The 44,326-nt window shown below is 62.7% G+C and carries 39 protein-coding genes and 1 riboswitch (1 of these 40 cut by a window edge); of the genes, 29 read left to right on the plus strand and 10 right to left on the minus strand.

Translation table 11 applies throughout. The features are described 5' to 3' along the window. From HWY05_RS34020 to HWY05_RS34040, 5 genes are all read right to left on the minus strand, one after another. Positions 1-179, minus strand: the 5' portion of a protein-coding gene (locus HWY05_RS34020) for an FUSC family protein (protein WP_035561325.1). Its footprint begins 1,924 nt before the window's first position; 179 of the gene's 2,103 nt are visible here — the first part of the coding sequence; it begins with the start codon at positions 177-179; its stop codon lies off the left edge, out of view. A 6-nt stretch (positions 180-185) separates the two neighbouring features. Continuing rightward, positions 186-704: a MarR family transcriptional regulator gene (locus tag HWY05_RS34025; RefSeq protein ID WP_051981130.1), complete on the minus strand. Its 519-nt coding sequence runs from the start codon at positions 702-704 to the stop codon at positions 186-188. A 126-nt stretch (positions 705-830) separates the two neighbouring features. Then, positions 831-2,489 (minus strand): response regulator, encoded by a 1,659-nt coding sequence (locus tag HWY05_RS34030; RefSeq protein WP_176061106.1) that lies wholly within the window; start codon positions 2,487-2,489, stop codon positions 831-833. Positions 2,490-2,496: 7 nt separating this feature from the next. After that, entirely contained in the window at positions 2,497-4,011 is a 1,515-nt protein-coding gene (locus tag HWY05_RS34035) for an ATPase domain-containing protein (protein WP_176061107.1), read from the minus strand. A 113-nt stretch (positions 4,012-4,124) separates the two neighbouring features. Beyond that, a complete protein-coding gene (locus tag HWY05_RS34040) occupies positions 4,125-5,033 on the minus strand; it encodes a LysR family transcriptional regulator (protein WP_176061108.1) in 909 nt (302 codons plus the stop codon). Positions 5,034-5,233: 200 nt separating this feature from the next. On the opposite strand from HWY05_RS34040, the gene HWY05_RS34045 reads away from it, so the two are divergent. The 5 genes from HWY05_RS34045 (at position 5,234) to HWY05_RS34065 (ending at position 10,389) form a co-directional block, all read left to right on the plus strand. Then, positions 5,234-6,289: a porin gene (locus HWY05_RS34045; RefSeq protein ID WP_176061109.1), complete on the plus strand. Its 1,056-nt coding sequence runs from the start codon at positions 5,234-5,236 to the stop codon at positions 6,287-6,289. An 82-nt stretch (positions 6,290-6,371) separates the two neighbouring features. Next, positions 6,372-7,448, plus strand: a complete 1,077-nt coding sequence (locus HWY05_RS34050) for an alpha/beta hydrolase (RefSeq protein ID WP_176061110.1) — start codon at positions 6,372-6,374, stop codon at positions 7,446-7,448. Next, positions 7,445-8,803 (plus strand): MFS transporter, encoded by a 1,359-nt coding sequence (locus HWY05_RS34055; RefSeq protein WP_035561339.1) that lies wholly within the window; start codon positions 7,445-7,447, stop codon positions 8,801-8,803. The genes HWY05_RS34050 and HWY05_RS34055 overlap by 4 nt, the downstream gene beginning before the upstream one ends. 20 nt (positions 8,804-8,823) lie before the next feature. After that, positions 8,824-9,840, plus strand: coding sequence for an alpha/beta hydrolase (locus tag HWY05_RS34060; protein ID WP_176061111.1), 1,017 nt, complete (start codon positions 8,824-8,826; stop codon positions 9,838-9,840). Between the two features lie 93 nt (positions 9,841-9,933). Then, positions 9,934-10,389, plus strand: coding sequence for a hypothetical protein (locus tag HWY05_RS34065; protein WP_176061112.1), 456 nt, complete (start codon positions 9,934-9,936; stop codon positions 10,387-10,389). A 47-nt stretch (positions 10,390-10,436) separates the two neighbouring features. On the opposite strand, the gene HWY05_RS34070 is transcribed toward HWY05_RS34065, so the two are convergent. Next, a complete protein-coding gene (locus tag HWY05_RS34070; RefSeq protein ID WP_176061132.1) occupies positions 10,437-11,039 on the minus strand; it encodes a histidine phosphatase family protein in 603 nt (200 codons plus the stop codon). A 122-nt stretch (positions 11,040-11,161) separates the two neighbouring features. Then, positions 11,162-11,226, plus strand: a riboswitch (cobalamin riboswitch). Between the two features lie 64 nt (positions 11,227-11,290). Here HWY05_RS34070 and HWY05_RS34075 point away from each other — a divergent pair. From HWY05_RS34075 to HWY05_RS38515, 11 genes are all read left to right on the plus strand, one after another. After that, the gene (locus HWY05_RS34075; RefSeq protein ID WP_035561350.1) at positions 11,291-11,512 is read left to right on the plus strand and encodes a CbtB domain-containing protein; all 222 of its coding nucleotides are present in this window, start codon (positions 11,291-11,293) and stop codon (positions 11,510-11,512) included. Between the two features lie 13 nt (positions 11,513-11,525). Then, entirely contained in the window at positions 11,526-12,257 is a 732-nt protein-coding gene (locus HWY05_RS34080; protein WP_035561353.1) for a CbtA family protein, read from the plus strand. 67 nt (positions 12,258-12,324) lie between these two features. Further along, positions 12,325-12,486 (plus strand): hypothetical protein, encoded by a 162-nt coding sequence (locus HWY05_RS34085; RefSeq protein ID WP_176061113.1) that lies wholly within the window; start codon positions 12,325-12,327, stop codon positions 12,484-12,486. A gap of 128 nt (positions 12,487-12,614) precedes the next feature. Further along, positions 12,615-14,468, plus strand: a complete 1,854-nt coding sequence (locus tag HWY05_RS34090; RefSeq protein WP_244146770.1) for a DUF6531 domain-containing protein — start codon at positions 12,615-12,617, stop codon at positions 14,466-14,468. Further along, entirely contained in the window at positions 14,420-15,046 is a 627-nt protein-coding gene (locus HWY05_RS38510; protein ID WP_244146771.1) for a hypothetical protein, read from the plus strand. Before HWY05_RS34090 ends, HWY05_RS38510 begins: the two co-directional genes overlap by 49 nt. Positions 15,047-15,066: 20 nt before the next feature. Then, positions 15,067-15,492, plus strand: coding sequence for a hypothetical protein (locus HWY05_RS34095; protein WP_156126785.1), 426 nt, complete (start codon positions 15,067-15,069; stop codon positions 15,490-15,492). A 105-nt stretch (positions 15,493-15,597) separates the two neighbouring features. Next, positions 15,598-16,038 (plus strand): hypothetical protein, encoded by a 441-nt coding sequence (locus HWY05_RS34100; RefSeq protein ID WP_156126786.1) that lies wholly within the window; start codon positions 15,598-15,600, stop codon positions 16,036-16,038. Positions 16,039-16,218: 180 nt separating this feature from the next. After that, positions 16,219-16,641 carry a hypothetical protein gene (locus HWY05_RS34105; RefSeq protein WP_176061114.1) on the plus strand — a complete coding sequence of 141 codons (423 nt, stop codon included), beginning with the start codon at positions 16,219-16,221 and terminating at the stop codon, positions 16,639-16,641. 151 nt (positions 16,642-16,792) lie between these two features. Further along, positions 16,793-17,092 carry a hypothetical protein gene (locus HWY05_RS34110; RefSeq protein WP_176061115.1) on the plus strand — a complete coding sequence of 100 codons (300 nt, stop codon included), beginning with the start codon at positions 16,793-16,795 and terminating at the stop codon, positions 17,090-17,092. Positions 17,093-17,167: 75 nt separating this feature from the next. Continuing rightward, positions 17,168-17,458 (plus strand): hypothetical protein, encoded by a 291-nt coding sequence (locus HWY05_RS34115; RefSeq protein WP_176061116.1) that lies wholly within the window; start codon positions 17,168-17,170, stop codon positions 17,456-17,458. A 109-nt stretch (positions 17,459-17,567) separates the two neighbouring features. Continuing rightward, complete coding sequence (locus tag HWY05_RS38515; RefSeq protein ID WP_244146772.1) at positions 17,568-17,717, plus strand: hypothetical protein; 150 nt, start codon at positions 17,568-17,570, stop codon at positions 17,715-17,717. A gap of 190 nt (positions 17,718-17,907) precedes the next feature. Here the strand turns inward: HWY05_RS38515 and HWY05_RS34125 are convergent, their stop codons facing one another. Together HWY05_RS34125 and HWY05_RS34130 are read right to left on the minus strand one after the other, a co-directional pair. Next, positions 17,908-19,881, minus strand: coding sequence for an FUSC family protein (locus tag HWY05_RS34125; protein WP_176061117.1), 1,974 nt, complete (start codon positions 19,879-19,881; stop codon positions 17,908-17,910). 279 nt (positions 19,882-20,160) lie between these two features. Continuing rightward, on the minus strand, positions 20,161-20,892 hold the full coding sequence (locus HWY05_RS34130) for a 2OG-Fe(II) oxygenase (RefSeq protein ID WP_176061118.1): 732 nt from the start codon (positions 20,890-20,892) through the stop codon (positions 20,161-20,163). Between the two features lie 172 nt (positions 20,893-21,064). Between HWY05_RS34130 and HWY05_RS34135 the strand changes: the two genes are divergently transcribed. From HWY05_RS34135 to HWY05_RS34190, 12 genes are all read left to right on the plus strand, one after another. Then, a complete protein-coding gene (locus tag HWY05_RS34135; RefSeq protein ID WP_176061119.1) occupies positions 21,065-21,913 on the plus strand; it encodes a MaoC family dehydratase N-terminal domain-containing protein in 849 nt (282 codons plus the stop codon). A gap of 252 nt (positions 21,914-22,165) precedes the next feature. Next, positions 22,166-23,665, plus strand: a complete 1,500-nt coding sequence (locus HWY05_RS34140) for an aldehyde dehydrogenase family protein (protein WP_035561388.1) — start codon at positions 22,166-22,168, stop codon at positions 23,663-23,665. A gap of 150 nt (positions 23,666-23,815) precedes the next feature. Further along, positions 23,816-24,988 (plus strand): FAD-binding oxidoreductase, encoded by a 1,173-nt coding sequence (locus HWY05_RS34145; protein WP_176061120.1) that lies wholly within the window; start codon positions 23,816-23,818, stop codon positions 24,986-24,988. A gap of 174 nt (positions 24,989-25,162) precedes the next feature. Next, positions 25,163-26,359, plus strand: coding sequence for a PLP-dependent aminotransferase family protein (locus HWY05_RS34150; RefSeq protein ID WP_176061121.1), 1,197 nt, complete (start codon positions 25,163-25,165; stop codon positions 26,357-26,359). A gap of 363 nt (positions 26,360-26,722) precedes the next feature. Further along, positions 26,723-28,513: a DUF2138 domain-containing protein gene (locus tag HWY05_RS34155; RefSeq protein WP_176061122.1), complete on the plus strand. Its 1,791-nt coding sequence runs from the start codon at positions 26,723-26,725 to the stop codon at positions 28,511-28,513. Beyond that, positions 28,514-29,221, plus strand: coding sequence for a DUF1175 family protein (locus HWY05_RS34160; RefSeq protein ID WP_176061123.1), 708 nt, complete (start codon positions 28,514-28,516; stop codon positions 29,219-29,221). Beyond that, on the plus strand, positions 29,218-34,029 hold the full coding sequence (locus tag HWY05_RS34165) for an alpha-2-macroglobulin (RefSeq protein ID WP_176061124.1): 4,812 nt from the start codon (positions 29,218-29,220) through the stop codon (positions 34,027-34,029). Before HWY05_RS34160 ends, HWY05_RS34165 begins: the two co-directional genes overlap by 4 nt. 13 nt (positions 34,030-34,042) lie before the next feature. Further along, a complete protein-coding gene (locus tag HWY05_RS34170) occupies positions 34,043-35,824 on the plus strand; it encodes a DUF2300 domain-containing protein (RefSeq protein ID WP_176061125.1) in 1,782 nt (593 codons plus the stop codon). A gap of 62 nt (positions 35,825-35,886) precedes the next feature. Then, positions 35,887-36,738 carry a DUF2135 domain-containing protein gene (locus tag HWY05_RS34175; RefSeq protein WP_244146773.1) on the plus strand — a complete coding sequence of 284 codons (852 nt, stop codon included), beginning with the start codon at positions 35,887-35,889 and terminating at the stop codon, positions 36,736-36,738. A gap of 22 nt (positions 36,739-36,760) precedes the next feature. Further along, positions 36,761-37,558 carry a DUF2135 domain-containing protein gene (locus HWY05_RS34180; RefSeq protein WP_176061126.1) on the plus strand — a complete coding sequence of 266 codons (798 nt, stop codon included), beginning with the start codon at positions 36,761-36,763 and terminating at the stop codon, positions 37,556-37,558. Between the two features lie 75 nt (positions 37,559-37,633). Next, positions 37,634-38,740, plus strand: coding sequence for a YjgN family protein (locus HWY05_RS34185; protein WP_176061127.1), 1,107 nt, complete (start codon positions 37,634-37,636; stop codon positions 38,738-38,740). Positions 38,741-38,750: 10 nt separating this feature from the next. After that, the gene (locus tag HWY05_RS34190) at positions 38,751-39,809 is read left to right on the plus strand and encodes a M48 family metallopeptidase (protein ID WP_176061128.1); all 1,059 of its coding nucleotides are present in this window, start codon (positions 38,751-38,753) and stop codon (positions 39,807-39,809) included. Positions 39,810-40,095: 286 nt separating this feature from the next. Here HWY05_RS34190 and HWY05_RS34195 read toward each other — a convergent pair whose 3' ends face one another. After that, positions 40,096-40,587, minus strand: a complete 492-nt coding sequence (locus HWY05_RS34195; protein ID WP_176061129.1) for a PRC-barrel domain-containing protein — start codon at positions 40,585-40,587, stop codon at positions 40,096-40,098. Between the two features lie 410 nt (positions 40,588-40,997). On the opposite strand from HWY05_RS34195, the gene HWY05_RS34200 reads away from it, so the two are divergent. Continuing rightward, positions 40,998-41,378 carry a hypothetical protein gene (locus HWY05_RS34200; protein ID WP_035561405.1) on the plus strand — a complete coding sequence of 127 codons (381 nt, stop codon included), beginning with the start codon at positions 40,998-41,000 and terminating at the stop codon, positions 41,376-41,378. Between the two features lie 115 nt (positions 41,379-41,493). Here the strand turns inward: HWY05_RS34200 and rpoD are convergent, their stop codons facing one another. Further along, positions 41,494-43,488: an RNA polymerase sigma factor RpoD gene (gene rpoD, locus HWY05_RS34205; RefSeq protein WP_035561408.1), complete on the minus strand. Its 1,995-nt coding sequence runs from the start codon at positions 43,486-43,488 to the stop codon at positions 41,494-41,496. Between the last annotated feature and the right edge of the window lie 838 nt (positions 43,489-44,326).

Consider the following 44,326-nt stretch of genomic DNA (forward strand, 5'->3'; position numbering starts at 1 on the left):
GCACGATAGAGCGCCTTGGAACGGGTCGCGCCGACAAACGGATTCGACACGATGTAGACGGTTGCCATCGCCCAGTAAGGTCGCGGCAGTTCGAGTGCAAGGCCGATGTAAAGCGCGATCATCGCCGCGGCGAAGGTCTTGACCGAGAACAGCCAGTCGCGAAGAGAGGGATAGACCATAAACCGTTATGCCGGATCGCCGGCGTCGTGCGCCGCTACGGAGGATGCTTTGCGTTTGGGGGATTTGCCGGCAGTCGTTTGATCCGCCCGTTCGGCCGCGTCTGATGTAAACGCTGCAAGCACCCGCAAGGTCGCCTCCAGATCGCTGCGCGACACGCCTTTCAATGCTTGCGCGCGCAACGTGACGAGTTCCTCTTCCATTTTCGCGGTGACCGCGCGGCCTTCTTCGGTCAGCACCACGGTTTTCGCACGGCGGTCTTCGGGATCCTCGTCACGGCGCATCAGGCCTGCCGCGCACAATTGATCGAGCAACCGCACGAGCGACGGACCTTCTATACCGATGTGATCGGCCAGCGTGACCTGACGCACCGCCGCGCCGAGCCGGCTGGCGGTGAGCAGCGGCGTGGCGCACGCCTCGGACACGTTGAAGGCCGCGAGTACGCCATGACTCGTGCGCCGCCATTTTCTGGCGGCCACGACCAGGGTGCTGCTAACGGTGCGGCGCAATTTATCGAGATTCGACATGGCCGGTATTGTATTTCTAAAAAATTCGTTAGCAAACTATTGAATTGCGATTTTTTTGTGACGCGACGGTGGAGGCGGCGCGGGATTTAACTGCGTGCGGTGCGTGGCGTAACCGCGTCTGGCAAGTTACGCCGCCAGCCCGAGCCGTACCGTGCGCGCCAGATCGTCCAGTTGAAAGGGCTTGCGCAGAATCGTGCAACGTTTCACCGCCAGCCCGGAAATATCCACATCCGCGTAACCGGTGGCGAGAATCACCGGCAAGTCTTCGCGCATCTTGCGCGCCTCCGCGATCACGTCGATGCCGTTCATACCCGGCATCGCGAAGTCGACCATCAGCAGGTCCGGTTTATCCTCCTTCAGACGATTCAATCCGGCGCGACCGTCCGCGGCTTCGGTGACGGTGTAGCCGAGCATGCGCAGCGACTCGACCAGCATGGCGCGCACTTCGCTGTCGTCTTCCACCACCAACACCCGTTTTTCGCCGACGGCATTTTCTTCGACGTCGGAAGCCGCTTCGTTTTGCGGCGCCACGCGCTCGCGCAACGGCAGCCAGATTTCCACGGTGGTGCCGGCGCCTTCCTCGCTGAACAGGCGTGCCGTGCCGCCCGCCTGCCTCGCGATACCGTAGACCTGGCTCAAGCCGAGGCCGGTGCCCTTGCCGATCGGCTTGGTGGTGAAGAACGGATCGAACACGCGCGAGACCACGTCGGCGGGTACGCCCGAACCGGTGTCGATCACTTCCAGCACCACGTAACGGCCGTCTGCGAGCGTTTCATCGGGCGCGGTGCGCTGTCTGACGTGAATGCTGAGTTGACCGCCGCCCGGCATCGCGTCGCGCGCGTTGATCGCGAGATTGAGAATAGCGAGTTCGAGTTGATTGGCGTCGGCCTCGGTCCACATCTCTTCGCCTTCAATCTCGTTGGCGTAGCGGATGCTGGAGCCGAGCGAGACCGTGATGATGTCGCGCATGCCTTGCAGCAACGCGACCACGTCCACGGCTTTGAGATCGAGGTTGCTGTTGCGCGAGAAAGTCAGCAACTGCCCGGTCAGTTTCGCGCCGCGTTCGGTCGCGCGTTTGACCGTGGCCGCCATGCCGCGAATGCGTTCGTCGGCACTGACCCGCGCGATCAGTTCCGCGTTGACCATGATCACGTTCAGCAGATTGTTGAAGTCGTGCGCAATGCCGCCGGTGAGTTGCCCGAGCGCTTCCATCTTCTGCGATTGCACCAGCACCGCCTGCACCTTGGCGCGCTCGTGAATCTCCGTCATCAGCCGGTTGTTGGCGGAGGCGAGTTCGTGCGTGCGTTCGGCAATCCGGCTTTCCAGCGAATCGTTCAACTGCACCAGCGCGTTCTGCGCCTCGATCCGTTCGGCCAGATGGCGGCGCGATTCGTACTGCCGGGCCCGCGCCCGCAGCGACGACGCCACCGCGCGCCGCAGTGTCTCCGAATTCAGCGGACGTTCGAGCACCACCACATTGCCGAGTTGTTCCAGCACTTCAAGTCCGCGCGCGGACCGGTGTCCGACCCGCGACGCGGCGAGCAGGATAAACGGGAAATCGGACCAGGCGGGCTGCTGCTTGAGCCAGTCGAATAAACGCGATGCATGGTGATCCGCCAGCGCTTCTTCGGCGATCAGCGCGCTGCCCGCGCCGGCCTCCAGCGCTTCGGTCAGCGCGTCCGCGTTGCGAAAAGCGATGCACTGGCGTTGGTCTTTGTGCAGCACTTCGGCAATCACATCGGCGTCGCGGCCGAACGGCGCCAGGATAAGGACGCGTTGCTCCATGACCTGACTACCTCGACGAGTCGATGACGTTGGGCGTGGCGCCGAGTAGCGCCGTACCGCCGCGATACGACGGCAGGCCGGACAGCACGCCTTCGAAGTCGCGCAGCGCCTCGCCCACTTCCACGCCGCGACTGCTGAGCCGGAATTGACGGATCGAGCGTTCGTGCGCGTTGGCGCGGCTCTTCACGGCGGTCACCGCGGTCAGCACTTCGCCGTGGTGTTCGAAATAGCGGAACAGCACGACCACGTCGCTGAGATAGCTAATGTCGATATCGCTCTGCACTTCGCCGATGATGCCGTGCTGCCCCAGCACCAGCATCGTGACGACGCCCTGCTGATTCAGATAGCCGAGCAGCTCGTGCATTTGCAGCAGCAGATAGCGCTCGCCGGGCATGGCCTGCAAATAGGCGTTCAAACTGTCGATCGCGACGTATTTGACGCCCTTGTTTTCCACCGAGTTGCGCACGTCGCTCGCGAACTCGCCCGGCGAGATTTCCGCCGGATCGATCTGGCGCAGCGTCAGCAGGCCGCTTTCCACGTGCGGCGCGAGGTACATGCCGAGCGACGTGCAACGAACGATCAGCGTAGTCAGCGTTTCGTCGAACACGTAGTAGACGCAACGTTGACCCCGCTCCAACGCGGCGATCAGGCACGACACCACCGTTGTGGTTTTGCCCACGCCCGAGGGGCCGATCATCAGCGCGTTGGTGCCCGGAATCAGGCCGCCGCCGAGCAACGCGTCGAGACCGGAGGTGCCGGTGCTGAGCACGTCGGTGAGGAAATCCGCGTGATGTTCGGCGGCAACCAGCCGCGGATACACCTGAATGCCACCCGTGTCGAGCGTGAAGTCGTGATAGCCCTCGCGGAACTTGATGCCGCGCATCTTGGCGATGCGCATGCGCCGGCGGTTGCTGCCGTAGTCGTGCACGAGGTTGTCGAGCGTGATGACGCCGTGGGCGATGCTGTGCAGTTGCACGTCGCCGGGATCGGTCGCATTGTCGTCGAGCAGCAGCACCGTGCACTCGCGGGTCGCGAAATAGCGCTTGAGCGCCAGAATCTGCCGCCGGTAGCGCAATGAGTTCTGCGACAACAGTCGCAATTCCGACAGACTGTCCAGCACGATGCGCGCGGGTTTGAGTTCGTCGACCTGCTGGATGACGCTGCGCACGGTCTCGCCCAGTTCGACTTCGGCCGGGTGCAGCACGGTCTGTTCGTACTGCGGGTCGAGGCCTTCGTCGGAGAGCAGTTCGAGAATCGTAAATTGGCTGAGGTCCCAGCCGTGGCTCTGGGCGACCGAGATCAACTCGTCGCGGGTTTCGGACAGCGTGATGTAGAGCCCGACTTGCCCTTGTTTCACACCCTCAAGTAAGAATTGCAACGCCAGGGTAGTTTTACCTGTACCCGGCGCGCCCTCCACGAGGTACATACGATGAGGCGTAAGACCGCCTCCGAGGATGTCGTCGATGCCTTCGATACCTGAGGAAAGGCGGTCCTTCTGATTGGCGGCGAGTTTGTTTGACATAGCGTGTGTTCGCGTCATTGAATGACCGGCAATTGCCCGGCCGGTACGGCGAGGGTGCAATTAATGTGCCTATGCGCCTCGCCGAAGCCGCTCCGGGCGCGAGTCGCCATGACCTACTTTTGTGCGCGCGCCATGACTAACTCAATGAAGCGCGTCGCCGCGCTGTTCTGCAGCGCCGCCGGGTAGGCCAGATGCAGGGGCGCACTCAGTCTTGATGGATTGGCGAGCGTGCAATACACGGCGCCCACCTGGTCGTAGCGCTGCATCGACGCGGGCACCAGCGTCACGCCCAAACCCGCCGCGACGAGGTTGATGCCGGACACCATGCGCGGCACTTCGCGCGCGATTCGCGGCACGAAACCGGCTTGCCGGCATGCGGCGAGGATGTCGGCATACATGCCGGGTGCGCCCGGTCGGCGGACCAGGATGAAGTCTTCCTGAGCCAGCGCTTTCAACGACACCTGTGGACGCTTCTTGCCCGCGCCTTTCAGCAGCGGATGCCCGGCCGGCAATACCACGACCATCGGCTCATCGAGCAGGAGTTGGAACGCCACGCCTTCGCGCGCGTCGACCGGCTTGCGGAGAAACGCGGCCTGAATCTGACCTGCGGCCAGACGTTCGATGATTTCCGCCGCGTTGAGCTCAGCCAGTTCCACGGCCACCTCCGGGCAGACCGCCCGGAACGCGCGGATCGCCTCGGTCGTGAACGGATGAAACGCGGCCGAGCTGGTCAGCCCGATCGAAATCGTGCCGAGTTCGCCGCGCGCAATCCGGTTCGCTTTCTCCACCGACTGCTGAAGGTCGTGCAACAGGCGTTGCGCGTCGTCCGCAAAGGCCTGACCCGCCGGTGTCAGCGTGACGCCGCGCGGCATACGCACGAACAGCTCGAAGCCGATCTCTTCTTCCAGTGCGCGAATCTGCTGCGATAGCGGCGGCTGCTGCATGGCCAGCCGTTCGGCAGCGCGCGTGAATTGGCCTTCTTCGGCGACTGCCAGAAAGTAGCGCAGATGACGCAGTTCCATGATGTTCCGTCTCCCGGCCGTGCGATTCATGCCGCCCGCTGCCATATTCAATATATATGGATGATGCGTAAAACAGGTATTTTACATTTACCACGGCCAATCCTACGATCTCGTTCATCGCATCGACCGATGCCCGCGCTGCCCCAGACGAGCCGCGCCGGTCACGTTGCGACATAAAACAAAATCGACCGGAGACGTCAGTGAAAAAACAATATGCAGTGGCCGCGTTGGCCATGGCGGGTTGCGCGGGTGCGCATGCTCAGGCCTCGGTTACGTTGTACGGCCTGATCGACACCAACGTCGAATTTCTCAATCATGCGGGCGCGAGCGGCGGCTCGCTGGTGCGTGAGAATTCCGGCGGCCTGAGCAATTCGCGCTTCGGCTTTCGCGGCACGGAAGACCTCGGCGGCGGCAACAAGGCGTTCTTTATTCTCGAAGCCGGATTCAACGGTAACGACGGCACCAACGCGACCGCCGGTGTGCTGTTCAATCGCACCGCGGCGGTGGGGGTCGCGAACGACGCTTATGGCGCGTTGTCGGCGGGCTTGCAGTACACCGCGATGTACGACACGCTGATCAAGTACGACCCGATGGTGTTCGGCCAGCAGTACACGTGGATGCCCACCACCGGTTCCGCGGACAGCTTTTCGTTCAAGGCCCGCGTGAACAATTCGGTCAAGTACGTGGGCCACTTCGGCGGTTTGACGGCGACGGGGGTGTATAGCTTCGGCGGCACGGCGGATTCGTTTCAGAGCAGCGCGGCCTACGGCGGCGCGCTCGACTACGATAGCGGCAGCTTTGCCGCGGCGCTCGCCTACGACTACCGCAATGGCGCGATCAATTCCACCGGCATGTGGACCAAATCTCGCAACTGGAGCGCGTCGGCGCGTGAACAGATCGGCGACCTTACCGTGTTGGGCGGCTATGAGCACTATCTGTACAACCCGACCAAGGGCCCGACGGTGTCGTCGGCATTGTGGTTCGGCGGGGTGCGCTATCTGATCGGGCCGCAATTCCGCGTGACGGTCGCCGAGTATTACCAGAGCAACAAGGCGGCCAACGTGTCGAACTCGTTGATGAGCGTGCTGGGTGCGGACTATATTCTGTCGAAGCGAACCGATGTGTACGCAACCGTCGCCTACGCCGCGTCCACACGCTACGCCAACGATAAATACACGCAGGTCGGTTTGACGAGCGACACCGCATTCGGTCCGAATCAGACCGGCGTGACGCTCGGTATTCGCCACCGGTTCTGAGCATTTGGCTTTTCAACGACGGATTCGACGATGCGCCGCGTTCAAGACTCAAGACAGCGCACGGTAATCAGGAGCTAGCGGCATGACCTTTTCTCTCTCTCGACGCAACGCGACGATATGCGCCGCAGCAGGCGTGGCCATTTTGGCGGCGCTCGCGCAACCGGCGTTGGCGGCCCACGCGTACAAGGCGCATCTGAGGCCGGTCGCGGTGATCTCCGACACGCGGTTCACGATCGACACGCCGCAAGGGCATGCCGAATTTCCGCTGTATCTGTCGAAGGACTGGAGCGTCGCGCAGCCCCAGGTGACGCGTGCGGTGATCGTGATACACGGCAAACTGCGCAACGCGGACGTGTACTACCGCACCGCGCAAAATGCCCGAGACGCCGCGCACGCCGATCCCGACACCACGCTGCTGATCGCGCCGCAATTCCTCGCCAACCTCGACCTGCGCGTGCACGACGAACCCGCCGACATGCTGCGCTGGACCGGCGATGCATGGATGGGTGGCGAAGCGGCACGCGCACCGCTGCCGATCGGTTCCTACGAAGTGCTGGACGCGATCGTCGCGCGTCTCGCCGATCGCAAGCTGTTTCCGAATCTGCGGCATGTGGTGTTCGCCGGCCATTCGGGCGGCGGCCAGGTGGTGCAGCGCTACGCGGTCGCGGGACGCAACATTGCCACGCTGACCGGCGAGGGCATCGACGTGCGATACGTGGTGGCGAGTCCGTCCACCTATGCTTATTTCGACGCGTCAAGGCCCAACGCCCAAGGTGTCGCCGCGCCGTTCGACGCCGCGCAATGCCCCGACTTCAATCAATGGAAGTACGGCATGGATAACCGGCCGCCGTATCTCGACGACCGTTCGCCCGCGCAACTCGAAGCGGGTTATGCGGCGCGCCGGATCGACTATCTCGTCGGCGGCGCGGACGACGATCCCCAGCAAAGCGCACTCGACAAATCCTGCGCGGCGGAAGCGCAAGGGCCGCAGCGCGTGGCGCGCGCGACCGCGTATTACGCGTATATGCAGTCGCGTCATCCGCAGGGCTTGAATCAGAGTTTTCATATCGTGCCGGGCGTCGGTCACGACGGCGCGCGAATGCTGACGTCGGTGTGCGCGTTGTCGGCCATGTTCGGTACGCAGGGGTGCGAGCCATGAGCGAGGCAGCCTTCAATCGGCCTGACGACGCAATGGCCGGCGCCGACCCTTCGAGCGCGCTGAGCCCGGCCATGGTGCGGCGCGCGATCTTCGCGTCCGTGCTCGGCAACGGCCTCGAATGGTTCGACTTTCTGATCTACGGCTACTTCGCGAAGATCATCGCGCAAGTGTTCTTTCCAGGCGGCAGCGGGTTCGTGTCGATCATGCTGACGCTCGCCACGTTCGCCGTGGGCTTCATCGTGCGGCCGATCGGCGGCATTCTGCTCGGCATTTACGCGGACCGGGCGGGGCGTCGCAAGGCGCTCTCGCTGCTGATCATCTCGATGGCGGCCAGCACACTGCTGATGGGACTCACGCCGAGCTATGCGCGGATCGGCATCGCCGCGCCGCTGCTGGTGGTGCTTGCGCGTTTGCTGCAAGGGCTCTCGGTGGGCGGGCAGTTCGCAACTGCGTCGGCGATGCTGGTGGAGTACGCGCCGCCGCACAAGAAGATGTTCTATGGCAGCTTCAACATGTCGGCGCAGGCGTTTGCGTTGCTGCTGTCGTCCGGTGTCGGCTATCTGCTGACCACGCAGTTGACGCACGAACAACTGGTGGCGTGGGGTTGGCGTCTGCCGTTTCTGTTCGGCGCATTGGCTGGTCCGTTCGGCTTTTATATCCGGCATCGCGTGGCCGAGTCGCCTGAGTTCGAGCAGTTGCTCGAGCATCAGGAGAGGCCGCCGCGCGTCACGATCCGGCAGTTCTTCCGCGATAACGGCGATGCGGCGATCTGCGCGATGGGCGTGATCATCGTCGGGGCGGCGACGAATTACGTGTGGCACTCGTATCTGTCGGTGTATGTCGAGCGGCAATTGCATTTGCCGCTGTCTACCGCGTTGCTCGGGGCGTTCGTGTCGGGCGCGTTGAATCTGTTTCTGTTTCCGCTGTCGGGCAAGCTTGCCGATCGTTACGGTGCGTACCGCTTGTTCTATCCGATCGTGATTGCGTGGATGGTGTGCGTGTATCCGCTCTATCACTTCGTCGTGACCAATCCGACGCCGGGGCATCTGTTCATCGCGCAGATGGTCGCCACGGTGTTTCTCGCGGCGATGTCCGGCGCGCATCCGGGCATGCTCGCGACGCTTTTCCCGGTGCGTAGCCGTTCGGCTGGCGTGGCGCTGTCGTACAACATTGCAGTGACGCTGTTCGGCGGCATGGCGCCGTTGACGATCACCGGTTTGACGCGCGTCACGGGCAGCAGTCTCACACCGGCGTTCTACCTGATTTTTGCCGGTTTCGTGTCGCTGGCGATGGTGTATTTCACGCGCGCCGGGCGAGCGCACGGCAGCTTGGCGGCGAGGGCCGCCACTCATTAGATTAACCACGAGCTCATTGCATGCCCCAGCCTTTAAACACGGACGACGAACGCGCGCCGAATGAACGCCCGGTCGCGGTGGTGGCGAGCCGCCATCTGAACGTCACGACGCCGGCCGGCAGCGGCACGGTGCCGGTCTTCACGAACGGCGACTGGCTTGCGCCGACGCGCGATGTGCGGCGCGCGGTGATTCTGATTCACGGACGTTTGCGCAACGGCGATACGTACTTCGATCTGGCGCAGCGCGCCTGCGAACTGGCCGGCGGCAGCGCGGACGACACGCTGCTGATCGTGCCGCAGTTTCTCGCCAGCGCCGACGTGGAGGCGCATGCCGTGCCGCCTTCCACGTTGCACTGGGACTGGATCGGCTGGATGGGCGGCGACAACGCAGTGGGGCCGGCACCGCTCAGTTCGTTCGATGTGCTCGACGCCATTCTGCACACGCTCGCCGCGCGCGAGCAGTTTGCGTCGCTGACCGAGGTGGTGATCGCGGGGCATTCGGGCGGCGGCCAGGTCGTGCAACGTTACGCGGTGGTCGCGCGCGGCGATGCGCCGCTCACGGCGCGTGGCATTGCGCTGCGCTATGTGGTGGCGAATCCTTCGTCGTATGTGTATTTCGATGCGATGCGGCCGGGGGCGTCGGGAGAGTTCGCGACGTTCGATGCGACGGCGTGCCCGTCGTTTAATCGCTGGAAGTATGGGCTTGAGGATTTGCCCGCGTATGCGAATGGAGAGGGTGGTGAAGGTGACGCAGCGGCGTTTCTCGAAGCGCGGTATGCGCAGCGTGATGTGACGGTGCTGCTGGGCGGCGCGGATTGCGATCCGCAGCATCCGGCGCTCGATCGGTCCTGTGCGGCGTTGACGCAGGGGGAGCACCGGTTGGGGCGTGGACTCGCTTACTCGCGGTATATGGCGTTGCGGCATCCGCAAGGGTTGGCGACGCATCGCACGTTGGTGATCGACGGTGTCGGGCATGACGCCAAGGGAATTTTTGCGTCGCCGCAAGGGCGCGCGGCGTTGTTCGGTGACGGAGCGTGAAGAGGTTGTGGGAGTTTGATCGAGCCTGGATAGGCATGCGCCGTGCTACTCCTGATCGCGTTAGTGCTCCCACTTCTCGAAGGACCACGCGACATGAACAGGACCCGACACTTCCCAGCCGCGCTCGCCGCTGCCTCGTTATCTGCATGGCTGGGCATCGTTTTGCCGTGCGGTAACGCCTATGCCGACGATGCCCCCAGCCCCTGCGCGGCGCTCAAACGCATCGTGGCCGCCGCGCCGGGCGGCTTGTCCTCGCTGACGCCCGACGACGGCAAAGGCGTCGCCCAACCCTACGGCGACGACGCCCAATGTTCAGCCGGTCACGGCAGCTATCAATGCATGTGGACGCCGCACCACGACGCGGGCTCGAACGCGGATGCGCTGCAGGCCGTCGCGGCCGATGTCGCCTCCTGTTTGCCCGAGGCAACGCACGATCAGAATTCGCCTGCACGTCAGCACTTCTATGTCGGTGCGCCGGGCAAGCGGACCGAGATCACACTCGCGCCGACGGGCTCGAACAAGTTGCGGCTGGTTGTGTCGGGCAAATGATCGGCTTGGGTAGACGGCGCGTTTCCGCTTGAGCGGACGCGCGGTGGCTAGCGCGACGCCGGCCACCAGGTCCAGCCACGTCGCGAGCAGCGTAATTCGATCACCGAAAGCGGCGCGATCTCGATCTGTGGAAACACCGCGGGTGCAGCGCCGAGCACGGATATGATCGATGCCCGCAGCACCGGCGCATGCGTGACGGCGACCACGTTGCGTGTCTCGTTCGCCTGCGACGCGTGGCTCGTCCGTTCATTCAACGCTTCCAGCCATCCCCCGGTTCGCTTCACGAGTTGGCTGAACGACTCGCCCCCGTGCGGCGCGGCGTCCGGGTCGCGGGTCCAGGCGGCGAGTGCTTGCGGCGCTTCGGTCATGAGATCGGCGAGGCGCCGACTGTGCCAATTGCCATAGTTCATGTCCGCCAGATGCGCGTCAACCGTCGCCGTCAGGCCCAAGGCCAAAGCCGTTTCGCGCGCACAGGAGGCGGGGCTGACGAAGGCAGCGGCATCGTCGGGGATCGGCAGAGACGCTCGCGCGGCCTGGATTTCGGCGAGACCGCGTGGGTCGAGAGGAGCAAGTGAGTCGGCGGCGGGAAAGCGGCCTGCACGCATCGCGGCGGTCGAGGCGTGGCTAATCAGTAATAGCCGAATGTCCATACCGTGGGTTTCCTTGCGTTTACTTGCGCCTGGCGCCCGCACCGAAGCCATGCACTCGCGCGTTAGTTTTGCGTTGCCGAAGGCCGGAGTTTAACGCGTAGAATAGCGGCATTGCGAAGCTCGGAAGCCGGTGAAAGCCCGGCGCGGTCGCGCCACTGTAATTGGCATCTCCTGCCAAAAGCCAGACCTGAGCTTTGCGCACTTCCTCTGTAATCGACTATCGGGGCGCGTTACCCCAGGAGATGTCCGTCATGACTGAAGCTGTTCTCAATTCCGGCAATCCGGCTGTTGCTCAGCCCACGCCGATTCCCTTGCGCGAGTTGCTGCCGTGGATCGTATTCGGCGGTTTGCTGTTGCTGCTCGCTATTTACTTCGTTGGTGCGGAAGAGGGTGCCACCTCGCTGGTGCCCGGCATGTACGTGCATGAGTTCGTGCACGACGGCCGCCATCTGCTCGGCTTTCCTTGCCACTAACGGAGCATTGAACATGGTCGGTAAATTGTTGGTGCGCGGGATGCTTGCAGGCATCGCCGCGGGATTACTCACGTTCAGCTTCGCCAAAGTGGTGGGCGAGCCGCAGGTCGATCAGGCGATTTCCTTCGAAGAAAAAGCCGATGCCGCGAAGGGCGAAGCCCCTGAGCCGGAAATCGTCAGCCGTGAGACGCAGGCGGGCCTGGGTTTGCTGACGGGCGTGGTGACGTATGGCGCGGCGATTGGCGGGTTGTTTTCGCTGGTGTTTGCGTTCGCCTATGGACGTGTCGGCGTGGTGAGCGCGCGGGCGTTGTCCGCGTGGCTCGCACTCGGCGCGTTCATTACGATTGTGATCGTGCCGAATATCAAGTACCCGGCGAATCCGCCGTCGGTCGGCGATCCTGAAACGATCGGCGCGCGGACCGGGTTGTTCTTTTTGATGATCGCGATTTCGCTGGCGGCGATGGTGTTTTCGTTGAAGGTGCGGCGTCGGTTGGCCGTGCAACTCGGCGCGTGGAATGGCTCGATCGTGGCGGCCGTGGTGTTCGTCGTGATTATTGCCGCTGTGCAGCTTTCCATGCCGGTGATCAATGAAGTGCCGGCGGCTTTCCCGGCGGTGCTGCTGTGGAAGTTCCGCGTTGCCGCGATCGGGATGCAGGTGATTATGTGGACCACGATTGGGCTGCTGTTCGGCGCGTTGGTCGAGCGGAGCGCGTTTGTGCGGCCGATTGGGCGGGCGGCGGTTTAGTCGTTCCGGTTGGTGGTGTGCCATGCGCAACGCTTGAGAAGGCAGTCGGATCAAGGAGTTGCGGCGGTTGCAGGAAGGTTATCCACAGGCTTCTGAACAAAATCTGGGGATAAGTTTTAAAGGCGAGGCGCTGGGCACAGTCAGGATGACGGTGCGCGGCGGCCTCGCTTTTTTGCGTTTGGGGCTTTCGGACGACTTGTTTTTTCTTGATTTCCTACGCTCCGTGTAGGCGCTGATAGAAGCGCGCTGTAGTTGGCGAAAATAGAAATACACGGTTGAGAATTTTCAGATCCTCTCGTCGCTGAGTTCCTTTTAGCGTGCTTGTGCTTCATACAAGTACAACCAATAAGGATGACGATGAAAGACTACCGCGTGGTCGCGGGGCCGGTCGGGATGACGGTTCGCCTGCTAGCCGCATTCATGTTGCTCATGGTGGCGTTCGGTGCAAACGCGACCGACTGTCTCGCGCTCTACTCGCAGTCCGGTGCAACGCCGGGTTCAAAGACGTGTCGCCTCGATGTCGTGGGCAATACGCCGGGTGGGATGGGCAACTACGCGTGTATCAACGACCTCGCGCTAATTGATCAATGGTGCGCGGCGCCGGCGGGCAATGAGCCCGAGGCCAGTTGTCCCGTCGCTGATCCGGTGTACCCGGGCAATGGCGCCGTCACGTTGACGGCGACCGATTTCGTCAGCGGCGACGATCTGCCGATGCGGTTCACGCGGACGTATCGGTCGAAGTCGTTGAGTGCTTCGTCTGCTGCGATGGGACCGGTGTGGTTTCACAGTTGGCAGCGCAATCTTGGGTTGGCCAATGCGAACAGCGGTAGTGCGTCGAAGGTTCTTGCGTATCGCGAGAACGGCGAGCCCGTCACTTTCAACTGGTTTTCCGGGAGTTGGCGTACGGCGGGATTTACGGGGCTCGCACTCGTTCAATCCGGTTCGGGATGGACGCTTACCGATCTGAAGACGGATACCACCGAGTCGTACTCCGCGCAGGGCTTGCTGCTGTCCGAAAGTACGAAGACGGGTTTTGTCCGGACGTTGACCTACGACAGCTCGGGTCTGCTGACGACGATCACGCAGCATGCGGCAGGCACCGACGCGAAACAGGACATCACGCTTCGCCTCGACTATGACGACAGGCGCCGTCTGTCGCGTCTGAATGATCCGTTAGGCAGGCTGACGCAATACGCGTACGACGCGAGTGGCAACCTTGTTTCGGTGACCTGGCCCGACGGCAACGTGCACCGCTATGTCTATGACGATACCCGCTTTCGTAACGCGCTCACTGGCGAAATCGACGAAACCGGCAGTCGCATTGCGACGTGGAGCTACGACGCGCAGGGCCGTGCGACGACGGTTAGTCACGCGGATTCGTCGCTCAACGCGCAGTTCGCCTACGGCGCGGGGACGACTGCCGTCACCGACAGCAAACGTACGACGACGCTGAGTTTTTCCTCCGTTGGCGGCGTGCTGCGACCCACTTCCTCCCGCTCGGCTGATGGCGCTAAAAGCTTCGCGTGGGACGCATCAGGCAGTTTGCTGAAGGACAGCGACGAAGGCGGCAATGCCGAATACAGCTACGACGTCGCCGGCCGGCCAGCACGGATCACAAGCAAAGATGCTTCCGGGACGTCCATCACGACGATCCGTTACGCGGACGGTGCAAGTCTGCGTCCTGCGGCGATTGCGTCGCCTGGCGTCATCCAGTCGTTCGTGTACGACGGGCAGGGCAATGCGACCGGGCTGAGCGAGACACCCACGACTGACAGCACGGGAGCGAGCGGCTTCGACGCGGCGAAATCGAACGACGCGACGCGTGCTTACGGCATGGTGTACGACGCGTTCAACCGGATCACCTTCGCGCAGTTCTACGAGGCGGGGACGTTGGTTGGGCAGTGGAAAGTCACGCGCGACGCGACCGGCAACGTGTTCGGCGTCATCGTCCAGCAGGCGCTTCCGGACGGTACGGAAATGATCATGCGCGATGCCGCCCATCGCGTTCTCAACGGCTACAACCCGACGGCGATTTCTACCTGCGCTATGACCTGCGAGGGCGGATCAGCCGGTTCAAGTTCAATGAGTATGCGAGTCCGGCCAATGGCGGTCTCAGACGCGTATTCAAGGTCAGTTTCGACTATGCGCCTGACGGTCGCGTTGTGTCGCGCAGCGGGACTGTCGCGAGGAATGGCAGTGTTCTCGATCTGAATGACGGGACAGATGTTCCGATCAGTAGCGATGAAGTCGATCAGTGGATCGACAACTACAACTTTGGGGAATCGCCGGTAGGGCCGCCGGCGAATCTCCAGGGCTCGCGTCAGAGGCTGAAGGCGGCGGTGCCTGGGACATCGACGGTTTGCGGCGGGTGTCATTTTTCGGCTGGCTTGCCCGACAACCTGGCGCGCGGCGCGCTGTTTATCTGGCGGTTGGTGCATAACCCGGCGGTCAGGTATGGCATCGGGCAGGGGGCGAGAAAAGCGGCTGAAACGGTTGAGCGCATCAAGGAGATGTGCAAGCCGACGGTGAAGGATACGTCGGAGATAAACTGGGGACAAAATCCTAATCAGCTTTATCACACGTTTCGGCATCTGGATGAGGCCGGTATCCCGCATCAGCCGGTCATGGACGCCATTATCAAAGACGTGGCGGAGAATAGCGGCTTGCAGTTAGCTGTAGGTGACGGAGACACGTTTGTCGTCACTGTCAATGGTATGGCGATCGAATATTCAGCCCACCGACAGTCTGTGGACATGGTTCGCGTCGGCTCAATTCGTCTACCACGATGATCGAAACGTTCGAGGTATTCATGCAACGAATTCTAAGTTTTCAGGAGCGTCAACTCATCGAGTACATGATCTCTGTCAATGCGGCCCTATACGAAGCTGACGTACCCCGTTGGATGGCCCAACTTCGAGACTGTACGGTTCATGAGGTCAACGTTCCGTATTGCCTTTCGATCAGCCACGCGGAGCAGCGCTATAGCGGACCGGAGAGCTCCCACACGCTTGCGCGAGAATTGATCGCCGTGGACGAGGGTGTCGCGGTGCTGATCTATGCAATTGTTCACGAAACCGCAGTCGGCCCGGTTCTGGATTCTTTTAACATTGATCGGCTGGATGGCAACCCACTCGTCGTCTATCCGGAGCCCGGGGCTGGCTTGATGATCGTGGAGCGAAACAAATGGATTGGCGGTGCCGACCTGCGGCACGTCTATGGCAGACGGAGATTATGATTTTTATGTGTTCTGGAACGATGGATATCAGGTTCGGTGGTTACTGTTTGCCCGTCTGCGCGTGATTCTATCGGGATCTATATCGCGTTCTGGAGTCGGTGAACTATGCAACGACCTTTAGCAAATCACGAGCTTAAGCTACTTGAATTTCTTCTCTCCGTGAACGAATCTTTCTATGAAGACTACGTACCCCGCTGGAGAGCTCAAGTAGAAACATGTACGGTTCATGAGGTCAATGTGCCTTACTGTCTGGCGATCTGCCATGAAGATCGATTGGCCTGCGGTGGCTACACACAGTTGGCTCGCATTCTGGTTGGAATCGATGAGGGCGTGTCCGTGCTCATCTATGCTTGCGTCGTGGAAACGCGTGCCGGTTATGTCTTGCACTCCCTCGACATCGATCGTCTCGACGGAGAGGCGCTTGTTAAGTACCCGGAACCGGGTGACGGTCTCATGATCATGGAAGGAGGAAAACGTATTGGTGGAGCGGATTTGAGACACGTCTTCGGGGAGTCGGACCTTCCTCCCCACCGTAAGCTTCCCTAGACTTCGTCCCCTACCCGGATGTCGCTCTGTGGATCCTGAACAACATCACTCGCGTCGACTTCATCCACCTGAGGCAGTCGTTGCAGCGTTTAAGGTACCCATGCGACGAACTCAAAACTCTCAAGATGGCCAACCTATTGAGTTCCTGACTTCGATTCGTTTGAAAGCGTGGAGTAACGATTGTCAAGACCACTTTTCTTGCAGGAAATCGCGTTGCTTACGTTTCTGATTGAAACATGCGAGCCAATTTACGGCGATCGAATCAATCAATGGAAGGCGCAAATTCGCCAGTGTCTGGTGCGCGAGATTGGTTCTCCGTTTTACCTTGCCGTATGTCACGACGGCAGCACTGAGAAAGCCGGGTGCGACGCGCTTACTCTCACCCGAGAGCTGGTGGGTGTCGATCACGGCGTGCCTGTACTCATCTATGCGGTGGCGATGAAGACGCCAACGGATCTTGTCATTGATATGTTCAATGTAGATAGATTGGATGGTGAACCGCTTGTTGACTATCCCGAGCCCGGCGCCGGATTGAAGATTATCGAGGAAGGTAGGTGGGTCGGTGGCGCTGATTTACGTCATCTAGTTCGCCTTCCGGGATAGACGAACTGTGCGACGGCCTTTAGCAGCCCACGAACGCGAGCTACTTCATTTTCTTCTTACGGTGAATGAATCGCTTTACAGCGCATACGTTTCGCAGTGGCGGGCACAGTTAGAAACGTGCACGGTTCGTGAAGTCGATGTGCCCTACTGCTTGGCCTTCAATCACTCCGAGGAGAGATTGCCCGGCGGAGCATTTGTCCTGCTCGCGCGTGACCTGATCGGGATCGACGAGGGTGTTTCCTTGCTTATCTATGCGTATGTCGTGGAGACACGCACTGGGTACATCCTGGACACGTTCGACATTGATCGTCTCGATGGTGAACCACTTGTTGTCTATCCGCAGCCGAGCGACGGTCTGATGATCATGGAAGCGGGAAAACGCATCGGCGGGGCAGACTTGAGACACGTCTTCAAGGAATCGGATCTTCCGCCTCGCCGTAAGCTTCCCTAAGCGCAGTCGTTCATTCGGCGTCGTCTTGTGCAAAACAGATGCCTTAAAAATTTATGCATCGTACGGAGGATTTTGATGAGCCAGATGCCGCTGTGTTCGGTCGTCGTAAGTTACGAAGAAGATATTCAACAGCTGATTTTGCAAGTGGTTGAACCGGCCAAATTGGCCTCGGGCCTGGCTAAAACTTTGAGGGTGCCGATCCTGCTGGACGAATTCGATTTCAACCTTGACGACGAATTCGTCCGTCGATTTGGCTGTGGCGTGCTCACCTTGCTTGCATTGGGACAACCAGCGTTGAATGAATTCTTGACCGCTACGCGACACCCACTCGAAAGGCCGAATAGTTCGGGGGATATCGATGGTTAACCAACCACCTTATTCCCTGGTTCTTACGTACACCGACGATCCGCAAAAGTTGATCATGTAAGTTGGGGATTCAGCCCGGCTGGCCGCGCTTGTGGCCAAGGACATGGCAGTGTCCTTCTTCCTGGACGGAGACGAATTCAAGTTTGACGACGAGCTCGCGCGACAACTCGGAGTCGCCGTACTCAACGTGATCGCAAAGGGTCGACCTGCCATCAAGGCCTGCCTGAGCGTCACGCAGCACCCAATCGGCAGGCTCTAACGCCTCAACCCACCAGCGCCTGCGTAGGCGCTGGTCAACTGGATGGAAACCCCAGGCCCACCACCGCACCTCCGCCACAAAACCCAACCCCATCAACGACTTGCCCCTGTTGCCGGAACGTTATCCACAGCCTTGCAAACATTTTCTGTGGACAACTTTCTTGCAGGACTCCGACGCTAGCCAGCGGCCCTCAAACGCTCCGACTTCTAAATGCCCAATTGAACATCCGCCGAGTTTGCTGAACCGGCTGGGTCAACCGATCAAACAACTGCGCGACCGCGCCATCGAGTTGAGCCAGCGCTGGCGCCGCATCCGGAGCGACATCGAGCGCGGCAACCGACGCCTCAGGCTTTTCCAACCCACCCAACGCAGAACCCGCACCGCTATACCGCGCAATCAACGAATCCAGCCGCGCCACGATCGATGCCATATGCGCCGCTCCAACCTCCGCCGCATTAAGCGCCGCACCTTCCGAAACCGCGTCGCCGCGCCGCGACGAATCACTTAACACCCGCGCCCAATGCAGACAGCAAAGCAGCGAACCGGTAGCCAGCTCAACATCGGGATTCCACACCACAACGCGTTGCGTTTGCAGCGGTTTAAACGCAATCCGCAGATCATGCCAACTACGATCGAGCTTGCGCATCGCCGAAGTCGCATCCAAAGTCGCATCCGACGTCGCTTCCGCAGCCCCATCCGCAGCACCGTGACCATGAGCCCGCGAATAACCCGCCACCCGCACGACCTCCCGCAAAGCCGCAAGCACCGCCCCGAGTCTCGCTTCCACATGCCGCGTCGCCGCAAGCGGCATCATCAACATCGCGACCGCGAACGACACGAGACACCCCACCAGTACCTCTTCGATCCGCAGCTCGGCCAACGGCCCCATCGCGAAGCCCAGCTCGCCATAAACCAGCCCAACGAGCACGGTGATAAAAAACACGCCCGGCGCGTACGCATTCAGAATGAAGTAAGCCCAGCCGAAAACGCACACCACCATCGCCGCCACCAGCAACCCAGGCGAGCCATGCAACGGCGCAACCAGCAGCACGCTGACCAACGCACCGGCCAGCGTTCCCACGAGCCGCTGTGCGCCGCGATATACCGTGTCGGCGCGCGACCGTGTGCCGAGGAACACGACGAACGTCGTGATCACCGCCCAGAACCATCGCTCGGGCGACAGCGAGTGGCCGATCAGCATCGCGAGAAACGCGGCGGTCGTCGCGCGCGTGGCGGGCAGCCAGCAGAGCTTGGCGCGCAAATCGGCGAAACGCTGCGCTGCGGACGCAGCAAAGCGAACATCAACATCAACGCGTGAAGGCAACCCCGCCGCCCTTCCCGCACGACCTCGCTGCGCCATCTCCCTAAGCCGCCCAATCGCGTGCCGCAACACCTCCGCGCTCGCCTGCATGCCACCCGAAGCCGGCCCCGCAGCAAACGCATGCTGCCCAGCCGCGACTTCCACTTCGACGATCCTCTCGCGAACCGTCTCGGCATCCGGCGGATTCAGCAACGCCAGTTGCTCCTCAAGCGACAGCGCCGCTTCATTCAACGACGAAAGATTCGCCGCCCCCGGCGCATGCAGCAGACGCGCCGCACGCAACGTAACCGTATGCACGGCCAACCGGAAATTCGCCGTGACCCGCGTCGGCACCAGCACGCGGCCGACCAACGTCACCATCACCGGTCCCAACGCGGACAGCAACAGCGACATCACAAGATGCTGCATCGAAGGATGCAGATACAAGCCCAGGTAAAAACACACCACGCCCAGCATCGCGCAGCCCAACGCGCGCGGACCGCACGCCTGGCAAAGCATGCCGACGAACATCACGACGAGAAAACCCGCATCGCCGGCGAGCGGAAAGCGGCTCAGCACGCTCGCCGCGGCGAAACACGCGCACGAGCACAGATAAAGGTAGAAAAGGGTGCCGCACCACGCGGACCGTCGCGCGTCGCGCACGAACAGCGGCGCGACCATCGCGAAGAGGATGCCGGGCGCAGCGAGGGTGATGGGCTGATGGTAAGACACGGTCCACGCGATGCCCGCCACGCCGGTCAGCAGGCAGGCAAGCGCAACGCGCAACGCGTTATGGAGGCGGACGAGTCCCGGGTCCGCGGCTAGCAGACGGTCGGCGACGCGCGAAAACGCGGCAGCAATCATGATCGATGATATCCAGGCTAAATGGCCGCCTCCGGCTTTTGGCCGATTGCGACAGGGCGGGCACGCGGCCCGCCACCTACGTATCGCCGAACTGGGCTGTCATGCCGGGATCACCGGCCAATAGCCCCGTCCGACGACGGGCGATAACACCCGAACAGGCACACCAAAACACGCTGCAAAGGGTGGTGCAGCGCATCCGGTGGGTTCGGGTTTTCCCGGATGATACCTGGACAAAATGACGCTTGTCGAATTTTTGCGGCAGCGCAGCACCGCGCCACGTCAGGTGGCGTCGTGGAAAATCACCCCAAGCGTATGCCGCTGGCCCGAGCGCAGGCGGCTCACGCCATGCCGCAGATTCACCCGGTACGGGCCGCGCGTGCCTTGCACCGGCCGGTGATGCACCGCGAACACAACCGCGTCGCCCTTGCGCAGCGGCACGACTTCCGCGCGCGACTGCATCCGCGGACGCTGCTCCGTCATCACGAATTCGCCGCCGGTGAAGTCCACGCCCGGCTCGGACAGCAGAATCGCCGCCTGGAGCGGGAACACGTGCTCGCCGTAGAGATCCTGATGCAGGCAGTTGTAATCGTCCGGCGCGTATTGAAGCATCAACGGGGTCGGACGCGTCTGGCCGGCGGCGTGGCAGCGCTCGATAAACGCCGCGTGCGCGGCCGGATAGCGGACGTCGATTCCCATCGCCTCGTTCCAGCGATTCGCCACCGGCGCGAGACGCGGATAAAGCTCGCCGCGCAGACCGGCGATCAGCGACGGCAGCGGATACGCAAAGTACTTGTATTCACCACGGCCGAAACCATGCCGCGCCATCACGACACGGCTGCGGTACAACCTGTCGTGCGGATAAAGCGCGGTCAGCGCATCGCATTCTTCCGCGCTGAGCAGATTGCGCAACATCGCGCAGCCGTATCCATTCAGTTCTTCTTCCACGTCGAACCAGTCGACCGCATCGACGCGCTGCGCCAGCGCGTCCGCCTCTCTCACAATCGTATTCATCAGCCATCTCCGTCCAGCATTTTTCGAGCGATGACCGAGTGTAAGCACGCGTCATCGGCCGCACACTCCGGCTCTTGCTCTTTCATTCCCATCCCGGCTTGGCTCGCCCTGGCGCATCGGTCATAGTAGGACCCTCGTTCAGCGCCAATGCGGCTACCCGGAGATTCATCGCATGTCCGACTCCCCACAGAAACTCGACGACTGGCTGTTCAAGGAAGTCGTCGTCAAAGACGACATCACCGCCTTTCCGCTCACGGCGATGGCCGCTACGCTCGACCGCGAGGAGCGCGGCATCACCGTGCCGCCGCTGTGGCATTGGCTGTACTTTCTGGAAGCGTCGCCGCTCTCCAGCGTCGGGCCGGACGGTCATCCCGAGCGCGGCGGTTTTCTGCCGCCGGTGCCGTTGCAGCGTCGCATGTGGGCCGGTGGGCGTCTGACGTTTCATGCGCCGCTCAACGTGGGGGAGCGCGCCACGCGCACATCGACCATTGCCAATATCGAAGACAAGACCGGCCGTTCCGGCCGGCTCGTGTTCGTCACGGTGCAGCACACGATCGAAGCCGGCGGCGAACTGAAGCTGGAGGAGGAACACGACATCGTCTATCGCGACGCGCCCGAGGCGGGCGGGCATCCGCCCAAAGCGGCGCTCGCGCCGGAGGGCGAAACGTGGCGCCGCACGATCGACACCGACGCGGCCCTGCTGTTCCGCTACTCGGCGCTGACCTTCAACGGCCATCGCATTCACTACGATTATCCGTATGTGACGGAGGTGGAAGGCTACCCCGGCCTGATCGTGCATGGCCCGCTGATCGCGACGCTGCTGGTGGATCTGGTGCGTCGCGAAGTGCCGGACGCGGATACGGCGTTGCAAAGCTTTGCCTTCAAGGCGCTGCGCCCGGCTTTCGCCGCCCAGCCCTTGACGGTATGCGGCAAGCTCGCCGCCGACGGCAAGACGATCGAACTGTGGGCCAAAGACCACGAAGGCTATCTGATCATGCGCGCGATGGCCGCGCTCGCCTGAAATCCGGGCATATTTCCAATAAGAAACGAATGTGACGGCGACGGTGCCTCTCCTTAACGCAGGCGCCTAGGCTCGCGCGCTCACCGCACGCCCAGCAAGCGGTGCGCAAATGATGCGCGCCATTCATGCCTGGCAAGCCTGACCGGGTTTTTCCACGATCCGCCCCGGGCAAATACGCTTGCCGCCATAAAATCCCCCGTGTATAGTTTCCGAACTTACTCTTGTTTCGCATCGGAAATTAAAGGGATTCTCATGGACGCTTCGACCATCCTCGCTGACCTCGGCATTGCCCAGGCGGCGCAAGCCGGCGACATCGCGGTTCATTCGCCGATTACCGGCGAACTCATCGGCCGCGTGGCCAGTAACACGGTGGCGGAAGTCGACACGGCCCTCGCCCGCGCGCAAGAGGCTTACACCGCCTGGCGCAACGTGCCGGCGCCGCGTCGCGGCGAACTGGTGCGTCTGCTCGGCAACCGTCTGCGCGAAAAGAAGCACGCGCTCGGCAGCATCATCACGCTCGAAACCGGCAAGATCCTCCAGGAAGGCATGGGCGAAGTGCAGGAAATGATCGACATCTGCGATTTCGCGGTCGGTCTGTCGCGCCAGTTGTACGGCCTGACGATTGCGTCGGAGCGTCCGGGCCATCGCATGGCGGAAACGTGGCATCCCATGGGTACCTGCGTGGTGATCTCGGCGTTCAATTTCCCGGCCGCCGTGTGGTCGTGGAATGCGGCGCTCGCGCTGGTCTGCGGCAATGCGGTGATCTGGAAGCCGTCGGAAAAGACGCCGCTCACCGCGCTCGCCGTCAATCAGATTCTGATCGAAGCGTTGCAGGAATTCGGCGACGCGCCGGCCGGCCTGACCGCGTTGATCAACGGTGGCCGCGACGTCGGGGCGAAGCTGGTGGCGGACCCGCGCGCGTCGATCGTCAGCGCGACGGGCAGCACGGAAATGGGTCGCACGGTCGGCGTGGAAGTGGCCAAGCGCTTCGGCCGCTCGCTGCTCGAACTTGGCGGCAATAACGCGGGCATCGTCACGCAAACGGCAGATCACGAACTCGCCATGCGCGGCATTCTGTTCTCGGCGGTGGGCACGGCGGGGCAGCGTTGCACGTCGCTGCGCCGTCTGTTCGTGCACGAAAGCGTGTACGACAAGACTATCGAACGTCTGCAGCAGTTGTACAGCAAGGTGCCGCTCGGCAATCCGCTCGAAAAGGGCACGCTGATGGGTCCGCTGATCGACAAGCAGTCGTACGCGCGCATGCAGGAAGCGTTGCAGCAGGCCACGGCTGAAGGCGGCAAGGTGTTCGGCGGCGAGCGCGTCGAGGTGAAGGGTTACGAAGGCGGCTACTACGTGCGTCCGGCAATTGTCGAAATGCCGTCGCAAACGTCGGTGGTGCTGAAGGAAACCTTCGCGCCGATTCTGTACGTGCTGCGCTACTCCGATTTCGCGGAGGCGGTCGAAGCGAATAACGCGGCCGTGCATGGTTTGTCGTCGTGCGTGTTCACGACCGATCTGCGCGAAGCGGAACGTTTCCTGTCGGACGCGGGCAGCGACTGCGGTATCGCCAACGTCAATATCGGACCGAGCGGCGCGGAAATCGGCGGCGCGTTCGGCGGCGAGAAGGAAACCGGCGGCGGCCGCGAATCGGGTTCGGATTCGTGGAAGGCCTACATGCGCCGCGCGACCAACACGGTCAACTACTCGTCGGCATTGCCGCTCGCGCAGGGCATCGATTTCAATATCGACTGATTCGGCTTGATTCAGTATTACCGAGCGCAGTCAGTGAAAGCAGCGGCGCATTCGCGCGCCGCTGCCGCTTTATCTTTGTACGACCTCATTCAGCAATCCGTTTGCGCCGCCCGGCGTTGCAGAGCGGCCACGTTATTCGTGGAGTAAGACGTGAGTTCCAAAGTCGTTATCGTCGGCGGTGGGGTAATCGGCAGCTCGATTGCGTATTTCTTGCGGCTGTCCGATCCGACAGTCAGCGTGACGGTGATCGAACGCGATCCGACTTACGCGCGCTCTTCGTCGGCGCTCTCCGCGGCGTCGATCCGTCAGCAATTCTCCACACCGCTTTCTATTCAGATGTCGCTGTTCGGCATTGAGTTTCTGCGCGCTATCGGCGAGCGACTCGAGATCGACGGCGCGAAACCGTCTATCGATCTGCACGAAGGCGGCTATCTGTTTCTTGCGACGTCGGCTGGTGACGCGACGCTGCGTGAAAACCACGCGCTGCAAAAAAGTCTCGGCGCCGATATCAGTCTGCTCGACCGGATCGAGTTACAAGCGCGCTTTCCGTGGCTCAATACGGAAGACCTCGTGGCCGGCGCGTATGGCGAAAGCGGCGAGGGCTGGTTCGACGGCTACGGTCTCGTGCAGGCGCTGCGTAAAAAAGCCCAATCGCTCGGCGCGCGCTACGTGGCGGCCGACGTCACCGCGATTCATCGCGACGGCAAACGCGTCACGCAAGTGCAAACCGCGAACGGCGAAACCTATCCGTGCGACGTGGTTGTGAACGCCGCCGGCGCCTGGTCGCGGCGCGTGGCGGAAATGGTCGGCATCGACATTCCGGTGTATGCGCGCCGGCGCAGTATTTTCAACGTCACGTCGCCGGGGCAACTGGAACGGTGTCCGTTGCTGATCGATCCGAGTGGCGTGTATTTCCGCCCCGAAGGCAAATCGTTTATCTGCGGCACGTCGCCTTCGCCGGAAAACGATCCGGACGATCTGCCGCTCGACGAAGTCGATCACGCGCTATTCGACGACGTAATCTGGCCGACGCTCGCGCACCGCGTGCCGCAATTCGAAGCCCTGCGTGTGCAGAATTGCTGGTCCGGTTACTACGAATACAACGTGCTCGATCAGAACGCGATTATTGGCTATCACCCCGACGTCGATAACTGTATTTTCGCCAATGGCTTTAGCGGTCATGGTTTGCAACAAGGTCCGGCAACCGGGCGCGGCATTAGCGAACTGATTTTGCATGGCCGTTATACGTCGCTGGATCTGGGTTCGCTGAGTTTCACGCGGGTGCTTGAAAATCGCCCGATTGTGGAAAAGAACGTGGTGTAACGCCATGCATGGATGACGCAGCCGGATAATACGGCGACGAGTTGATGCGAAAAGCGCAATACATGGTGCGTAGAACTCGTTTGCCGCTCACGCGGACGACGGCCACAATCGACGCCGTTCTTTCCCCGGCAACTGAGTCGGCAAACCAGCCGCCAAACCCAACGGCCCGTCACCATGTTCGCATTCACTCCCGCCTTCGAAGCGCCCACCGGTTCGCCGATCCGCGAGCTGTTCAAGTATCTGGCGCAGCCCGGCATGATCTCGTTTGCCGGCGGCTATCCGGCCGGCGATCTGTTCGATCGTGAAGGGCTCGACGCCGCGGCGGCGCGCGCGTCGCAACAGACCACGCTGTGCCTGCAATACGGCCCGACCGACGGGCTGCCGGTCCTCAAGGAACAACTCGCCAGCCTGATGACGCGCCGCGGCACGCCGTGCGCGCCGCAGGACCTGCTCGTGACGACCGGTTCGCAGCAAGGCTTCGATCTGTTGCTGCGCGTGATGGTCGCGCCCGGCGATGTGGTGCTGGTCGAACAGCCCGCTTATCCGGCGACCTTGCAGGCGTTGAAACTGCAAGAGGCCGACGTGGTGACGGTGCCCGTCGATCACGACGGCCTCGACGTCGCCGCGCTCGCCGCACTGCTCGAAGCCGGCACGCTGCGCCGCGCGCCGAAGCTGCTGTACACGGTGCCGACCTTCGCCAATCCGACCGGCGCGACCTTATCGCTCGAGCGCCGCACGGCATTGTTGAAACTGGCGGCGCGCTACCGCTTCCTGATCGTCGAGGACGACCCCTATGGCGACCTGCGTTTCAGCGGCGCCGCATTGCCATCGCTGCTCGCCTTGAGCGCTCAGGTGCCGGGTTCGCGCGACTGGGTGGTCCATTTTTCCAGCCTGTCGAAAATCGTCGCGCCGGGTTTGCGCGTGGGCTGGATGATCGCGCACGCGGAGATCTTGCGACGCTGCGTGGTGGCCAAACAGACCGTCGATCTCTGCAGCTCGCCGTGGACCCAGGCCATCGCCGCGGAGTATCTCGCGCAGGGTGCGCTGGAACGTCATTTGCCGCGAATCGTCGACGCTTATGCCGTGAAATGCCGCACGTTGTGCGATGCGCTGGACACGCATCTGTTGGAGCATATCGCCTTGCATCGTCCTGCAGGCGGCATGTTCGTGTGGGCGCGATTAAAGGCCGGCCAGAATGCGACGGATTATCTGCATGCCTGTATCGAACGGAACGTGATGTTCGTGCCGGGCGTCGCGTTCTATAAAGACAATATCGATCAGGCCGCACTGCGTCTGTCATTCGCCGCGCCGGGCGTCGCCGATATCGAAACCGGCGTGCAGAGAATGAAGCAGGCGCTGGATCTCGTTTGACGGCGACCCACGCGGTATTCACAGAAAAGCAGTCAGGTCAATACTTGAAATAACCCGGCGCGCAGCGTATGCGAAGCCGGGTTTTTTTATGTGGGACCTAAATCTCAGCGAATTAGCATGGAAACCGATTCTCCGCCACGCCTGTATGCGCGTTCGAATATCTTAATGAATTGCACGCGCCTTTTCGTCAAACTCCTGAAACATGGCGAACTCATGGCGAACTGTTAAATAGAAAGATACAAAGCACCACTGGTTTTCTGCAAAAAATATCGGTTATGATCGCTGCCTTCGGCGATTGATCCGGTTGGCTTAATTCGCCGGGCATCCAAGTTAATACCGTCGCATCGAACCAGAAGAAATCAGATGAAGATGTCGCGCAAAAAGATTGCAATCCTGGTAGTCGGTCTTCTGATCGTGGCCGGCGTGATCATTCAGGCGATGTGGCGTCCATTCGGGCATCGCAAAGCCACCGGGGCCGAAAATAGCGAAGTCGTTCTCGACATTCAGCATCCCGATGCGGTGATCGATAGCGAAGCATTGTCCCGCTTGCCGCGCGACATTTTGCGCGTGCCGTTATTGCATGACGTGCTGACCCAAGACTTCGTCGACTACTACGAATCGAATAACACGCGGCTGTCCGCCGAGGGCGCGCTGCGGCGTCTCGCGTTCGAGCATCAACTGGATTGGCGCGACGAACTGATCCGCCGCGTGTTCGACGAGCCCGCGCATGTGCTGCTGTGGCGCTCGCCCGACGGCCGCCTCGGCTACTGGGTGATGTCGATGCATCGCAACGGGCTCGCCAAGCTGCTGCAAGGCTACGCGAACGTCGCCGCGAGCGACGCGCAACTGAGCCAGGTCGCCAAGCTCTCCGGCGACGTGCCGGTCTACGCGTTGAAACTGGCGGTGGGCCGCACGCTGCTGTTCGCGACCAAAGGCGATCGCCTCGTGGTGATCTCCGCGCCCGGCGTGCTGCTCGACCAGAAGGGCGGCGTGCTCGGTGAGCGCGGCGACGCGGTGTCCGAGATGCTGTCGTCGGGTCGCGACGACGCGGCGAGCGCGTACCGGCTCGACGCCCCGGGCGACGCGCCGAAGGGCCACCGGCTGGTGGTGTCGGCGAATTATCTGTCGTTCGGTTATCAGGCGTTTTTCTCGGGCATCGACGCGCTGCGTTTCGATTTCTCGCCGAACGGCAATGCGGCCGCGAGCTGGCAAACCTCGGCGCTGATCGAGCCGGGCAAGTTGCCGCAACAGTGGAACAGCACCGACTTGTGGCGCGCGCTGCCGGCCAATGCCGCGGCGTGTACGAGTTTGCCGGCGGACTGGAAGGAAGCATCGGGTCTGTTGGGCAAGGTTGCCGACGGCGGCGAGGACAACGCGGCCGCGATCGGCGATCAGCTTGCCGGCCCGGCGGCGGTGTGCTGGTACGCGAAGTCGACGCTGGTGGCGCCGGTGTTCGTCGCGCGGGTGAAGACGCAGGACGCGGCCAGCATCGCCGCTCTGAAGACCGCGCTCGGCAAGACCTTCGGCAATGTGATCGGCGCTTATGAAGCGAAGGCGGCCAAAGCGGACGGCAGCGACACCGGCTATCGGCGCCTGCCGGTCACCACGCACGATCAGGGCGCCGACGTCAGCGTGTGGCAACGTCCGGTGAGCGCGAACGCGGGGACGGCGTTGACGAGCAAGGCGTCGTTCGCGTCGCAACTGTCGGCGGAACGCTATTTCCCGGTGACGCTCGCGCTTGCGCACGGCTATGTGATCTTCTCGCCGGACGGCCGTCTCGTCGACGATACGCTCGCGGTGCTCGACAAGCGCTACCCGGCACTTGCCGACACGCTCGCACCGCAACGTCTGCCGCGCACGATTCTGACGCTGACGCCTTCGTCCGCCGCCGCGCTGATCGAGCGCGAAGCCGGCGCCGCGTTGCCGGCCGATCAGGAAGCGGTGTTCCGCAATGCGTCGCGCACGCATCTCGTGCCGAAGCTGCATGCGCTCGCGCATTACCCGCCGGTTTCGTTGAGCCTGCCGCAGAATCTGCCGGGTTCGACAGGCTGGGTGCCGGTCGAATGGTGGTTCGATCGTGCGAAGGGCGGCGCAGGGGCGGACACGAGCGCAAAGGATGCGCCGGCGGATCAGCCCGGCACCGAGGGCGATTAAGTGCGCTCACTTCGCGTCCCCAGCGCGTCGCGTCGCGCGTGGTTCGCGCACGCGGCCTCGGCGTTCGTGCTGAGCGGCCTCGCGCCCTATGCGCACGCCCTCAGCAGCACCACCGCCTCGCCCGATCCCGACGCGCTTTCGCCGCAACAATCCGCCGCCTTCCGCGCGTGGTTCGTGCGGATCGTCGACCAGCAGATGCGGCGCGGCCCTACGCCGCGCTGGACGCAACGCGACTGCGCGGGCCTCGTGCGCTTCGCGGTCGGCGAGACGCTTAAATCGCACGACACCCGCTGGCTGCGGGCCAACGGCATGACCAGTCTCGCGGACACCGGCAGCCTGCCGCCGGAGCTGCAACTGTCGGCGTCGCAGCGCACGCTCGCCAATCGCTGGACGCAACTCGACGGCTCGACCGGCGCGTACGCGTCGGCGATCGCACTGATTCAACGCAACAGCCGTTTTGTCTCGAAGGACGTCAACCAGGCGCTGCCCGGCGACCTGCTGTTCTTCGACCAGGGCGACGACCAGCATCTGATGATCTGGCTGGATCGCTACATCGCTTATCACACAGGCACCGTCACGCCGACCGATACCGGTCTGCGCGCCGTCGCCGTTTCCGACCTGATGCAATGGAAAGATTCCCGCTGGCAGCCGCTCGACGGCAATCCGAATTTCGTTGGCGTGTTTCGTTTGGACTTTTTGACACCATGAACCGAATGAACTCCGTCATGCCATCGAATGGTTGGTTGGCTCGCGTGCGCAGTGGCGCGCGCAGCCGCGCGGCCGTTACGCTGGCCGCACTGCTTGCCGCCATGACCCTGGCGCTCGCACCGTCCGCTTATGCCGACGACAACGCGTCGGCAACCAGCGCCGCCGATACCAGCATCGCCGCGAATCCGACCCTGCAGGCCGCGCCGAGCAGCAACTTCAGTTCGCAGAAGGTCGACGGCCAGCCGTTCTTCCTGCTCTCGGACGCGAGCTTCGGCAGCGATCAACTGGCGCAGGTGCGATTGGAAGCGCCCGGCCGCGAGTACAAGGACGCGCTGCAGGCGTATGGCGGCGCGGACATCGTGGTGTATCGCGTGGCCAGGCCGCTCGACTTTCTGAAGGCGCAAAAGAATCTGCATCGACTGAACGTCGCGCCGAATTACCAGGGCGAAGGGCTCGCGAATACGCTCGCGTATCTGTGGGACCGCTGGTTCACCGAAGCGCGCCGCGCGTGGCAGCGGGTGTTGTCGTTCGCGACGCGCAGCAAGGCGACCGAAGCGGCGCCGCAATTCAAGCTCGGCGAGCAGACCGGTCGCGCGACGCAGTTCGAGCCGAACGCGCAATTCGCGCCGCTGAAGGGCTATGACATCGTCGCGCGCTTCCGCTATCCGATCTGGGACGCGAAAGTGATCGAACCGCCCAAGGGCGTGAATCTGGAAGGCAGTAGCAGCAACTTTATCGAAGCCAGTTCGGGCAACGTGATGATTCCGGTCGGCAAGCTGCCGCCGGGGCTGTATATCGTCGAGGCCGTGATCGGCAACTATCGCGCGCATACGCTGCTGTTCGTGTCGGACACCGTGGCGGTCGTCAAAGCGGCGTCGAGCGGCATGCTGGTGTGGACCACGCGGCGCGATAACGGCAAGCCGGTGGCGAATACGGACGTGAGCTGGACCGACGGCGTCGGCGTTTTGCAAAGCGGCACGACCGGCAACGACGGCGCGCTGATGCTGCAACACGTGAGCCCCGAGCGCAGTTATGTGCTCGGCGCCGATCCGCAGGGCGGCGTGTTCGTCTCCGAGAATTTCTATTACGACAGCGAGATCTACAACACGAAGATCTACGCCGTGACCGATCGGCCGATGTACCGGCCCGGCGATCCGGTGCATGTGAAGTTTATCGGCCGTACGTTCCAGAACGCGACGCAATCCACCGCGCCCGCCGAAGCCGACATCAAGCTCGACGTGCTCGATCCGAACGGCGCGCCGGTCGCGACCAGCAAGGTGCATTTCGCGTCGGATACCGGTGCGGATACCGCGTTCACGCTGCCCGCCGACGCCACCGCCGGCGGCTACACGTTGCGTTTCGATTACAACGGCGACGTGTACGGCAGCGCGTTCCGCGTCGCCGAATACGTGAAGCCGCATTTCGACGTGAACCTGTCGATGGACAAGGCCGACTACGCGACCGGCGAGCCGCTTAAGGGCAAGATCCAGTTGCGTTACCCGGACGGCAAGCCGGTGCGCGACAGCAAGATCTCGGTCACGTTGCGCGCGCAGAAGGTCACGATCGTCGACGGTGAATTGCGTTATGCGGGGCTCTTTCCGGTCAAGCTCGAACAGCAGGAGTTGAAGACCGATAGCGACGGCAATGCGAGTCTCACGCTGCCGGCCGCGAAGGAACCGAGCCGCTACGCGTTGACGCTGTTCGCGCAGGACGGTGCGGCCTACAAGGTGCGCGTGACGCGCGAAGTGCTGATCGCGCGTGGCGCCACGCCGTATCGGCTGACGTCCGCGAAGTCGTTCTCGCAGCCGAAAGAAGCGGTCAACTTCGACCTGCAGGCGCTCGGTACGCTCGACCCCGCGTCGCATGCGCCGTCCAAGTGGGAATGGACCCGCCTCGAATCGCAGACGCATGGCGAAGGCGCGCTCAAGGGCACCGCCAAGAACGGCACGCTGTCGTTCCCGGTGCAGTTCGACGAACCCGGTTCGTACATGCTGTCGGTCAAGGACGACCAGGGCAATCTGCTCGCCGCCGCGAGCCATTGGGTGGCAGGCGACGGGTTGAAAGCGATTCCGGGCAGCGTCGAAATCGTGTTCGATCGCGACCGGTACAAGATCGGCGATACCGCCGAGGCGCTGATCACGTTCCCGATGCCGGTCGACGACGCGTTGCTGACGCTCGAACGCGACAACGTCGAACATCGCGCGCTGCTGTCGGCGGGCGGCGACTGGTTGCAACTGCAACGTGTCGCGCCGTCGCAATGGAAGGCGCGCATCAAGGTCGGCGCAGAGTTCGCGCCGAACATGACGTTCTCGGTGCTGTACGTGCATGCCGGCGAATTCGTGTTCCAGAACGCGGGCATTGTCGTCGCGCAGCCGCAGATCGAATTGAACGTGAAGAGCGACAAGCCGGTGTACGGCCCGGGCGACACGGTCACGCTGAACTTCGACAGCACGTTGAACGGCAAGCCGGAAGCGGCGAACCTGACGGTCAGCGTGGTCGATGAAATGGTCTACGTGTTGCAGCCGGAAATCGCGCCGAATATCGTCGACTTTTTCTATCACCCGCGCCGCAATAACGTGCGGACCTCGTCGAGCCTGTCGTTCATTACGTACGACCTCGCGCGTGCGCCGCTGAAGGGCGCGCCGGGCGGCCCGCAACGTGCGAACTACAACGAGCGCGGCGTGAAGGTGCTCGAACGGCCGCGTCGCGACGATCAGGACACAGCCGCGTGGGAAGGCAACCTGAAAACCGACGCGAACGGTCACGCCACGATGACCTTCAAGATGCCGGACTCGCTCGCGCGCTGGCGCATTACGGTGCGCGCGGCGGCGCCGGACGGCATGGTCGGTCAGCGCACCGCATACGTGCGTTCGGACAAGGCGCTGTATCTGAAGTGGAGCGGGCCGTCGCATTTCCGCCTGAACGATCAGCCGACCGTCGACATGATCGCCTTCAACCAGACGGATGCGGACATGGACGCGCAGTGGCTGGTGGACGGCGGCGGTCTGTCGCTGAATCAGAGGGTCACGCTCAAGCGCGGCGCGAACTATCTGCGCTTGCCGAGCGGCGCGCTGAAGGCCGGCGTGATCAACTCGACCTTGCGGCGCGACGGTAAAGACGTGGACCGTTTGCAGACCACGATCCATCTCGACGCAAGCGGCTGGCTCGACCTGCATCAAAACACGGTCGCGTTGGACGGCTCGAACAGGCCGCTCGATCTGCCGCAAGACGCGCAAGACATTAACGTGCGCTTTATCGGCAGCGCGGCGAGCCAGTTCATGCGCGTCGCCGACGATCTGATCAACTATCCGTACGGATGCGCCGAACAGACCTCGAGCCGCTTGATTCCGCTGGCGCTCGCGCATGATGCGATCGGTCACGGCGATAACGCGAGTTCGACGCAAGGGCTCGAAGCACTGCTGCGCAATCAGCGGCAGCGTCTGGCGATGCTGGCGGGTGTCGGCGGCACGTTCGGCTGGTGGGGAGACACCACTGGCGGCAGCGCGCTGATCACCGCCTACGCGTATTACGCGGACTGGCTCGCGAGCCGCAGCCTCGGCATCAGCCTGCCCGCCGACAACTGGCAGCACGCGATGGACGTGTATCGCGATGCAGGCGCGAAGGAACCGCTGCTGCATCGTGCGCTGGCGTTGTGGTTCATGCAGCAGATGGGCTTGCCGGTCGCTACGCCGGTCTCGGGCGTCGCGTCGGATCTGTTGAGCGATGCAGCGGCGACCGCCAATGCGCCGGCCACCGCAAACAAAGGCCCGACGTATGGCGCATCGGACAGCATCGTATTCGCGCAAGCCGATTCGCCGCGCGGCAAGCAGATGGCGATGCTGCTGATCGCTTCGATGGCGCGCGGCACAAACGCGCAACTGCCGGATGGTTTCGACGCCGCCGCGAACGCCGCACGTACCGCGTTGACGAACGATCAGACGCCGCTGGTGCAAAGCCTGCTCGTGATGACCGGTGGCGATAGCGGCGCGGCGGCGGATACGTCGGCGTTGCTGGCGAAAAGCAGCGCCGATTACCCGACGCTCGACCGCGCGCTGACGTTGTTGTGGCTGCGCAAGGGGCTCGGCGGCGATGCGCCGGTGGGCACGTTGCCGTCGCTGCAAGGCGCGGGCTGGACGCGCGCCACGACGCCGACCGGCACGCCGCTGTGGAAGTGGAGCGGCGCGAGTGCGCCGACCACGCTCGACGCCGGCGCGGCGCGGACCGACGTCAACGCGCTGGTCTCGTTCCGCAGTCACACGAGCGAGGACAGCCGTCTGAACATCACGATCGAGCGTCATTTCTACAAGCTCGAACCGCTGGAAGTGAAGGCCGATCCGAAGAAGGGCGAAAGCGCCGAGAGCCAGTTGGGCCGCGCGACGTTCACCGCGAAGCGCGTGAAGTCGGGCGACGCGATCGACAGCAACGCGCTGTACGTCGACGAAGTCACGCTCACGCCGCGCTCGGGCAATGCCTACCACTATGGTTTGCTGGACGTGCCGCTGCCGCCGGGTGGCGATGTCGAAGCAACGAGCTGGGGCGTGTCGATCGACGGTCTGCCTGGCGAGAAGGAAGGCGTGAGCGGTCCGCAGCCATTCGCGCGCGCCGCGTCGTACGAGATGGGTGAGCTGGCGTATCACCAGCCGGTGCCCCTGCTCGACCGTCCGGTCACGTTGCGGCAACTGGTGCGCTTCGCGTTGCCGGGCACGTTCGCGTTGCCGCCCGCGCGCTACTTCCGCATGTATCAGCCGGACGCGAAGGCGTTCGAAGGCGGCAAGAGCGATCGCGTGAATACGCTGCGCATCGAGTAAGCGAGTGAGCGCCATGGTCCGCACGCTTCGGCATACCTGTCATCGTCTGGCGACTGCGCTGCGGGTCGCGCTCGTCGTCGGCGTGGGGTGCGGGAGCGGCGGCGCGGTCGCGGTTGCGGCTGTGCCGGCGTCGGCCGCGGCGATGTCGGCCACGTCCCAGGCGCCGTTGCTGCGCTTTGCCTGGTTGCGCGACGGGCAGAGCCAGCTCTGGCAGGTCAGCACCGACGGCCCGGCAACCGGCATCGCGCCGCAAGCCGCGCAAGCGCTGCCGGCCACGCTGGAAACGCCGCTCGGCAGCGTGTGGAAGCTGTTCGTCTACGCGTATCTGGTCGACCGCAACATCGCCGCGCCGGATTACACCTGCAGCGGCGGCGATCGCGAGGAAGTGTATTGCTGCATGACGGGCGGTCACATCGACCGTGAACATGCGCTGGTGCAATCGTGCGGACTGTTCTTCGAGCCCGCGCGCCTGCAACTCGATCCCGCCGACTGGCGCAAATATTGGAGCGCCGCTCACGCGCCCGCCTGGCTGCGCGATCTTCACGCGATGACGCCGGCGCGCCGCGTGCCGGTGAGCGATCTGCTCGCCGCGTTGCAGGCAGTGCCCGCACGGCCGCGCGAGGCGGCGTCGAGCACGCTGGTGTCGGTGCTAACGAGCGGACGCGGCGAAGGCACGGTGGCGCTCTACGGCAGCGTGCTGCGCGCCAAAACCTGGACGATGCCGGATCCGGCGCGGCCGGGTGCGTCGATCGGCGGCGCGGCGGGCTGGCTCGCCGACGGCACGCCGGTGTGGCTCGGCGGCCAGGGTGGCAGTCCGCGCGTGCTCGCGGCTGCCGCGCCGCGCATCGCGCCGCTGCTGACGCAAGTCACTATTCCCGACGACGGCGCGTGCGTGCTGGTCGATTTTTTCAGCCGCTATCCGATTCGTGAGGTGCTCGGCGACAGCGGGCCGGCTGCTGCGCCGGATGGGGTGTTGCGTGGCGATTTCCGCGTTGGGTTCGTCAACGGCAATTGGGCGCGGGTGACGAGTCGCGGCGAGCTGCGACTCGATCGCGACGCAAGCGGCGCGCTGCAAGTGGTCGGCCGTTTCGGCATGAACGACTACGTGGCGCGGGTGGTCGAGCGGGAAGGCGACACGAGCCAGCCGGAAGCGGCCAAGGCGCTGGCGGTGGCCGCGCGTACTTACGCCGTGCAGCACGGCAATCACGATCACGGCTGTTACCGGATCGACGACAGCAGCAACACGCAGCGTGTTCTGCCGCGTGCGCCGACCGCCGCCGCGCGCCGCGCCGCGGATCTGACCGACGCGCTCGTGCTGACCGGCGTGCCGGTGCAGTATCACCACGACAAAGCCGCGCCGGGGCAAATGAGCTGGCTGGCCGCGAAGGCGTCCGCGCAAAGCGGCCAGACCTTCGACGCGATCCTCGCCCGCACCTGGCCGCAAGCGACGCTGACGTCGTTCCTGAGCCCGCTGTCTGGCGACTGCATCGCGGTGGCCGGCGCGCAGGACTGGCTGCGACGCAACGCGCAATTGTGGGCACGGCGTCTGGACGGCGCGGCCGGTTACGAGACGCCCGATCTGCCGGCCGTGTGCGAGGTGCGCGAAGGGCGGCCGTATGAGGATGCGCAGCGCAATCGCATCTACATCTATCGGCTGCAGACCGAAGAGGACCGCATCGCGCTGACGCATGAATATATTCACCTCGCGTTTCAGCATCATCCGCGTGGCGTCGATGAAGAGTTCGTCGAACGTACCGCGCGCACGCTGATTCGTACCGACAATCCGATCCAATGAACTTCGTTTCACGTTCGCTTTCCTGTCTGCCCGGGCGGCCGTTTCTGGCGCGTCGCTTTCGGATGCGCGCTGCCCCGGCGGTGGCGGTATCGTTTGCGGTTTCGTTCGCGTTTGTGTTGAGCTCGGCCGGGTTGCTGGCCGGCACGACGACTGAGGCGCAGGCCGCCGACGCCGACGGCGCCATCGCGGATCTGACCGGCGCCTTCGGCGGCTGGCGGCATAGTGGGCTGACGAACGAAGGCGAGCATTTCGTTGCGGCGTATCCGCGGCCGCCGGTCGATCGTGGCGCGCAGCGCTACCGCACGCTGATCGAAGGGCGCCTGAAGCACATCGACAAGCACGCGCGCAGACCGCCTACGTTAGTCGTCAACGGCAACCCGACGCCGCTCTATACCGACGACGAAGGTGCGTTCGCGCGGCCGTGGGCGTTCGGCGCGGGGTCGAACAGCATCGAGCTGATTTCCGCCGACGGCAAGCAGCATCAGCGCATGCAGTTTTACGAAGCCGACCACAGCAAGCCGCAGGCGAAACTGCGCGCGATCGTCACGTGGGACGATCCGCATGCCCAGGTCGATCTGCACGTGATCACGCCCGACGGCCTGCATGCGTTCTTCGCTAATCCGACACTCGACGACGGCAGCGGCTTCGACGTCGATTCGGTGGACGGCGCGGGGCCGGGGATTTTTTCGTCGGCGGCGCCGGAGCATGGCACGTGGCTGTTCTTTCTGAATTACTGGGGCAACTTCGATTCGACCGGCTATAACTTCGACGCCACCGCGCACGATCGCGATGTGATCACGGCGACGCTGACGCTGGTCTTCAACGAAAATACGCCGAACGAACGGCGTGAAACGATGATCGTGCCGCTGCGCAAAATCGGCGACCTGATGCTCGTGAAAAGCGAGCGACTTTGACAGCGGGATGGGAGCGGTGAAGATGACGTCCAGAACGACACGGTGGATGAAGGCGGCTTGCGGTGTGCTCGTCGTGGCTTGCTTGCAGGCGGCGAGCGTGGCGCGCGCGAGCGATATCGACTTCGCCGCGCCGTTGAACGGCTGGCGCAACACCAGCGGCGACACCGAGCGCTATACACAGGATGTGCATTACCCAGCGGTCGCAGTGCAGACGCCGGAAGGCCAGTCGAAGTTCGCGCTGATCGAAGGGCAGATTCGCAACACGCCCAAGAAGAAGGGCACCTCGGTCGGCACGCTGGTGGTGAACGGCACGCCGCTGCCGCAGCGCGTGGAAGAGGACGGCAAGTTCTCGCGCCCTTACGCGTTTCCTTCGGGCAGCAACGGCATCGAACTGCGTGCGCCGGACGGCACCCGCAAGCGCGTGCAGTTCTATGACGCGTACAGCGGCAAGACCCAGCCGAAGCTGCGCGTGCTGCTCGCGTGGGACACCGACGGCACCGACCTGGACCTGCACATCGTATCGCCCGATGGCGTGCATACCTGGTACGGCGACCGCGTGGCGCCGAACGGCGGCTCGCTCGACGTGGATGTGACGACCGGCTATGGGCCGGAGATTTATTCGTCGGCCGCGCCGTTGAAGGGCACTTATCTCGTCTATGTGAATTACTACGGCAACGGCAATAGCGGCGCGGATATCACGGTCGCGCAGATCACCATCATCACCAACGAAAATACGCCGGACGAAAAGAGCGAAACGATTCGTGTGCCGATGCGTAAGCCTGGTGAGTTGACGCTAGTAAAAACCTTTGTGCTGCCGTGAGAAGAGCGTAAGCCCGCCAGATCCGCGCGCATGCGGATCACAAAAACGTCAATAAATCAGAAGGGGGAAGCAAAAATGAATTCACTCGACCAGAAGCAGCCGCTATTGACCTACGACGGCAAGATTGGAGAGCTGTACGGGATTTTCATCAAAAATCTGCTGTTGCAGATCATCACCCTGGGGATTTATCGTTTTTGGGCGACCACCAATACCCGCCGCTATATCTGGTCGAGAATGCAGTTTCAAGGTGAACGGTTTGAATACACCGGCACCGGTGGTGAGTTGTTCAAAGGTTTTCTGCTGGCGATCGCGATCGTGATCGGCGCGGCTGTCGGCGCGGTCGTTCTCAGCGCCATTCTGCACGCCGTGACCGGCAGTGCGTTGCTGGCCGCGTTGCCGGTGATTGCCCTCTACATCCTGATCGCAGTCGTCGCGGCGGGCGCCTATTTCAGCGCGCAACGCTACCGGCTGAGCCGCACGCAATGGTGCGGGATTCGTGGCGGCATGACGGGTTCGTCGCTGGTCTACGGCGGCTATGCGTTGCTGTACGGCCTGCTGTGCATCGTCACGCTGTGGCAGATGCTGCCCTGGGTGTCCATGCGCCTTGCCGAGCGCCGCATCAACGCGAGCAGCTTCGGCAGTCAGCAGTTTCATTTCCAGGGGCGTGCCGGCGCGCTGTATGGCGCGTTCGTCGGGACGTTCGTTGGCGTGGTCGCGTTGCTTGCCGTACTCGTGATGATCTTCCTCAAGAGCTTCATGCTGCTGCTGCCGTTCGGCCATGCGCCGCTGAAGGCGGGCGATCCCGGTGCGGCCATGGCGTTTGGCTCGGTGTTCCTGTTTTATGTGCTGTTCATCGTCGGCGCGCTGCTGATTCAGTGCGCTTATCTGGCGCTCGTGACGCGCCACGTGATGGGCAATACCACGCTCGGCTCGCAACTGCGCTTCGGCAGCAGCATTACCGGGAAGCGCCTGCTCGGCATGATGCTGGGCAATCTGGCGATCGTCGTGTTTACGCTTGGGTTGGGGCTGCCTATCGTGCTGCATCGCGTGATGCGGGTGGTGGCGGATACGCTTCAGGTATCCGGCCAGCTCGATCCGCAGACGCTCGGTCAGAGCGACCAGGCGCCGCCGCGTACCGGCGAAGGCATGTTGAACCTGCTCGATCATGGTGGCGCGTTCTGAGCGCGGAGTGATGGAGGTGGGTTCCGACGCGGCGCGCTCGCTTGAGGCGCGCTATTTCGATGGGCGCAGCGCGGCCGCGCATAGCGCTACGCTGCGTTGGAGCGACGCGTTTCTATCGATCGACGGTGTCGCCGGTGAACTGGCGGTTTGGCCGCGTGCGCGGCTGATCGTCGGCGGGCCCGATCCGGACGGCAGAGTTACGGTGTCGTGTGAGGGCGAGTTGGGCCGTGTGTCGATCGGTATCGACGCTTTGCCGCCTCAGATCGCGGCGCAGGTCATGACGCCACGCAGGCGGCGTCGACAGTACCTGGGCTGGGCGCTGGTCGGCGTGGCCACGCTGGCGGTGGCGTTTGCGCTGGTCACGACATTGCCGGCGGTCGGCGCGGCGCTGATGCCGCGCAGTGCTGAAAACCAGCTCGGTGAGATGGTGGAAACGGTTGTGGTCGGCAAGCATCGGGTGTGCGTCGGCGCTGAAGGGCAACGCGCGCTCGAGCAACTCGAAGCGCGGCTGGCTCGCGCGGCAGGCATCGCGGAACCGGTGCGACTGGTGGTGATCGACAGCAAAACGGCGAATGCGCTGACGCTGCCAGGCGGGCGCATGGTGATCATGCAAGGACTGGTTCAGCGGGTCGGCAGTGCGGATCAACTGGCCGGCGTGATGGCGCATGAAACGGGGCATATCGCGCGACGCGATCCGGTGGTCGCGCTGTTTCGCGGCGCTGGGATCAGCTTGATCAGCGCCACGCTGGGCGTCAATCTCGGTTTCGTGGATGTGTCGTCGCTGGCGGGGCGATTGGTCGGCCTGTCGTATAGCCGCGATATGGAACGCCTCGCCGATGCTAACGGCGTCGCCTATCTGCAGGCGAGCGGATTACGCAGCGACGGGCTGGCGGGCTTTTTCGCGTTGATGGAGAAGCGCGAGGGCAGCGCGGGCGCGGCGATTGAGTTTTTGTCGGATCATCCGCGGACGGCTGATCGTGAGAAGCGTAGCCAAGGGTCGCCGCTCGGCGAGAGTGCGTTGACGGCCCAGCAATGGGCGGCTGTTCGGGGCATGTGCGCAAGGCCGTGACGGCGCGCGACTCGTCGGGTCTCGCTGGGTCTCATTGGGTTTCATTGGGTCTCATTGCGTTATTGCGCTATTGCGAGCGCGGTCGTGCAAGTCAATGCGATCAATGCGTTACGTAAGTCATGCTCAGGTTGTCCACAGGCTTGCGAACAATTTCTGTGGACAAATTGAGTGATGGTCGGCGAGGCCGCTTTGTTTTGCTTTATTTTGCTTTGCCCCGGGCCGTTTGGATCGTTCTGATCTCCTGACCATGGCCTGGTAGGTGCTGGCGTTGCCAGCCCTTCCTTCTTCAGAAGTTCGAGTCCGCTTCCCGGTTCTCTACGACGTCGCGCGTCGCCCCCCAATACGGTTGACGGTCGTAGTACGCGTGCACCGTCTCGCCCCATTGCATGTCCGCCATCGACGGCCAGTGATCCTTATCGAAACCCGGCGCGCTTTTGATTCGCTCGGCAGGGGCGTCGAGCACGAAGCATTTGTCATCGGTGTCGAGTGTCAGCGCGCTCCACGGTATCGCGTGCAGCGTGTCGCCCATGCCGAGAAAACCGCCGCTCGATAACACCGCGTAGGCGATTCGTCCGCCGCGAACGTCGAGCATGATGGCCGAGATCTTGCCGACGTGTTCGCCGTCGGAAGAGATTACCTTGTTGCCGTTAAGCGACGAGGCGGCCATGACGTCCGGACCGGGGCCGTCGCCGACGCCAAGGCCGACGATGGCGGCGCCTTGGGTGGAGGTGTTGGCTGTGCCGGTGGTTTCCGGGTTTTGAGGGGTGAGCGAGGTCATGATGGACTCCCTGTGAAAAGCTTGTGTAGGGAGCGCGCAATGGGCGTGCCCGTGGGGGATGGTTGATGCCATGGTTGAACTCGTCAACCGCATCGCGCCCATTCCCTGAAACCAGGCGCCATGCGATAAATCGCGCGCGGCCGAATTTCCGGTCCAAGCGGGTGGACGTGCGGTGTGGGGTGATTGGGTTGTGGTGGGTTGCCGGCGTTGGCAGGGCGTTGGTTTAAACAGCGCTTACCCTTTCTTACCAACGCTCAAGTTTTGATCCGCTCGCGTCGATAGGTGTTGTAACCGGGCGTGCGCTTACCGCCGTTTGCCGTGTCCATGCGTGAGATCGCGCATCGTCGCGGCGGATGGCGAGTCGCGCGTGCCTCGAACCCGAACCTCGAACGAATTGAACGGAGGTCGTCATGCAAATCGACAGTGCGTTGTCGCCGACACTGCCGGGTCCGGATCGCGCGATGAACAAAGGCGCGTCCGCTGAAGACGACGCTGCCACGCAATCCGCGTCGACAGAAACATCGACACAGGACGATGCCGTGCGAATTTCCGCGGAAGGCGCCGCAGCGGCAGCGCAGGAGGGAAGCTCGACTCAGGACCCGACGGTCACCGATTCCACGCCGGCGGGTGCATTGACCGACGATGTCTCGGCGGTCAAGTCTTTCGCCTATGGCACGTTGGGTCTCGAACGACCGGATCAGCCGCAGCAGGATCGCAACGCGTTCTACACGGCTGGACGCTGGTTGGCCGCGGGCTTCACCGTGGGCGGGATTATTTCGTTGCTGGTGTGAAGGCGGAGAGTGCTGCGGAGATGATGCAGGAGGGGCTTACGGCTGGGTCTTGCGAGGGTCTTGCAGGGGAAGCCGCTTGCCGTGCAAAGCGCACGGCAAGCGTAAAACAGCTAGCTTAACGGTCGAGGAACGACTTCAGACGATCAGCGCGGCTCGGGTGCATCAGCTTGCGCATGGCCTTGCTTTCGATCTGACGAATCCGCTCGCGCGTGACGTCGAACTGCTTGCCGACTTCTTCGAGCGTGTGGTCCGACTTCGTGTTGATGCCGTAGCGCATACGCAGCACCTTCGCTTCACGCGGCGACAGCGAGTCGAGCGCGTCGTCGATGGCGGCGCGCAAGTCGGCTTGCATCGCGGCGTCGGCCGGCGACGAAGCGCCCGCATCTTCGATCATGTCGCCGAGCGTGGCGTCGCCGTCGTCGCCGACCGGCGTTTCCATCGACACCGGCTGCTTGGCGATCTTCAGAATGCCGCGCACTTTCTCTTCCGACAGTTCCATGCGTTCCGCCAGCACCGACGGATGCGCTTCCTGGCCGGTCTGCTGCAGGATCTCGCGCGAAATGCGGTTGAGCTTGTTGATCGTTTCGATCATGTGCACCGGCACGCGAATCGTACGAGCCTGGTCGGCGAGCGAACGCGTCACGGCCTGGCGAACCCACCACGTTGCGTACGTGGAGAACTTCCAGCCGCGACGGTATTCGAACTTGTCCACCGCCTTCATCAGGCCGATGTTGCCTTCCTGGATCAGATCGAGGAACAGCATGCCGCGGTTCACGTACTTCTTCGCGATCGAGATCACGAGACGCAGATTCGCCTCGATCATCTCGCTCTTGGCCTTGCGCATCTTCGATTCGGCCGCAACCATCTGACGATTGATTTCTTTCAGATGCTTGAGCGGCAGCGAAACCGTGGCTTCGATTTCGATCAGCTTTTGCTGTTCGGACTGAATGGCCGGCAGATTGCGCTCCAGCGCCGCGCCGTACGACGTAGCGCCACGGGCTGCGCGTTCCGTCCAGCCGAGGTCGGCTTCATGGCCGCCGAACGACTCGATGAACTTCTCGCGCGGCATGCCGCTCTTCGCGACGACGATTTGCAGGATGTTGCGTTCGATCGCGCGAACCTGCGCGACTTGATGCTGCACATCGCCGCACAGACGGTCGATGGTGCGTGCCGTGAAGCGGATCTTCGCAAGATGCTGCTGGATCTCTTCGCGTGCGCGCAGATAGGCCTTCGAGCTGACGTCGCCGCGCGTGTGCGAAGCGTTCATCTGGTCGGACAACATGCCAACCTGGGCGAAGATTTCGAGGCAGTCGCTCGTGAGTTGCTTCAGACGTGCTTCGTCCGCTGCGGACGAATCGGCCGGGCCGACGTCTTCGCTGTCGTCTTCTTCGTCGCTTTCCGTGTCCGTGTCGACGTCTGCTGCGGCTTCGGCGCTCGGGGTTTCTTCTTCGGCTGCGACCGTCTCTTCATTCAGACCGTCGACCATTTCGTCGATGCGCAGTTCGCCGTCCGCGACCTGCTGGGCGCTCGCGAGAATGGCGGAGATTGCCAGCGGGCAAGCGGCGATCGCCTGCACCATTTCGTGCAGGCCGTCTTCGATACGCTTGGCGATGGCGATTTCACCGGCGCGGGTCAGCAGTTCGGTTGCACCCATTTCGCGCATGTACATGCGCACTGGGTCGGTCGTACGGCCGAACTCGGAATCGACGGTCGACAAGGCGACTTCGGTTTCCTCGTCCGCCTGATCGTCCGACACCACGGCGGGGGCGTTCGAGTTGAGCAGCAGCGTTTCAGCGTCCGGAGCCTGCTCGTAGACCTGCACGCCCATGTCGTTGAACGCGCTGACGATGCTGTCGATCGCCGCCGTCTGCGCGAAGTTGTCGGGCAGGTGGTCGTTGATCTGCGCGTGGGTCAGGTAGCCTTGCTCCTTACCCAGCTGGATCAGCGCGCGCATCTGGCGCTGACGTTCTTCTGCCTGCTGCGGCGGCAGTTCGGCCGCCACGGGGATCGCTTTGCCGGCGCCCTTGCCCTTGGCCGTGCGGCCCGAAGGAGCTTTTGGGGTGTAGCTGGCGTTTTCGTGTTGCGAATCTTCGCGATCAAAAGGGTTCACGTATTCTCCTCTAGAGGCTTCGCTATGAGACGCAAGACGCGACCGTCAGGCGTTTCGAGCATGGCTCAACATCACCTGAGTGACTCAACGCGGTTGTTTGGCTGTTGCTCTGGGGAGCAAAAAAGATGAGCCCGCTCGAAGCGGGCCGATAGAAATGTGCGAAATTCGCGCGGCTCGCATTATAGCTGAGCTTGCGCGTTCGCGCTCATCGTGTGCACAAGAAATTGTCATGCACGTTGTCAACAGGTCCGTTCGCAGCCCGCCGGTCACACGCGGTGGGGCGTGTTGAGGTCGATGCACCAAGGTGTGTGCGGATTGGTCGATTACAAGCTCTTCACTATAGAGGAACTTGTTCGTTCGCACACGACGCAATCGGTTCCCTCTGACCCCCTCTGTATGGTGGGAGGATGTTTCTGGCGTCGATTCGTGCTTCGTCAAAAGAAAATTCACGCAAGGGGGTTGACGACACGTCAGTCGTTCTTCATAATCTCGTTTCTCTGCTGCAGATGCAGCGACGCAGAACGAAGCGGTGCCGGATGGTTGTGATGTTGATAACACACGGTGCTGGTCCGGTAGTGAATGCGTAATCGATCTTTAAAAATTAACAGCCGATAAGTGTGGGCGCTTGATGCGAGACGCGAGGTGGATCTTTCGGGATCTGCCGTAAAGCGAAAGTATCAAGTCTCACACAGTAATGAAAGGAAGGTTTGACTGTCGAAAGACGATCGAACAATTCGTCAGTACGTTGAGTGAGCGACCGGTTCTTAACGGAACCGAAAAACAGTAACAGGTTTGAACTGAAGAGTTTGATCCTGGCTCAGATTGAACGCTGGCGGCA

It is taken from the genome of Paraburkholderia sp. BCC1876, assembly GCF_902833695.1.
Classification (GTDB): Bacteria; Pseudomonadota; Gammaproteobacteria; order Burkholderiales; family Burkholderiaceae; genus Paraburkholderia.

Excerpts from the sequence above, each read along its gene's own strand:
- HWY05_RS34025 (WP_051981130.1), bottom strand. The coding sequence starts at position 704 with ATGTCGAATCTCGATAAATTGCGCCGCACCGTTAGCAGCACCCTGGTC.
- HWY05_RS34030 (WP_176061106.1), bottom strand. The coding sequence starts at position 2,489 with ATGGAGCAACGCGTCCTTATCCTGGCGCCGTTCGGCCGCGACGCCGAT.
- HWY05_RS34035 (WP_176061107.1), bottom strand. The coding sequence starts at position 4,011 with ATGTCAAACAAACTCGCCGCCAATCAGAAGGACCGCCTTTCCTCAGGT.
- HWY05_RS34040 (WP_176061108.1), bottom strand. The coding sequence starts at position 5,033 with ATGGAACTGCGTCATCTGCGCTACTTTCTGGCAGTCGCCGAAGAAGGC.
- HWY05_RS34050 (WP_176061110.1), top strand. The coding sequence starts at position 6,372 with ATGACCTTTTCTCTCTCTCGACGCAACGCGACGATATGCGCCGCAGCA.
- HWY05_RS34055 (WP_035561339.1), top strand. The coding sequence starts at position 7,445 with ATGAGCGAGGCAGCCTTCAATCGGCCTGACGACGCAATGGCCGGCGCC.
- HWY05_RS34060 (WP_176061111.1), top strand. The coding sequence starts at position 8,824 with ATGCCCCAGCCTTTAAACACGGACGACGAACGCGCGCCGAATGAACGC.
- HWY05_RS34065 (WP_176061112.1), top strand. The coding sequence starts at position 9,934 with ATGAACAGGACCCGACACTTCCCAGCCGCGCTCGCCGCTGCCTCGTTA.
- HWY05_RS34070 (WP_176061132.1), bottom strand. The coding sequence starts at position 11,039 with ATGGACATTCGGCTATTACTGATTAGCCACGCCTCGACCGCCGCGATG.
- HWY05_RS34075 (WP_035561350.1), top strand. The coding sequence starts at position 11,291 with ATGACTGAAGCTGTTCTCAATTCCGGCAATCCGGCTGTTGCTCAGCCC.
- HWY05_RS34080 (WP_035561353.1), top strand. The coding sequence starts at position 11,526 with ATGGTCGGTAAATTGTTGGTGCGCGGGATGCTTGCAGGCATCGCCGCG.
- HWY05_RS34090 (WP_244146770.1), top strand. The coding sequence starts at position 12,615 with ATGAAAGACTACCGCGTGGTCGCGGGGCCGGTCGGGATGACGGTTCGC.
- HWY05_RS34095 (WP_156126785.1), top strand. The coding sequence starts at position 15,067 with ATGCAACGAATTCTAAGTTTTCAGGAGCGTCAACTCATCGAGTACATG.
- HWY05_RS34100 (WP_156126786.1), top strand. The coding sequence starts at position 15,598 with ATGCAACGACCTTTAGCAAATCACGAGCTTAAGCTACTTGAATTTCTT.
- HWY05_RS34115 (WP_176061116.1), top strand. The coding sequence starts at position 17,168 with ATGAGCCAGATGCCGCTGTGTTCGGTCGTCGTAAGTTACGAAGAAGAT.
- HWY05_RS34125 (WP_176061117.1), bottom strand. The coding sequence starts at position 19,881 with ATGATTGCTGCCGCGTTTTCGCGCGTCGCCGACCGTCTGCTAGCCGCG.
- HWY05_RS34130 (WP_176061118.1), bottom strand. The coding sequence starts at position 20,892 with ATGAATACGATTGTGAGAGAGGCGGACGCGCTGGCGCAGCGCGTCGAT.
- HWY05_RS34135 (WP_176061119.1), top strand. The coding sequence starts at position 21,065 with ATGTCCGACTCCCCACAGAAACTCGACGACTGGCTGTTCAAGGAAGTC.
- HWY05_RS34140 (WP_035561388.1), top strand. The coding sequence starts at position 22,166 with ATGGACGCTTCGACCATCCTCGCTGACCTCGGCATTGCCCAGGCGGCG.
- HWY05_RS34150 (WP_176061121.1), top strand. The coding sequence starts at position 25,163 with ATGTTCGCATTCACTCCCGCCTTCGAAGCGCCCACCGGTTCGCCGATC.
- HWY05_RS34155 (WP_176061122.1), top strand. The coding sequence starts at position 26,723 with ATGAAGATGTCGCGCAAAAAGATTGCAATCCTGGTAGTCGGTCTTCTG.
- HWY05_RS34165 (WP_176061124.1), top strand. The coding sequence starts at position 29,218 with ATGAACCGAATGAACTCCGTCATGCCATCGAATGGTTGGTTGGCTCGC.
- HWY05_RS34170 (WP_176061125.1), top strand. The coding sequence starts at position 34,043 with ATGGTCCGCACGCTTCGGCATACCTGTCATCGTCTGGCGACTGCGCTG.
- HWY05_RS34175 (WP_244146773.1), top strand. The coding sequence starts at position 35,887 with ATGCGCGCTGCCCCGGCGGTGGCGGTATCGTTTGCGGTTTCGTTCGCG.
- HWY05_RS34180 (WP_176061126.1), top strand. The coding sequence starts at position 36,761 with ATGACGTCCAGAACGACACGGTGGATGAAGGCGGCTTGCGGTGTGCTC.
- HWY05_RS34185 (WP_176061127.1), top strand. The coding sequence starts at position 37,634 with ATGAATTCACTCGACCAGAAGCAGCCGCTATTGACCTACGACGGCAAG.
- HWY05_RS34190 (WP_176061128.1), top strand. The coding sequence starts at position 38,751 with ATGGAGGTGGGTTCCGACGCGGCGCGCTCGCTTGAGGCGCGCTATTTC.
- HWY05_RS34195 (WP_176061129.1), bottom strand. The coding sequence starts at position 40,587 with ATGACCTCGCTCACCCCTCAAAACCCGGAAACCACCGGCACAGCCAAC.
- HWY05_RS34200 (WP_035561405.1), top strand. The coding sequence starts at position 40,998 with ATGCAAATCGACAGTGCGTTGTCGCCGACACTGCCGGGTCCGGATCGC.